The organism is Streptococcus sp. XMC, from assembly GCF_021341835.1.
Taxonomy (GTDB): Bacteria; Bacillota; Bacilli; order Lactobacillales; family Streptococcaceae; genus Streptococcus.
The window spans coordinates 115,343-173,013 of the sequence record NZ_JAJTNQ010000003.1 but is presented as its reverse complement, the minus strand read 5'-3'; the positions used below and the strand labels follow the sequence as shown (position 1 = coordinate 173,013).

At 44.4% G+C, this 57,671-nt stretch carries 56 protein-coding genes and 2 pseudogenes (2 of these 58 running past the window's edge); 52 read left to right on the top strand and 6 right to left on the bottom strand.

Annotation, left to right across the window (positions count from 1 at the left end; genetic code table 11):
• Together LXO72_RS07350 and tyrS are read right to left on the bottom strand one after the other, a co-directional pair.
• Positions 1-658 carry the 5' portion of a methyltransferase domain-containing protein gene (locus LXO72_RS07350; protein ID WP_233331968.1) on the bottom strand. Its footprint begins 185 nt before the window's first position, so 658 of the gene's 843 nt are visible here — the first part of the coding sequence; it begins with the start codon at positions 656-658; the stop codon falls past the left edge of the window.
• Positions 659-714: 56 nt separating this feature from the next.
• Entirely contained in the window at positions 715-1,971 is a 1,257-nt protein-coding gene (tyrS, locus tag LXO72_RS07345; protein WP_233331967.1) for a tyrosine--tRNA ligase, read from the bottom strand.
• A 199-nt stretch (positions 1,972-2,170) separates the two neighbouring features.
• Here tyrS and pbp1b point away from each other — a divergent pair, with 199 nt between their 5' ends.
• The 24 genes and pseudogenes from pbp1b to LXO72_RS07225 all read left to right on the top strand — a co-directional run bounded on the left by pbp1b (position 2,171) and on the right by LXO72_RS07225 (position 29,177).
• Positions 2,171-4,612, top strand: coding sequence for a penicillin-binding protein PBP1B (gene pbp1b, locus LXO72_RS07340; protein ID WP_223355949.1), 2,442 nt, complete (start codon positions 2,171-2,173; stop codon positions 4,610-4,612).
• A gap of 421 nt (positions 4,613-5,033) precedes the next feature.
• The gene (gene rpoB, locus LXO72_RS07335) at positions 5,034-8,603 is read left to right on the top strand and encodes a DNA-directed RNA polymerase subunit beta (protein ID WP_048717467.1); all 3,570 of its coding nucleotides are present in this window, start codon (positions 5,034-5,036) and stop codon (positions 8,601-8,603) included.
• 150 nt (positions 8,604-8,753) lie between these two features.
• Positions 8,754-12,407 carry a DNA-directed RNA polymerase subunit beta' gene (rpoC, locus tag LXO72_RS07330; protein WP_154859104.1) on the top strand — a complete coding sequence of 1,218 codons (3,654 nt, stop codon included), beginning with the start codon at positions 8,754-8,756 and terminating at the stop codon, positions 12,405-12,407.
• Positions 12,408-12,795: 388 nt separating this feature from the next.
• Positions 12,796-13,949, top strand: a pseudogene (gene wecB / locus LXO72_RS07325) (non-hydrolyzing UDP-N-acetylglucosamine 2-epimerase).
• A 2-nt stretch (positions 13,950-13,951) separates the two neighbouring features.
• Positions 13,952-14,740, top strand: a complete 789-nt coding sequence (locus LXO72_RS07320) for a hypothetical protein (RefSeq protein ID WP_233331966.1) — start codon at positions 13,952-13,954, stop codon at positions 14,738-14,740.
• 9 nt (positions 14,741-14,749) lie between these two features.
• Positions 14,750-14,890, top strand: a complete 141-nt coding sequence (locus LXO72_RS07315) for a hypothetical protein (RefSeq protein WP_233331965.1) — start codon at positions 14,750-14,752, stop codon at positions 14,888-14,890.
• Positions 14,883-16,193, top strand: a complete 1,311-nt coding sequence (locus LXO72_RS07310) for a glycosyltransferase family 2 protein (protein WP_233331964.1) — start codon at positions 14,883-14,885, stop codon at positions 16,191-16,193. Before LXO72_RS07315 ends, LXO72_RS07310 begins: the two co-directional genes overlap by 8 nt.
• Positions 16,194-16,201: 8 nt before the next feature.
• Positions 16,202-17,305 (top strand): annotated as a pseudogene (locus LXO72_RS07305) (glycosyl hydrolase family 8).
• A gap of 532 nt (positions 17,306-17,837) precedes the next feature.
• Positions 17,838-18,215: a DUF1033 family protein gene (locus LXO72_RS07300; RefSeq protein ID WP_006595139.1), complete on the top strand. Its 378-nt coding sequence runs from the start codon at positions 17,838-17,840 to the stop codon at positions 18,213-18,215.
• 105 nt (positions 18,216-18,320) lie between these two features.
• Complete coding sequence (comGA, locus tag LXO72_RS07295) at positions 18,321-19,262, top strand: competence type IV pilus ATPase ComGA (protein WP_233331963.1); 942 nt, start codon at positions 18,321-18,323, stop codon at positions 19,260-19,262.
• Positions 19,204-20,226, top strand: coding sequence for a competence type IV pilus assembly protein ComGB (gene comGB, locus LXO72_RS07290; RefSeq protein ID WP_233331990.1), 1,023 nt, complete (start codon positions 19,204-19,206; stop codon positions 20,224-20,226). Before comGA ends, comGB begins: the two co-directional genes overlap by 59 nt.
• On the top strand, positions 20,223-20,540 hold the full coding sequence (comGC, locus tag LXO72_RS07285) for a competence type IV pilus major pilin ComGC (RefSeq protein WP_023022076.1): 318 nt from the start codon (positions 20,223-20,225) through the stop codon (positions 20,538-20,540). Before comGB ends, comGC begins: the two co-directional genes overlap by 4 nt.
• The gene (gene comGD, locus LXO72_RS07280) at positions 20,509-20,934 is read left to right on the top strand and encodes a competence type IV pilus minor pilin ComGD (RefSeq protein ID WP_042507426.1); all 426 of its coding nucleotides are present in this window, start codon (positions 20,509-20,511) and stop codon (positions 20,932-20,934) included. Before comGC ends, comGD begins: the two co-directional genes overlap by 32 nt.
• On the top strand, positions 20,900-21,193 hold the full coding sequence (comGE, locus tag LXO72_RS07275; protein WP_006595134.1) for a competence type IV pilus minor pilin ComGE: 294 nt from the start codon (positions 20,900-20,902) through the stop codon (positions 21,191-21,193). The genes comGD and comGE overlap by 35 nt, the downstream gene beginning before the upstream one ends.
• Positions 21,177-21,629, top strand: coding sequence for a competence type IV pilus minor pilin ComGF (comGF, locus tag LXO72_RS07270; RefSeq protein ID WP_048717662.1), 453 nt, complete (start codon positions 21,177-21,179; stop codon positions 21,627-21,629). Before comGE ends, comGF begins: the two co-directional genes overlap by 17 nt.
• Positions 21,595-22,041, top strand: coding sequence for a competence type IV pilus minor pilin ComGG (comGG, locus tag LXO72_RS07265; protein WP_233331962.1), 447 nt, complete (start codon positions 21,595-21,597; stop codon positions 22,039-22,041). The genes comGF and comGG overlap by 35 nt, the downstream gene beginning before the upstream one ends.
• Before the next feature lie 31 nt (positions 22,042-22,072).
• Positions 22,073-23,026 (top strand): class I SAM-dependent methyltransferase, encoded by a 954-nt coding sequence (locus LXO72_RS07260; RefSeq protein WP_233331961.1) that lies wholly within the window; start codon positions 22,073-22,075, stop codon positions 23,024-23,026.
• A 48-nt stretch (positions 23,027-23,074) separates the two neighbouring features.
• Positions 23,075-24,271 (top strand): acetate kinase, encoded by a 1,197-nt coding sequence (locus LXO72_RS07255; protein ID WP_233331960.1) that lies wholly within the window; start codon positions 23,075-23,077, stop codon positions 24,269-24,271.
• 133 nt (positions 24,272-24,404) lie between these two features.
• Positions 24,405-25,091, top strand: coding sequence for a CPBP family intramembrane glutamic endopeptidase (locus tag LXO72_RS07250; RefSeq protein WP_233331959.1), 687 nt, complete (start codon positions 24,405-24,407; stop codon positions 25,089-25,091).
• A 158-nt stretch (positions 25,092-25,249) separates the two neighbouring features.
• Complete coding sequence (gene folP, locus LXO72_RS07245; RefSeq protein WP_233331958.1) at positions 25,250-26,206, top strand: dihydropteroate synthase; 957 nt, start codon at positions 25,250-25,252, stop codon at positions 26,204-26,206.
• 16 nt (positions 26,207-26,222) lie between these two features.
• Positions 26,223-27,527 (top strand): bifunctional folylpolyglutamate synthase/dihydrofolate synthase, encoded by a 1,305-nt coding sequence (locus LXO72_RS07240; RefSeq protein ID WP_233331957.1) that lies wholly within the window; start codon positions 26,223-26,225, stop codon positions 27,525-27,527.
• Position 27,528: 1 nt separating this feature from the next.
• Positions 27,529-28,083 carry a GTP cyclohydrolase I FolE gene (gene folE, locus LXO72_RS07235; protein WP_006595126.1) on the top strand — a complete coding sequence of 185 codons (555 nt, stop codon included), beginning with the start codon at positions 27,529-27,531 and terminating at the stop codon, positions 28,081-28,083.
• A gap of 26 nt (positions 28,084-28,109) precedes the next feature.
• Positions 28,110-28,925 (top strand): 2-amino-4-hydroxy-6-hydroxymethyldihydropteridine diphosphokinase, encoded by an 816-nt coding sequence (folK, locus tag LXO72_RS07230; RefSeq protein ID WP_233331989.1) that lies wholly within the window; start codon positions 28,110-28,112, stop codon positions 28,923-28,925.
• A gap of 96 nt (positions 28,926-29,021) precedes the next feature.
• Complete coding sequence (locus LXO72_RS07225) at positions 29,022-29,177, top strand: hypothetical protein (RefSeq protein WP_233331956.1); 156 nt, start codon at positions 29,022-29,024, stop codon at positions 29,175-29,177.
• Between the two features lie 109 nt (positions 29,178-29,286).
• Here the strand turns inward: LXO72_RS07225 and LXO72_RS07220 are convergent, their stop codons facing one another.
• Both LXO72_RS07220 and pepA read right to left on the bottom strand, forming a co-directional pair.
• A complete protein-coding gene (locus LXO72_RS07220; RefSeq protein ID WP_233331955.1) occupies positions 29,287-30,771 on the bottom strand; it encodes a DUF1846 domain-containing protein in 1,485 nt (494 codons plus the stop codon).
• Between the two features lie 159 nt (positions 30,772-30,930).
• Complete coding sequence (gene pepA, locus LXO72_RS07215) at positions 30,931-31,995, bottom strand: glutamyl aminopeptidase (RefSeq protein ID WP_233331954.1); 1,065 nt, start codon at positions 31,993-31,995, stop codon at positions 30,931-30,933.
• A 146-nt stretch (positions 31,996-32,141) separates the two neighbouring features.
• On the opposite strand from pepA, the gene LXO72_RS07210 reads away from it, so the two are divergent.
• The 23 genes from LXO72_RS07210 to LXO72_RS07100 all read left to right on the top strand — a co-directional run bounded on the left by LXO72_RS07210 (position 32,142) and on the right by LXO72_RS07100 (position 52,764).
• A complete protein-coding gene (locus tag LXO72_RS07210; protein WP_233331953.1) occupies positions 32,142-32,432 on the top strand; it encodes a DUF4651 domain-containing protein in 291 nt (96 codons plus the stop codon).
• The gene (locus LXO72_RS07205; RefSeq protein ID WP_048789487.1) at positions 32,429-32,746 is read left to right on the top strand and encodes a thioredoxin family protein; all 318 of its coding nucleotides are present in this window, start codon (positions 32,429-32,431) and stop codon (positions 32,744-32,746) included. Before LXO72_RS07210 ends, LXO72_RS07205 begins: the two co-directional genes overlap by 4 nt.
• A gap of 14 nt (positions 32,747-32,760) precedes the next feature.
• The gene (gene ytpR, locus LXO72_RS07200) at positions 32,761-33,387 is read left to right on the top strand and encodes a YtpR family tRNA-binding protein (RefSeq protein WP_048717533.1); all 627 of its coding nucleotides are present in this window, start codon (positions 32,761-32,763) and stop codon (positions 33,385-33,387) included.
• A gap of 237 nt (positions 33,388-33,624) precedes the next feature.
• Positions 33,625-34,020, top strand: a complete 396-nt coding sequence (locus LXO72_RS07195) for a single-stranded DNA-binding protein (RefSeq protein ID WP_006595118.1) — start codon at positions 33,625-33,627, stop codon at positions 34,018-34,020.
• A 221-nt stretch (positions 34,021-34,241) separates the two neighbouring features.
• Positions 34,242-35,228: a substrate-binding domain-containing protein gene (locus LXO72_RS07190; RefSeq protein ID WP_233331952.1), complete on the top strand. Its 987-nt coding sequence runs from the start codon at positions 34,242-34,244 to the stop codon at positions 35,226-35,228.
• Positions 35,228-36,547, top strand: coding sequence for a sensor histidine kinase (locus tag LXO72_RS07185; RefSeq protein ID WP_233331951.1), 1,320 nt, complete (start codon positions 35,228-35,230; stop codon positions 36,545-36,547). The genes LXO72_RS07190 and LXO72_RS07185 overlap by 1 nt, the downstream gene beginning before the upstream one ends.
• Positions 36,544-37,230 (top strand): response regulator transcription factor, encoded by a 687-nt coding sequence (locus LXO72_RS07180; RefSeq protein ID WP_233331950.1) that lies wholly within the window; start codon positions 36,544-36,546, stop codon positions 37,228-37,230. The genes LXO72_RS07185 and LXO72_RS07180 overlap by 4 nt, the downstream gene beginning before the upstream one ends.
• The gene (locus LXO72_RS07175) at positions 37,227-38,534 is read left to right on the top strand and encodes an ABC transporter substrate-binding protein (RefSeq protein WP_233331949.1); all 1,308 of its coding nucleotides are present in this window, start codon (positions 37,227-37,229) and stop codon (positions 38,532-38,534) included. The genes LXO72_RS07180 and LXO72_RS07175 overlap by 4 nt, the downstream gene beginning before the upstream one ends.
• 134 nt (positions 38,535-38,668) lie before the next feature.
• A complete protein-coding gene (locus tag LXO72_RS07170; RefSeq protein ID WP_233331948.1) occupies positions 38,669-39,109 on the top strand; it encodes a PTS sugar transporter subunit IIA in 441 nt (146 codons plus the stop codon).
• A gap of 17 nt (positions 39,110-39,126) precedes the next feature.
• On the top strand, positions 39,127-39,621 hold the full coding sequence (locus LXO72_RS07165) for a PTS system mannose/fructose/N-acetylgalactosamine-transporter subunit IIB (RefSeq protein ID WP_006595112.1): 495 nt from the start codon (positions 39,127-39,129) through the stop codon (positions 39,619-39,621).
• A 62-nt stretch (positions 39,622-39,683) separates the two neighbouring features.
• On the top strand, positions 39,684-40,526 hold the full coding sequence (locus LXO72_RS07160; RefSeq protein ID WP_233331947.1) for a PTS mannose/fructose/sorbose/N-acetylgalactosamine transporter subunit IIC: 843 nt from the start codon (positions 39,684-39,686) through the stop codon (positions 40,524-40,526).
• On the top strand, positions 40,510-41,364 hold the full coding sequence (locus tag LXO72_RS07155) for a PTS system mannose/fructose/sorbose family transporter subunit IID (protein WP_042361448.1): 855 nt from the start codon (positions 40,510-40,512) through the stop codon (positions 41,362-41,364). The genes LXO72_RS07160 and LXO72_RS07155 overlap by 17 nt, the downstream gene beginning before the upstream one ends.
• Before the next feature lie 102 nt (positions 41,365-41,466).
• On the top strand, positions 41,467-41,760 hold the full coding sequence (locus tag LXO72_RS07150; RefSeq protein ID WP_048789493.1) for a hypothetical protein: 294 nt from the start codon (positions 41,467-41,469) through the stop codon (positions 41,758-41,760).
• Between the two features lie 127 nt (positions 41,761-41,887).
• The gene (groES, locus tag LXO72_RS07145) at positions 41,888-42,172 is read left to right on the top strand and encodes a co-chaperone GroES (RefSeq protein ID WP_048789494.1); all 285 of its coding nucleotides are present in this window, start codon (positions 41,888-41,890) and stop codon (positions 42,170-42,172) included.
• Positions 42,173-42,195: 23 nt separating this feature from the next.
• Positions 42,196-43,818: a chaperonin GroEL gene (gene groL / locus LXO72_RS07140; protein ID WP_120701336.1), complete on the top strand. Its 1,623-nt coding sequence runs from the start codon at positions 42,196-42,198 to the stop codon at positions 43,816-43,818.
• Between the two features lie 704 nt (positions 43,819-44,522).
• Positions 44,523-45,131, top strand: a complete 609-nt coding sequence (locus tag LXO72_RS07135) for a hypothetical protein (protein ID WP_233331946.1) — start codon at positions 44,523-44,525, stop codon at positions 45,129-45,131.
• Between the two features lie 43 nt (positions 45,132-45,174).
• The gene (locus LXO72_RS07130; protein WP_233331945.1) at positions 45,175-45,783 is read left to right on the top strand and encodes a hypothetical protein; all 609 of its coding nucleotides are present in this window, start codon (positions 45,175-45,177) and stop codon (positions 45,781-45,783) included.
• A 43-nt stretch (positions 45,784-45,826) separates the two neighbouring features.
• Positions 45,827-46,435, top strand: a complete 609-nt coding sequence (locus tag LXO72_RS07125; RefSeq protein ID WP_233331944.1) for a hypothetical protein — start codon at positions 45,827-45,829, stop codon at positions 46,433-46,435.
• A 983-nt stretch (positions 46,436-47,418) separates the two neighbouring features.
• Positions 47,419-48,681 (top strand): ABC transporter permease, encoded by a 1,263-nt coding sequence (locus LXO72_RS07120; protein WP_233331943.1) that lies wholly within the window; start codon positions 47,419-47,421, stop codon positions 48,679-48,681.
• Between the two features lie 15 nt (positions 48,682-48,696).
• The gene (locus tag LXO72_RS07115) at positions 48,697-49,329 is read left to right on the top strand and encodes an ABC transporter ATP-binding protein (RefSeq protein ID WP_009731296.1); all 633 of its coding nucleotides are present in this window, start codon (positions 48,697-48,699) and stop codon (positions 49,327-49,329) included.
• Between the two features lie 12 nt (positions 49,330-49,341).
• Complete coding sequence (locus LXO72_RS07110) at positions 49,342-50,718, top strand: ABC transporter permease (protein WP_233331942.1); 1,377 nt, start codon at positions 49,342-49,344, stop codon at positions 50,716-50,718.
• Positions 50,719-50,788: 70 nt separating this feature from the next.
• Positions 50,789-51,442: a response regulator transcription factor gene (locus LXO72_RS07105; protein ID WP_233331941.1), complete on the top strand. Its 654-nt coding sequence runs from the start codon at positions 50,789-50,791 to the stop codon at positions 51,440-51,442.
• Positions 51,439-52,764 carry a sensor histidine kinase gene (locus LXO72_RS07100; protein WP_233331940.1) on the top strand — a complete coding sequence of 442 codons (1,326 nt, stop codon included), beginning with the start codon at positions 51,439-51,441 and terminating at the stop codon, positions 52,762-52,764. The genes LXO72_RS07105 and LXO72_RS07100 overlap by 4 nt, the downstream gene beginning before the upstream one ends.
• Positions 52,765-52,809: 45 nt before the next feature.
• Here the strand turns inward: LXO72_RS07100 and LXO72_RS07095 are convergent, their stop codons facing one another.
• Together LXO72_RS07095 and LXO72_RS07090 are read right to left on the bottom strand one after the other, a co-directional pair.
• On the bottom strand, positions 52,810-53,499 hold the full coding sequence (locus LXO72_RS07095) for an ABC transporter ATP-binding protein (RefSeq protein ID WP_233331939.1): 690 nt from the start codon (positions 53,497-53,499) through the stop codon (positions 52,810-52,812).
• A 1-nt stretch (position 53,500) separates the two neighbouring features.
• The gene (locus LXO72_RS07090) at positions 53,501-54,604 is read right to left on the bottom strand and encodes an ABC transporter permease (protein WP_233331938.1); all 1,104 of its coding nucleotides are present in this window, start codon (positions 54,602-54,604) and stop codon (positions 53,501-53,503) included.
• A gap of 246 nt (positions 54,605-54,850) precedes the next feature.
• Between LXO72_RS07090 and LXO72_RS07085 the strand changes: the two genes are divergently transcribed.
• From LXO72_RS07085 to LXO72_RS07065, 5 genes are all read left to right on the top strand, one after another.
• Positions 54,851-55,147, top strand: a complete 297-nt coding sequence (locus LXO72_RS07085; protein ID WP_154859036.1) for a WXG100 family type VII secretion target — start codon at positions 54,851-54,853, stop codon at positions 55,145-55,147.
• Positions 55,148-55,226: 79 nt separating this feature from the next.
• Entirely contained in the window at positions 55,227-55,643 is a 417-nt protein-coding gene (locus tag LXO72_RS07080; RefSeq protein WP_233331937.1) for a DUF5082 domain-containing protein, read from the top strand.
• Between the two features lie 17 nt (positions 55,644-55,660).
• A complete protein-coding gene (locus tag LXO72_RS07075; RefSeq protein ID WP_233331936.1) occupies positions 55,661-55,924 on the top strand; it encodes a hypothetical protein in 264 nt (87 codons plus the stop codon).
• Positions 55,925-55,951: 27 nt separating this feature from the next.
• Complete coding sequence (locus LXO72_RS07070; RefSeq protein WP_233331935.1) at positions 55,952-56,611, top strand: DUF4176 domain-containing protein; 660 nt, start codon at positions 55,952-55,954, stop codon at positions 56,609-56,611.
• On the top strand, positions 56,608-57,671 hold the 5' portion of the coding sequence (locus LXO72_RS07065) for a T7SS effector LXG polymorphic toxin (RefSeq protein WP_233331934.1). It continues 400 nt past the right edge of the window; only the first 1,064 of its 1,464 coding nucleotides appear in the window; it begins with the start codon at positions 56,608-56,610; its stop codon lies beyond the right edge, outside the window. Before LXO72_RS07070 ends, LXO72_RS07065 begins: the two co-directional genes overlap by 4 nt.

Genomic DNA, 57,671 nt, shown 5'->3' with positions numbered 1-57,671 from the left:
AGAAATGTTGAATAATCTGCTCATTGGAATAATCGGCCTGATCCAGGTGCTCCTTCACCTTCTGACGGATCTCTTGCAGATGGGCGGCAGTTGGGATGACCTTGATAAGGCGACCGTCTGGTGCCAGGACCCGTTTAAACTCTTGATAATTTGCTGGCGAAAAGATATCTAGGAGAAGGTTCATGCTCTGGTCTAAAAGAGGGAGACGGGCTAGATCTCCGACAAACCACTTGACCTTCCATTCCTGGTCGCTTTTGGCAGCCAGTTGGATTGATTCCTTAGATAAATCAAAGGCGTAAAAGGAATGGTCTGGATAGCGCTCTTGTAAGCTACGAGAATAGTAACCTTCCCCGCAACCAATATCTAGAATGTTGGCTGGATGGTCCAGTGGAGACAAACATTTTGACAGGCTAGTGAGGATGTGGTCGTAGAGACCGTTCTCTAGGACGAGTTGCCGGTTTTGAAAATTTTCCTTATCATAGTCCTTAGAAGCCTTCACTTGTAGGGCTAAGTTCACATAGCCAAACTTAGCCAAGTCAAAGGAGTGGCGGTTGGTACAGACCAAGCTTTGTTGGATCAGGTCGAGGGCTTCTTGACAGATGGGACAGGCAAAAGCTGTTGCAGTCTGAAATCGTTGTAATTTTGGTTTGATCGTCATGATACATCTAGTGTACCAAAAAACCTCTGAAAGTTATAGCTTCAGAGGTCTTCTTTTTAATAAGTCAAAACAAAGTATTTTTTCTTACCGCGACGGATAACGGTCAATTCATTCTCTAATTTATCGCTATCGCCCAAGACATAGTCAAGGTCTTGGATGCGGTCGCCGTTGACGTAGATAGCCCCATTTTGAACATCTTCACGAGCTTGGCGTTTGGAATTCACCACGCCAGAAGATACGAGCAATTCTACGATGTTGTGGTTTTCGTCAGCTTGTACTTGGTAGTTTGGCACACCACGAAGTCCTTGTTTGAGTTCTTTGACAGAAAGGTTTTTGATGTTTCCTGCAAAGAGTTGCTCCGTGATGTTGAGGGCTTCTTTGTAAGCTTCTTCACCGTGGACAAGGGTAACCACTTCACGCGCCAAGACTTTTTGAGCCAAGCGTTCGTGTGGCGCAGCTTCAAACTGTTTGCGGATCTCTTCAATCTCATCAAGAGACAAGAAGGTAAAGATTTTCAAGAAGCGAACAGCGTCAGCGTCCATGACATTCATCCAGAATTGGTACATTTCGTATGGAGAAGTCTTTTCAGGGTTGAGCCAAACCGCATTCCCTTCAGATTTACCAAATTTCTTACCAGTCGCATCTGTAATGAGGGGAACAGTGATGACGTGACCGGTCTTATCCGCCTTCCGACGAAGCAACTCTGTACCAGCTGTCATATTTCCCCACTGGTCAGAACCACCGATTTGCAAAGTGACATTGTGTTCTTGGTTCAGAACAAAGAAGTCATAGCCTTGCATGATTTGGTAGGCAAATTCAGTGTAAGAAATCCCTGTTTCAATCCGCTTTTTCACAGATTCCTTGCTCATCATGTAGTTGACAGTAAAGTATTTTCCGATGTCGCGAAGGAAGTCAATGAAGCTGATGCTGCCAAACCAGTCGTAGTTATTGACCATGACAGCCTTATTTTCCCCATTTTCAAAATCTAAGAAACGAGACAATTGCCCTTGGATAGAAGTGACCCAACCGTCTACAGTCTCCTTAGTTTGTAAACTGCGCTCGGCATCTTTGAAAGAAGGGTCTCCAATGAGTCCGGTCGCACCACCGACAAGCGCATAAGGTTTGTGGCCTGCCAATTGTAAGCGACGACTGGTCAAGATTGCAACAAGGTGCCCAAGGTGCAAACTATCAGCAGTTGGATCGTAGCCAGTATAATACGATACTTGTCCTTCTTCTAGGGCTTTACGCAAAGCATCTTCGTCAGTCGTTTGGAAAATCAAACCACGTTCTTTTAGCTCATCAAAAATGTGCATCGTTCTCTCCTTTTCTAAGCTACTGGCCGGATCGATGAAAACAGCCCAGTATCTGTATGGTTTCTCTCTATTTTACCATAATGACTTGAAATAGCAATGAATGGACGAAAAAAATCCAATCGGAAGCAGTGTTCGCAACTTTAGGAATTGAAAAGAAAGAGGTCCATTTGGTATAATAGGAAGGACAAGGAGAAATAGAGTGAGTCAAATGAGAGAATTTTTTACAAAGTGCGGGAAGAAAATAAAAGACTTCTTTGCCAAGATGACTGTTGAAGTCGATGAGAAAGAAGACAAGGAGGGCTGGTCACTAGGAGATTTCGTGGCAACGATTCTCCGGACCATGAAACTCCTTTGGGATGTGCTATTGGTGTTTGCTTTAGGTGGTCTCTTGTTTGGTGCAGGGATTGCGATTGGTTATGCAGCCAGCCTCTTTAATGAGACAGAGACACCGGATCCGACCCAATTGGTTCAACAAGTGCGAAATATTTCGAGTGTTTCAAAGATTTCCTACTCAGATGGAAGCATCATTTCTGATATTGACAGTGACTTGATTCGGATTCCTGTCCAAAAGGATGCGATTTCGGACAATGTCAAAAAGGCTGTTATTGCAACTGAGGACGAAAATTTTAATAGCCATAACGGGGTTGTTCCGAAAGCGGTAATCCGGGCTACCTTGGGTTCAGTTGCTGGAGTAGGGTCCTCTAGTGGTGGTTCGACTCTGACCCAACAGTTGATCAAACAACAAGTTGTGGGAGATGCACCGACCTTCTCACGGAAGGCCGCTGAGATTATCGATGCCCTTGCTCTGGAACGGGTAATGGATAAGGACGAAATTTTAACGACCTACCTCAATGTCTCTCCATTTGGTCGAAACAACCGGGGACAAAATATCGCAGGAGTGGAAGCTGCAGCTCAAGGGATTTTTGGTGTTTCTGCCAAAGACTTGACTGTTCCACAGGCAGCCTTCATTGCTGGTTTGCCACAGAGTCCAATTGTCTACTCACCTTACGCTTCTGATGGCAGCCTCAAGACCCCAGAAAATCAAGCTTTAGGCTTGGATCGTGCCAAGGATGTCTTGTACAACATGTATCGGACAGGGGCTATCAGCAAGGAAGAGTACGACCAGTATAGTCAATATGATTTGAGCAAGGATTTCCTTCCGTCAAATGGCATCGAGAAGACGCCGCACGACTACTTGTATTTCCAAGCCGTTAGTGAAGCGGAAGATGCCATGTATGAGTATCTAATCAAGAGAGACAACGTCTCTAGCCAAGACCTAAAAAACAATTCGACTGTTAAATCTTATCAAGAGTTGGCGAAGAAGGAATTGAGAGAGGGTGGCTATACGGTCCAGACCACTATCAACAAAGCTATCTACAATGCCATGCAAGAAGCAGTTGCCAATTATGGCGGTATCTTGGACGATGGGACGGGTACGGTAGAAGTCGGGAATGTCCTCATGGACAACCGAACAGGAGCGATTCTTGGCTTTGTTGGGGGACGGAATTTTGACGGGAATCAGAATAACCACGCTTTTGATACAGAGCGTTCTCCAGGATCTACCATTAAACCCTTGCTGGCTTATGGAATTGCCATTGACCAAGGCTTGATGGGAAGCAATAGTATCGTTTCCAATTACCCAACTAACTTTTCTAGTGGAGAGCCAATTATGCACGTGGATAACCGAGGAACTGGTATGATGGACCTCCGAGAGGCCCTCAATACCTCATGGAATATCCCGGCTTATTGGACCTATCGTACTCTCCGTGAAAAGGGTGTCGATGTCCCTGGCTATATGGAAAAAATGGGCTATGATATCGCTGAGTACGGCATTGAAAGTTTGCCAATGGGAGGCGGGATCGAAGTAAGCGTCGCCCAACATACAAACGGTTATCAAACCATTGCCAATAATGGGAATTACCAAAAACGCTACATGATTGAAAAAATCATGGATCAAAACGGAAAAGTTGTCTACCAGCACGAAAGCAAACCAACTCGAGTCTATTCAGCAGCAACTGCGACTATCATGCAGGACCTGTTAAGAGGTGTCATTAGCTCTGGTGCGACAACGACCTTCAAGAGCCGAATCAGTCAGGTCAACCCAACCCTTGCTAATGCCGATTGGATCGGGAAAACCGGAACTACCAATGAGAATGGAGATATGTGGCTCATGCTGTCTACTCCAAATCTCACCTTAGGTGGCTGGATTGGACACGATAACAATGCTTCTATGGCTCCGTTGACAGGTTACAACAACAACGCAAGTTACATGGCCTATTTAGCCAATGCTATCTATCAAGCAGATCCAAATGCTTGGGGCGTTCAAGATCGCTTCACCCTAGATAGCAGTGTCATTTCATCGACTGTTCTCAAATCGACAGGACAACGACCTGGTCGTGTCAATGTCAATGGTCGTGATATCGACGTGTCGGGTGCGACGGTTACCAGCTATTGGGCTAAAAATGGTGCTCCACAAACGACCTACCGCTTTGCGATTGGTGGATCAGACAGTGATTATGCTAGCGCTTGGGCTGGAATCTTAGGTGGTTCAGCTAATCCTTCCAATGGAAATCGCAATACCAACCGAACAAACAATTCGAGCACGCCAAGTAGTTCATCATCGAGTGGACAAAACCGGTAAAAATTATCAGGGACAATACCATAAAATCGTTTTCATGTCTAGAGAAAAACTTGTGTTTTTTGTGAAAATACGATATAATAAGGACAAGTAATTTGTCGTGCGCTTTATTTGAAATATTGTCCAAATAGAAGCTTACAGCAGTTAAATCAAACTTTATAAAAGTCGATTTAGCTGCTCTTTTTGTGCCTATTTTTAGAAAAAACCGAGTTTGTCACACAAACTTAATCTTTCTAAAAATTCCAAAAAGGATGAATGATACGGAGGAGTTTTCTTCTCACGTGATGTAGATCACACCCCCTTCATAACGTCGTTTCGATTGGATCAGAACTATTCTGATGTGGTCAGAAGCGATCTAGAAACCGGATCTTCAGAGAGGGGCTTCCCCTAGCTGGTATCCTAGTATAGAAAAGGAGTTAAAACTTTGGCAGGACATGACGTTCAATACGGGAAACATCGGACCCGTCGTAGTTTTTCAAGAATCAAAGAAGTTCTTGATTTACCAAATTTGATTGAAATCCAAACGGATTCATTTAAAGATTTTCTGGATCATGGTTTGAAAGAAGTTTTCGAAGATGTATTGCCAATTTCGAACTTCACAGACACAATGGAGTTGGAATTCGTCGGCTATGAAATCAGAGAACCAAAGTATACCTTGGAAGAAGCACGTATCCATGATGCGAGCTATTCTGCCCCAATCTTTGTAACCTTCCGCTTGGTCAACAAGGAAACAGGCGAAATCAAAACTCAAGAAGTCTTCTTTGGTGATTTCCCAATCATGACCGAGATGGGAACCTTTATCATCAATGGTGGAGAGCGGATCATCGTATCTCAGCTCGTACGTTCACCAGGTGTCTACTTCAATGATAAGGTGGACAAGAACGGTAAGGTTGGCTATGGATCAACGGTTATTCCGAACCGTGGAGCTTGGCTAGAGCTTGAAACAGACTCAAAAGATATTGCTTATACTCGTATCGACCGTACGCGTAAGATTCCATTTACGACATTGGTTCGTGCCCTTGGTTTCTCTGGGGATGACGAGATTTTTGATATCTTTGGGGATAGCGAATTGGTTCGCAACACTGTTGAAAAAGATATCCACAAAAACCCAATGGATTCTCGTACAGATGAAGCCCTCAAAGAAATTTATGAGCGTCTTCGTCCAGGTGAGCCAAAAACAGCGGAAAGCTCACGTAGCTTGTTGGTAGCCCGTTTCTTTGATCCACGTCGTTATGACTTGGCCCCAGTTGGTCGCTACAAGATCAACAAGAAACTCAATATCAAGAACCGTTTGTTGAACCAAACGATCGCAGAACCATTGGTAGATGCTGAAACAGGAGAAATCCTTGTAGAAGCTGGTACCGTGATGACACGCGATGTCATCGACAGCATCTCAGAACATTTGGACGGTGATTTGAACAAGATTGTCTACACTCCAAATGATTCAGCAGTATTGACAGAACCAGTCGTTCTTCAAAAATTCAAGGTTGTGGCACCAACGGATCCAGACCGCGTTGTTACCATCATCGGCAATGCGAATCCAGATGATAAGGTTCGTACCATCACCCCAGCCGATATCCTTGCTGAAATGAGCTACTTCCTTAACTTGGCTGAAGGTCTTGGCCGAGTGGATGATATCGACCACCTTGGAAACCGTCGTATCCGTGCCGTTGGTGAATTGCTTGCCAACCAAGTGCGTCTTGGACTTTCACGGATGGAACGTAACGTTCGTGAACGCATGTCTGTTCAAGATAACGAAGTATTAACACCTCAACAAATCATTAACATCCGTCCAGTAACTGCAGCAATCAAAGAATTCTTTGGATCTTCTCAATTGTCCCAGTTCATGGACCAACACAACCCACTTTCTGAGTTGTCCCACAAACGTCGTTTGTCTGCCTTAGGGCCTGGTGGTTTGACACGTGACCGCGCTGGATATGAAGTCCGTGACGTGCACTACACTCACTATGGTCGTATGTGTCCGATCGAAACACCTGAAGGACCAAACATCGGTTTGATCAACAACTTGTCATCCTATGGACACTTGAACAAGTATGGTTTCATCCAAACGCCATACCGTAAAGTAGACCGTGAAAAAGGTGTGGTCACCAACGAAATCGTTTGGTTGACAGCTGATGAAGAAGATGAGTACATCGTAGCCCAGTCCAACTCTAAGTTGAACGAAAAAGGTGGTTTTGCTGAGCCAATCGTTATGGGACGTCACCGTGGTAACAACCAAGAGTTCCCATCTGATCAAGTCGACTACATGGACGTATCTCCAAAACAGGTAGTTGCCGTTGCGACAGCATGTATTCCTTTCTTGGAAAACGATGACTCCAACCGTGCCCTCATGGGTGCCAACATGCAACGTCAGGCTGTGCCATTGATCGATCCAAAAGCGCCTTACGTGGGTACTGGTATGGAATACCAAGCAGCCCATGACTCAGGAGCTGCAGTCATTGCGCAACATGATGGGAAGGTTACTTATGCCGATGCTGACAAGGTAGAAGTTCGTCGGGAAGATGGATCTCTTGATGTTTACCATATCCAAAAATTCCGTCGTTCAAACTCAGGTACGGCTTACAACCAACGTACCCTTGTAAAAGTTGGCGATGTCGTTGAAAAAGGCGACTTTATCGCAGACGGTCCATCGATGGAAAAAGGGGAAATGGCCCTTGGTCAAAACCCAATCGTTGCCTACATGACATGGGAAGGTTACAACTTCGAGGATGCCGTTATCATGAGCGAACGCTTGGTGAAAGAAGATGTCTACACATCTGTTCACTTGGAAGAATTCGAATCAGAAACGCGCGACACTAAGTTAGGCCCTGAAGAAATCACTCGTGAAATTCCAAACGTTGGGGAAGATGCTCTCAGAAACCTTGACGAAATGGGTATTATCCGTATCGGTGCGGAAGTAAAAGAAGGCGATATCTTAGTTGGGAAGGTGACACCGAAGGGTGAAAAAGATCTTTCTGCTGAAGAACGTCTCCTCCACGCGATTTTTGGAGATAAATCTCGTGAAGTGCGTGATACTTCTCTTCGTGTACCTCACGGTGGAGATGGTGTCGTTCGTGATGTCAAGATCTTTACGCGTGCAAACGGAGATGAATTGCAATCTGGTGTCAACATGTTGGTTCGTGTTTACATCGCACAAAAACGCAAGATCCGCGTCGGAGATAAGATGGCCGGTCGTCACGGAAACAAAGGGGTTGTATCCCGTATTGTTCCTGTTGAAGACATGCCTTACCTTCCAGATGGTACACCAGTTGATATCATGTTGAACCCACTTGGGGTGCCATCACGTATGAATATCGGTCAGGTTATGGAACTTCACCTTGGTATGGCGGCTCGTAACTTGGGTATCCACATCGCAACACCAGTCTTTGACGGAGCAAGCTCAGAAGACCTCTGGGATACCGTTCGTGAAGCTGGTATGGATAGCGATGCCAAGACCATTCTTTACGATGGTCGTACAGGTGAGCCATTTGACAACCGTGTTTCTGTCGGTGTCATGTACATGATCAAGCTTCACCACATGGTTGATGATAAACTCCACGCTCGTTCTGTCGGACCATACTCAATGGTTACCCAACAACCACTCGGAGGTAAAGCTCAGTTTGGTGGACAACGTTTCGGGGAAATGGAAGTTTGGGCCCTTGAGGCTTATGGTGCGTCTAATGTCCTTCAAGAAATCTTGACCTACAAGTCAGACGATGTCAACGGACGTTTGAAAGCTTATGAAGCGATTACCAAAGGAAAACCAATTCCAAAACCAGGTGTACCAGAGTCCTTCCGAGTACTCGTGAAAGAATTGCAATCACTTGGATTGGATATGCGTGTCCTAGATGAAGATGACAAAGAAGTTGAACTTCGCGATCTTGATGAAGGGGAAGACGACGATGTCATCCACGTAGATGATCTAGAAAAAGCACGTGAAAAAGCAGCCAAGGAAGCTCGCGCGGCTTTTGAAGCTGAAGGGAAAGAAGAATAATTTAACATGTAGTTCAAGAGGATGGAAAACCTGAGAAGGTTCTCTATCCCAAGCTTTCGGCTTGAAGGTGTGAAGGAAGTTCCTTCTCTCCTTCGCCAAAAAGCAGAAGAACATACAATCGATAATGAACATAAAGAAAGGTAAGAAATAGTGGTTGATGTAAATCGTTTTAAAAGTATGCAAATCACCCTAGCTTCTCCAAGCAAGGTCCGTTCATGGTCTTATGGAGAGGTCAAGAAACCTGAAACAATCAACTACCGTACATTGAAACCAGAACGTGAAGGTCTCTTTGATGAAGTCATCTTTGGACCGACAAAAGATTGGGAATGTGCGTGTGGAAAATACAAACGGATCCGTTACAAAGGGATCGTTTGTGACCGCTGTGGTGTGGAAGTAACACGTGCCAAGGTTCGTCGTGAACGCATGGGACACATTGAATTGAAAGCACCTGTGTCACACATCTGGTACTTTAAAGGCATCCCTTCTCGTATGGGGTTGACCTTGGACATGAGTCCTCGTGCCCTTGAAGAAGTCATCTACTTCGCAGCTTATGTGGTGATCGATCCAAAAGATACACCGCTTGAGCACAAGTCTATCATGACAGAACGTGAATACCGTGAACGCTTGCGTGAATACGGACCAGGTTCCTTTGTCGCTAAGATGGGGGCAGAAGCGATCCAAGACCTCTTGAAACAAGTGGATTTGGAAGCTGAAATTGCTGTCTTGAAAGAAGAATTGAAGACTGCAACTGGTCAAAAACGTGTGAAGGCTGTTCGCCGTTTGGATGTCTTGGATGCCTTCTACAAATCTGGCAACAAGCCAGAATGGATGGTTCTCAACATCCTTCCCGTGATTCCACCAGATCTTCGTCCGATGGTCCAATTGGATGGTGGCCGTTTTGCTGCCTCTGACTTGAATGACCTTTACCGTCGTGTGATCAACCGGAACAACCGTTTGGCACGTTTGCTTGAGTTGAATGCCCCTGGTATCATCGTGCAAAACGAAAAACGGATGCTCCAAGAAGCCGTTGATGCTTTGATCGACAACGGTCGTCGTGGTCGTCCGATCACAGGACCAGGTAGCCGTCCGCTTAAATCATTGAGCCACATGCTTAAAGGGAAACAAGGACGCTTCCGTCAAAACTTGCTCGGTAAACGTGTTGACTTCTCAGGACGTTCCGTTATCGCCGTTGGTCCGACTCTTAAGATGTACCAATGTGGTGTGCCACGTGAAATGGCCATCGAGCTCTTTAAACCATTCGTGATGCGTGAAATCGTAGCGCGTGATATCGTGCAAAACGTGAAAGCCGCTAAACGCTTGGTGGAACGTGGAGATGAACGTATCTGGGATATCCTCGAAGAAGTTATCAAAGAACACCCAGTACTTTTGAACCGCGCACCTACCCTTCACCGTTTGGGTATCCAAGCCTTTGAACCTGTCTTGATTGACGGGAAAGCCCTTCGCTTGCACCCACTTGTCTGTGAAGCCTACAATGCCGACTTTGACGGTGACCAAATGGCCATTCACGTACCGCTTTCAGAAGAAGCCCAAGCAGAAGCTCGTATCTTGATGCTGGCTGCTGAGCATATCTTGAACCCTAAAGATGGTAAACCGGTTGTTACTCCATCACAGGATATGGTTTTGGGGAACTACTACCTCACTATGGAAGAAGCTGGTCGTGAAGGTGAAGGCATGGTCTTCAAAGACCGTGATGAAGCGGTTATGGCCCTTCGCAATGGCTATGTTCACTTGCATACTCGCGTCGGAATTGCGACCGATAGCTTGAACAAGCCATGGACAGAAGCGCAACAACACAAGATTCTCTTGACAACTGTTGGTAAGATCCTCTTTAACGATATCATGCCTGCAGAACTTCCATATCTCCAAGAGCCAAATAATGCCAACTTGACAGAAGGCGTTCCAGCTAAGTACTTCTTGGAACCTGGTCAAGATGTCAAAGCAGCGATTGAGAAATTGGAATTAAACGTTCCATTCAAGAAGAAAAACCTTGGAAATATCATCGCGGAAATCTTCAAGCGCTTCCGTACAACAGAAACATCTGCTTTCTTGGACCGTTTGAAAGACTTAGGTTACCACCACTCAACCCTTGCTGGTTTGACAGTGGGGATTGCCGATATTCCAGTTGTTGAAGACAAGGCTGAAATCATTGAAGAATCTCACAAACGTGTAGAACAAATCACCAAACAGTTCCGTAAAGGGATGATTACAGATGATGAGCGCTACAATGCGGTTACAGCTGAATGGCGTGCAGCCCGTGAGAAATTGGAAAAACGTCTGATTGATAACCAAGATCCGAAGAACCCAATCGTTATGATGATGGACTCTGGAGCCCGTGGTAACATCTCAAACTTCTCACAGCTTGCCGGTATGCGTGGTTTGATGGCCGCTCCAAACGGACGGATCATGGAATTGCCGATCCTTTCAAACTTCCGTGAAGGTTTGAGCGTTTTGGAAATGTTCTTCTCTACTCACGGTGCGCGTAAAGGGATGACCGATACGGCCCTTAAGACAGCCGACTCAGGTTACTTGACTCGTCGTTTGGTTGACGTTGCCCAAGACGTGATCATTCGTGAAGATGACTGTGGAACTGACCGTGGACTTCTGATTACCTCTATTACAGATGGTAAAGAAATGATTGAACCATTGGAAGAACGTTTGACAGGTCGTTATACCAAGAAAACTGTTAAACATCCTGAAACAGGAGAAGTCATCGTTGGTCCAGATACCTTGATTACAGAAGATATCGCTCGCGACATCGTCAATGCAGGTGTTGAAGCAGTGACCATCCGTTCTGTCTTCACATGTAACACTCGTCATGGTGTCTGCCGTCACTGTTATGGTATCAACTTGGCGACTGGTGATGCGGTTGAAGTTGGTGAAGCAGTCGGAACCATCGCTGCCCAATCTATCGGGGAACCTGGTACACAGTTGACCATGCGTACCTTCCACACGGGTGGGGTTGCCTCAAATACCGATATCACGCAAGGTCTTCCTCGTGTCCAAGAAATCTTTGAAGCTCGCAATCCGAAAGGGGAAGCGGTCATCACTGAAGTCAAGGGGGAAGTCACAGCCATTGAAGAAGATGCTTCGACACGGACCAAGAAAGTCTTTGTACGTGGTGCGACTGGAGAGGGAGAATACGTTGTCCCTTACACAGCCCGCATGAAAGTCGAAGTGGGAGATCAAGTCTCTCGTGGTGCGGCTCTTACAGAAGGGTCTATCCAACCAAAACGTCTCCTTGCTGTTCGTGATGTCTTGTCTGTTGAAACTTACCTCCTTGCGGAAGTACAAAAAGTATACCGTAGCCAAGGGGTAGAAATCGGCGACAAACACATCGAGGTAATGGTGCGTCAAATGATCCGTAAGGTTCGTGTTATGGATCCGGGAGATACAGACCTTCTCATGGGTACTCTTATGGATATCACAGACTTTACAGATGCCAACCGTGATGTGGTTATTTCTGGTGGGGTTCCTGCGACGGCTCGTCCTGTCCTTATGGGAATCACCAAAGCCTCTCTTGAAACCAATAGTTTCTTGTCAGCGGCTTCCTTCCAGGAAACAACTCGTGTCCTCACTGACGCAGCGATTCGTGGTAAGAAAGACCATCTCCTTGGACTTAAGGAAAATGTTATCATTGGTAAGATTATTCCTGCTGGTACAGGTATGGCTCGTTACCGTAACTTGGAACCACAAGCAGTCAATGAAGTCGAAATTATCGAAGAAGTTCCTGTTACAGAAGAAGCAACTGAAATGGTTGAAGCAACTGTAGTGGAAGAAAATTAATCCTAAAAGAAGCTTTACTGATCTTCAGTAAGGCTTCTTTTTATGCCTAAAAATGAATAGAAAGACACTGTTTTCTCCTATAATATCAGATTAAAAATATGCATAAAGATAAATATATATTTGATAAGATGCATATTATACGATTTTAAAACAAGCTTTAGAAACATTTGGATGTTAAAATAAATATGGTATAAAAACCAGTCATTTCAAGGGTTTTAAGGATGTAAGATACACAAATATTACACATAAATTACAGATTATTAAAATTCCATTAAATGTATTACGAAAGTATTGAGATAGTTTGACTTTTGAAGCTATTGGCGGTAGAATGGATGGGAAATATGTTGTTGATTTTGTTAATAAAATCACAAGGTAAAAAGGTGAGATGATGAAAAAGATTAAAGTGATGGTTGTTTTTGGAACGCGCCCAGAAGCTATTAAAATGGCTCCCCTGGTTTTAGAGCTCCAAGAGCAAAGTGAGACCATTGAAACGATCACAGTGGTAACTGCACAGCATCGTCAAATGCTGGATCAAGTGCTAGAAACCTTCCGTATTCAACCGGATTACGATCTAGACATCATGGGGAAAAACCAATCTCTTTTAGATATCACGGCTAGAATCCTTGAAAAATTTGATCCAGTCGTGAAAGAAGTGCAACCGGATATGATTTTGGTCCATGGGGACACAACGACGACTTTTGCGGCTAGTCTCTTGTTGCCTTCTATAACCAAGTCCGTATCGGTCACGTAGAGGCGGGTCTCAGAACCTTCGATAAGTATTCGCCTTTCCCTGAGGAAATGAACCGTCAAATGACAGATAACTTGGCGGATCTCTATTTTGCCCCAACCAGTGAAAGCAAGGCCAATCTTGTCATGGAACATCATCCGGAGTCGTCCATTTTCATTACTGGGAATACGGCGATTGATGCCCTGCGATTAACGGTACAAGAGGATTATCACCACCAGGTCCTTGATCAGCTGGATCCGCAGAAGAAGCTGGTCTTAGTGACCATGCACCGTCGGGAAAACCAAGGCCAGCCGATGCGAGCTGTGTTTGGTGCCTTGAGAGAAATGGTGGATGCCCATCCGGAATTGGAAGTTGTGTATCCAGTCCACCTCAGTCCAGCTGTTCAAGAGGCGGCTAAAGACATTTTAGGAGAGCACAACCGCATTCATTTGATTGCGCCTTTGGACGTCTTTGACTTTCATAACCTCGCTTCGAGAAGTTACTTTATTATGTCTGATTCGGGAGGAGTTCAGGAGGAGGCCCCTTCTTTAGGCAAGCCTGTCTTAGTCCTTCGGGATACGACCGAACGTCCAGAAGGTGTCAAAGCTGGAACCTTAAAATTGGTCGGAACCGATCCTGAGCGGGTCAAGGAAGAAATGACGGCTCTGTTGACGGACCCAGATCTGTATCAAAAGATGGCTTCGGCCCGAAATCCATATGGAGATGGGAAAGCATCTGAGCGGATTGTTCAAGCCATTCAGCACTATTATGGCCTCGTTGACTCGGTATCTGAATTTATGGAGGGAGAGATTTAGGAATGAAAAGAAGGAATCATTTAGGGGACTGGATGCTTATTTTGGTCGGCTTTGAATTGGCTGTCCTGTTATACTGTCTATTCTTTGTACGCGAGATTATTATAGAGGAAGTTCTTTTTCTCGTGTTAGCCTTGTTTGCCTCTCTTGTCTTATCCAATTTGCTTCTGACTTGGACGATTTTAATTTCAGTCGGTTTAGGAATTGTCTTTCTGGTGGCAGGAGTTGTGTATATCCCTGCAAACCAAGCACTGTTATTGCTTTTCTCTTTCCCTATTCTGATTGGAATACTATCAAAAATTCGCTACTATTTATTTAAAGAAGTTGCCAAGGTTCAAAACCAAGAAGAGGACGCTGAAGTTGCCTACCGTGGTTTGCTGGAACACTCAGGTATTCAAAAGGAACAGAAATTACAAGCTCTCTTGATTCATTGGTCTCATGAGGAACTTTTCTATCAAATTCATCCTCGTGAGTACAATCGGACGCTGAACCAAATTCATTATCTGATTGGCCACCATTTGATACAAGATGAGAGACTTTATTATGTTTCAGACGGCAATTTCCTAGTACTTACGAATAGTCAGCAACGAAATTTGCAAGAATATTATCAGTTGTATTTAAAAAATCAATTAGAATCTCTGGTCTTTAAGGGAGAAGACGGTAATCAAGCTATTCAATTCCAAAAAGGATACTTGGTGGTGGATTCGACCAATCGGACGAAATTCCATAGCTACCAGGAAGCTATTAGTAACTTGAAACGTCAACTTGAAACGGATATTATTGTGGAATATTAGGAGGAACCGATGACTCTTACAAACCTATTTTTTGGGCTAGCCTTAGGGATTAGTCTATTCTTTGCGGTGTGCTTCGGTGCATTATTCATTGCCTACTTGGTCATCTACCATCGGGTAAACAAAAACTTTAAGGCGGTGGACCATGATTAGTCAAATTTTAATGATTTTCACCTTGATTTCTATCTGGTTGTCTCTAGCCTGGGGCTTGGTGATCTTGATTTCAGCGGTTCAATTCTGGTTGAAACACAGTGATTTCCGTGTGGATACAAGCCCGCTTCTCTATTATCCTAAAGTAACTATCGTGGTACCTGCCTACAATGAAGATGTGGTGATTGCTCAAACTGCTAAGGCGATTTTGGATATGAATTACCCTCATGATCGTGTGGAGTTGCTTCTATTTGCAGATAACTGCTCGGATCGTACCTATGAGGAGTGTTTGGCCGTCAAAGCCCTTCCGGAATACGCTGGCCGAGACGTAACCATTATTGATCGTACTGGTACAGGTGGGAAAGCTGGAGTCTTGAACGATGCCTTGAAGATGGCGACAGGGGATTATATCTGTGTCTATGATGCGGATGCCATGCCTGAGAAAAATGCTCTTTATTTCTTGGTCAAGGAAGTTCTTAAAGATCCAGAACGCCATGTGGCTTCATTTGGACGCAACAAGACGAGAAATGCCAACCAGAACTTCTTGACGCGTTGTATCAACCAAGAAATCGTCGTGACCCAACGGGTTCATCACGTCGGGATGTGGAATCTCTTCAAAATCGGACGGATTCCAGGGACCAACTTTATTATCCAAACAGAATTTGTCAAAAGTATCGGTGGTTGGAAGAATGGTGCCTTGACGGAAGATACGGATATTTCCTTCAAGATTATGCAAAGCGGAAAACTGATCGCCTTGGCCTACAACTCGGAAGCCTTCCAACAAGAGCCAGAGACCCTAAAAACCTACTACATGCAACGGAAACGTTGGGCAAAAGGGAACTACGAGGTTGTACTTTCCAACTTTAAACACTTATTCGGGAAAGGGAACTGGCGTGTTAAGTTAGAAGTCTTTAACTATTCTTGTATCTTCTTTTGGTTTAACTTTGCCATTGTTCTTTCTGATTTGATTTTCTTTGCCAACGTCCTTGCCATGTTTATCCATCTCTTCGCCCCAGGCGTACAGATTCCCTTTGCTTTTGACTCGGAAAATATCTACATTGCCCAATTGATGCTCTTTAACTGGGTGCTAATGATTGGTTTGTATTTGTTGCAAATCAACATTGCCATGGCTTCTCAGTTTGGTCAGGCGACGGTGAAACAGATTTGGTTGGCCCTAGCAGCCTACTTTAGCTATTCCCAACTCTTTATCATTGTTTCGATCGATTCCATTTCATCCATCATCATGGATAAATTGCTTCACCGTGAAGGAACCAAGTGGGTGAAAACGAAACGGTTTGCTGGTTAGGAGGACTTATGAGATCAAAAAAAATGAAATATTTATGGTTTGTGGTCATCCTGGCAGTCTTTTGTTTGACCCTCTTCTTAGCTCGGACAAGAAGTAAGGTAGAGATGCGGAACCGCCTCTATCGTCAATGGACGGAACACTACCTCGTGACGGATGGGAAGCAATCCTATGTTCGTACGACCAATAGCGACCAAGAAACGGTTGTCTTGTCAGAAGCGCAAGGTTATGGCATGCTGATCACAGTAGAGGCGGCTAAGAAAGACCTTGCCGACCAAAAGGATTTTGACCGTCTGTATCGTTATTATCAAAACAATCGCTTAGATGATACCCAATTGATGGCTTGGAAACAAACCATCAAAAAAGGGGAGCTTTCATCTGAGCATCAAAATGCGACGGATGGTGATCTATATATAGCCTAGGCCTTGATGGAGGCCGCAAAACAGTGGCCTGAAAAAGGTGAAGGCTATCAACAGCAAGCCAAGGCTATCTTGGACGACATTCTCAAGTACAACTACAATGAGACAACGGGTGTCTTGACCGTTGGGAATTGGGCCAATCAAGATTCCGAATTCTATCACTTGATGAGAACCTCTGATACCCTTCCATCCTTTTTCCAATCCTTCTATGAGTTGACTGGAAATGAACAATGGTTAAGTATTAAAGAGAAGATGTTGGCCCAGCTTGATGCCATCAGTTCGCAAACTAAGACAGGCCTTCTGCCAGACTTTATGTGGGTAGATGAACAAGGGGCGCGTGTAGCGGATCCAGATACTATCGAATCCAAGTATGATGGTGCTTATTCTTACAACGCTTGTCGCCTGCCATACAACTTGGCTCAAAGCCAGGACAAGACCAGTCAAAAATTGGGCAAGAAGATGCTGGACTTCTTTATGAAGCAACGAAATATCTATGCAGGCTATGATCTGAAAGGAAATGCCCTTCATCAGTACCAAGCAGCTAGCTTCATTGCTCCTGTATCTTATGCGGCTGAAAATGGAGATGGCTATCTCAAGTTGGTGCAGCAGAACAAGTTTATCTTTATGCAAGATCTATCAACAGAAAATTATTACGATGCAACCATGACAACTATGATTGCCCTTCAATTGTTCTAATGGATCATCATTTGAAAAACTGAGAACTTTAGGTTCTCAGTTTTGAATGTAGACAAACTATTGTTTTTCATAAAACGGCTAGTTGATTTTCAAAAAAGTGACTTTTATTTTTTAGCCGTTTAAAAAGATTAAAAACTTTCCACAGTGAGAAAAGTGCTAGAAACACTGGTGTTTCTAGCACTCGGGAGTTTTGAGAGTAAAACAGTTTGGGAAACTGTTTTAGCCTGAGCCTAAAAATTGAAAAGCGAAGAGGCTCAAAACTAAGTCATGGAACTTCGTAGAAGGTCGCTGACGTCCGTACTCACCTAAGGGAAGTTTTTCAGAAGATTTTATATTCAATCTGAACTGAGAACTTAGGCTTCTCAGTTTTTTCTTGTCAAAAAATAGCCTGTCTCTCCTCCATAAGGGGAGATTTTGAAAGAAAACATTGGAAATGTTCGGAAAATTTACTGTATTTTTCTTTCATAAGCAGAATTCTTTTATTATCAAAGGATTTTATATATAATATTGGATACAAAGGACGGAGAGAAATATGTATCAAGTAATTGAAATGTATGGGGATTATGAACCCTGGTGGTTTTTAGAAGATTGGGAGAAGGACATTGTCACTAGTCAGAGTTTTGATGACTATTATGAAGCCCTAAAATACTACAAACGCCAATGGTTACTTTTAAGAGAGCAATCTCCATTATTTAAAAGTAGAAGTGATTTAATGACGATTTTTTGGGATCCTGAGGATCAGCGCTGGTGTGAAGAGTGTGCGGAATACGTGCAACAATATCATTCAGTTGCTTTATTAGAAAACGATCAGAAGATTCCGAGAAGCAAGCGTCGTCCAGGTTACGAAAAAGAGAATGCCCACACGGCTCATCGCTCTTGTAAGCTAGACTACGAGAGCAATAATCTATAGGAAGAGAAATTCAATATGCAGTTGAGTTTCTTTTTTTTGCTCTTTTTTCTAAATCCAGCGCTAGTTGGCCAATTAATTGCGAATTATATAGTGAAAGGAGGAAATATGGTTCAAGAAATTGCACAATCCATAATTCGAATGGCATCGAATGCCGAAGCTCAGGATATTTATTTTGTTCCTCGAGCGTCAGATTATCAGCTCTTTCTAAGGGTTGGGGATGAGCGACGCTTTGTCGAGACCTATTCGCAAGAACAAATGGTAGCGGTCATCAGCCATTTTAAGTTTATGGCAGGGATGAATGTGGGGGAAAGGCGCCGGAGTCAATTGGGATCCTGTGACTATTCTCTAGGGGATAAGGTCTTGTCCTTACGCTTGTCTACTGTGGGAGACTATAGGGGATATGAGAGTTTGGTTATTCGCCTGCTCCATAATGAGGACCGAGAGCTCCGTTTCTGGTTTGACCAACTTCAAAAGCTAGAAGAGAAGGTGAGTAAGCGGGGGCTCTACTTATTTGCGGGTCCAGTCGGATCGGGGAAGACGACACTGATGCATGCCCTGGCCAAGAAGAAATTTTCGGGGCAACAAGTCATGTCGATTGAAGATCCGGTAGAAATTAAGCAAGAAGAGATGCTGCAACTACAACTCAATGAAGCGATTGGCATGACCTATGATAGCTTGATTAAACTGTCTCTGCGTCATCGCCCGGATCTCCTCCTCATCGGAGAAATCCGTGACACGGAGACAGCTCGCGCGGTTATTCGGGCTAGTCTGACAGGTGTGACGGTCTTTTCCACCATCCATGCCAAGAGCATTCCTGGGGTCTACGAACGCCTATTGGAGTTGGGGGTGAGTGAGGAGGAGTTACGGATTGTCCTTCAAGGGATCTGTTACCAGCGTTTGATAAAGGGAGGAGGTGTCACTGATTTTGTCATCCAAGATTACCAAAACCACTCCAGTCAAAAGTGGAACCAGCAAATGGATGCGCTTTATGAAGCGGGACATATTGAGCTGGATCAGGCGCAAGCCGAAAAAATTATCGATTGCTAAGCAAGAACATGTCATTGAGCTCTTTCACAATCTCTACAGCAGTGGCTTTCATTTATCTGAGGTCATCGACTTTCTTCGGCGCAGTCAATTGGTAGAAGCCAATTTTGTTGAAAGAATGCAAGTTGGACTAGCCAACGGAAAGCCCCTGTCAGCCATTCTCTCTGATCTAGGTTTCTCCGATCAGGTAACGACTCAATTAGCACTAGCGGAGCAGCATGGAAATGTCACCTTAAGTTTGGAAAAAATCCGTAGCTACCTGGAAAATTTGGCCCAGGTTCGAAAGAAACTAGTTGAGGTGGCGACCTATCCCGTACTCTTGCTGGGATTTTTGATCTTGATTATGCTAGGGCTGAAAAATTATCTCTTGCCTCAGTTGGAGAGTCAAAATGGAGCGACACGACTGATCAGTGTCTTTCCCCAGTATGTTTTGTTAGGGAGTGTGGTGCTGACGATTGGAGTTTTGATGCTCCTTTTCCTAGGCCGTCGTGCCAAGCGACTGGCCCTGGTTTCATATTTGGCTAGACTTCCTTTTCTTCGCCCCTTCCTACAGGATTATCTGACAGCTTTTTATGCTCGAGAATGGGGAAGTATGATTGCCCAAGGGTTGGAGCTGAATCAAATTTTTCCTGTGATGCAGGGGCAACGTTCCCGTCTCTTTCGAGAGATTGGACAGGATTTAGAACGGGCATTGGCTCGTGGCAGGTCTTTTTCTGACCATATTCAGACCTATCCTTTCTTTAAACGAGAGCTGGCCCTCATGATTGAATATGGGGAGGCTAAGTCCAAGCTCGGTAGTGAGCTGGAGATCTATGCAGACAAGACTTGGGCAGGCTTTTTCCATCGTTTGAACAAGGCCATGAATGTCGTCCAACCACTGGTCTTTGTCTTTGTTGCTCTTATGATTGTTTTGCTCTATGCAGCCATGTTGCTGCCGATTTATGAAAATTTGGAGGTTCCTTTATGAAATCATTGCGCACACTCAAGGTAAAAGCTTTTACTCTGATTGAAATGTTAGTTGTTTTGCTCATTATCAGCGTTCTTCTCTTGCTCTTTGTTCCGAACTTGACCAAGCAGAAAGATTCGGTAACAGATACAGGAAATCGAGCAGTCGTTAAAGTCGTGGAGAGCCAGGCTGAGCTCTATGAACTCAATCATCAGAATGAAAAAGCTAGTCTTTCTAAGCTTGTCGCAGAAGGACAAATCACTCAAAAACAAGCAGAAGCCTACCGTGCTCACTATGTGAAGAATGCAGGTGATCACCGTGCGGTTGCAGATTAAGGCTTTCACCCTTCTAGAGAGCTTACTAACTCTAGGTATCGTCAGCCTTCTATGTTGGCTGCTAGCTGGGTCAGTCCATCAAGCCTTTGGGCAGGTGGAAGAAACATTGTTTTTCTCGGAATTCGAACGGGTCTATCAGGAGACGCAAAAGATGAGTATTGCAAAAGAGGAGAGAGCTCTCCTTTCCATCGACCACGGTGGGGTTCATAGTCCCTATCAAGAATTACCGCTTCCAAAAGGGGTGGAAGTGGTCAGAGAGAAGCAACTGACCTTTGATCCAGCAGGAGGCAATTCAAGCCTGACCAAGATTCAATTTCAGACAGAGAAAGAGGTGGTGACCTATCAGTTGGCAATTGGGAATGGAAAAATTAAAAAATCGACGGCTCCCCGCTAGTCTCTTGTTAGAAGGACTGATTGCTCTAGCGATGTTTGGTGTCCTCACGACCCTTGTGCTGGGAGAGCTAGGGGACTCGCGACAGCAGCGCTTAGAAGAGTTGAGACAAGGAGAAGTCTTGCGAGTCGCAAAAATGGCGATCCAGACCAGGCAGGATCAATTGAGCATCAATCAGGTCAGTGTCCAGGTGGAGAGGTCTGCCAAGTCCTTAAAGGTCTATCATGAAGGAAAGGTTGTGATTGCTGTTGAAAAGAACTAAACTGCCAGCCTTTACTTTACTGGAGGCCTTGGTTGCCCTGCTCGTCATTAGCGGTGGTTTATTGGTGTTTCAAGGATTGACAAGCCTCTTGCGTCAAGAACTCCAGTACCAAAGTCACATCAAGCAAGAGGAATGGTTACTCTTTCAGGATCAGCTGGACATTGAATTGTCTCGTAGTCAATTTGAAGAGGTCAGAGACAACAAACTCTACCTTGTTCAGGATCAAAAACCCATAGCCATTGGACTGGCTAAGGGGGGAGATATCCGAAAGACAGATGCGACTGGCCGCGGCTATCAACCGATGATAGATGGAGTTGAATCCGCCTGGATTGAAAAAAGAGGGGATCTGGTGTCTATTCAACTGCGCTTTGAAGAAGGGTTAGAAAGGGAGGTGGTCTACCGTGTGGTGGAAAAGGATAAAAAAGAAGCAGATTGAGGCCGGGATCCTTCTTTATGCCCTTTTTATGTCGGCGGTTTTTAGTCTCTTGCTTCAGTTTTACCTGAACAGACAAGTGGCAGAGAGACGGATCCTCCTTGCTAGTCAGCACCGGATCCAGGCTTATGCGCAAGCTCAATTGGCGATTGATACTTGGGATCGGGAAGAAAAAAACATGACCTTCTCAACTGGCCGAGTCGATTTGGAAGAAAAATTGGGCTTTGCCAACGTAACGAGTCACTTACAAGATGGGGGAAGCTACCATTTCACCTTTGCTCTACCTCCTCGGGAAAAGAAAAAAACCGACAAGAAGGAGAAGGAGAAGCAGACTCCAGATTCGGCTACAGATCACTCGACCACAACAGAGAAAGAGAAGCCTCAGACCTTCGAAAAGCATAGCGAAAACTCTTAAAATTTGATATGATTAAGAGATGGAGGAAAGCATGAATTTCGAAAAAATTGAGAAAGCCTACGGCTACCTATTAGAGAATACCCAAACTATCCAAAATGATTTGCAGACCAACTTTTATGATGCTCTAGTGGAGCAGAATGCTATCTATCTGGATGGGCAAACAGAGTTGACTCTAGTGAAGGAAAACAACCAGCACCTGAAGGACTTGAACTTGAGCAAGGAAGAGTGGCGTCGTTCCTTCCAGTATCTTTTGATGAAGGCTGCCCAAACAGAGCCTCTACAGGCCAATCACCAATTTACGCCAGATGGGATTGGATTTCTTCTGGTCTTTCTAGTGGATCAGTTGGCTAGTTCCGATCAAGTAGATGTGCTAGAAATTGGGAGTGGAACAGGGAACTTAGCCCAAACCTTGATGAACAACTGTCAGCGTTCCTTAGATTATTTGGGCTTGGAAATTGATGATCTCTTGATTGACCTTGCGGCTAGTATGGCAGAAGTGATGAAGGCGGATGTGAATTTTGCCCAAGGTGATGCCGTTCGTCCACAAGTTTTGAAAGAGAGCGATGTGATTATCAGCGATTTACCTGTCGGTTATTATCCAGATGATGCCATTGCGAGTCGTTACCAGGTCGCTTCCCCTCAGGGGCACACCTACGCCCATCATTTATTGATCGAACAATCGCTAAAATACTTAAAACCAGGTGGCGTCGCTATTTTTCTAGCTCCGAATGATCTTTTGACAAGCGAGCAGAGTCCTCTGTTGAAAAAATGGATGCAGGATCATGCTCAGGTCTTGGCCATGGTGACCTTGCCAGAGAACCTCTTTCGATCAGCCAATCTAGCAAAAACCATCTTTGTTTTCCGCAAGCAAGAAGAAGCGGTGGTCCAACCATTTGTTTATCCCTTGACCGATTTGCAAGATCAGGAAGACCTCATGAAATTCCGTGAAAGTTTTCAAAACTGGAATAAAGAAAGTGAAATTTAAACAAAATTTTGCTATAATAGGAGTGAAAACGCTTAAAGAGGTAAAAAAATGACGAAAACAATTGCAATTAATGCAGGTAGTTCAAGTTTGAAATGGCAATTATACCAAATGCCAGAAGAAACAGTTTTGGCAAAAGGGCTCATTGAGAGAATTGGACTTAAAGATTCCATTTCGACAGTAAAATTCGATGGTCGAGCAGAAAAACAGGTTTTAGATATTGAGAACCACACACAAGCGGTTAAAATCCTTCTCGATGATTTGATTCGTTTTAATATTATTGCTTCCTACGATGAAATCACTGGAGTAGGGCACCGTGTCGTTGCAGGTGGTGAGTACTTCAAAGAGTCTGCTCTTGTAGATGAAGAAGTCATTCAAAAGGTTGAGGAACTTTCTTTGTTGGCTCCATTGCACAACCCTGCCAATGCTGCTGGGATCCGTGCCTTTAAAGAATTGTTACCAGATATTACCAGTGTTGTTGTATTTGATACCTCTTTCCATACAACAATGCCTGAAAAAGCTTATCGTTACCCTCTTCCAACTAAGTACTATACAGAAAACAAGGTACGTAAGTATGGAGCTCACGGGACCAGCCATGAGTATGTAGCCCACGAAGCAGCAAAGCTTCTTGGAAAACCAATCGAAGAGTTGAAATTAATCACCTGTCACATTGGGAATGGGGCTTCTATCACAGCGGTAGACAAAGGGATTTCTGTCGATACGTCTATGGGCTTCACACCACTTGGTGGCATCATGATGGGAACACGTACAGGGGATATTGACCCTGCCATTATTCCTTACTTGATGGAGCACACAGAAGATTTCAATAATCCAGAAGATATCAGTCGTATTTTGAACCGTGAATCTGGTCTTCTAGGGGTGTCTGAACTTTCTAGCGATATGCGTGATATCCACGAAGCCATGCGCAATGGGAATGACAAGGCACTTTTGGCCAACGACATTTTTGTTGACCGTATTAAGAAATACATCGGTCAATACTTTGCTGTCTTGAATGGAGCAGACGCTATCATCTTCACAGCTGGTATCGGGGAAAATTCTAAAACAATCCGTGAACAAGTCATTAACGGGATGACTTGGTTTGGTTGTGAGCTTGATCCAGAAAAGAATGTCTTTGGTGCAGAAGGAGATATTTCAACAGCGGATGCTAAAGTGAGAGTCTTGGTCATCCCTACGGACGAAGAATTAGTCATTGCCCGTGATGTTGAACGCTTTAAAAACAAGGGATAAGACTTTTATTCTAAAGAGAGAAGAGGCTGATTTGAAGCGCCTCTTTTTTCTATTGTATGACTCCTACTTGGGCTTGCTCCAGTAGCTCATCTATGCTATACTAGAAAAATAGTTTGATAATCGAGGTAAAATAATGAAAAATTGGATGGAGAAAAAATGGGTTTCAAATGGTCTGTGGTTACTAATTGGATTACCGTTATTTATAGCGACTCAACTACCCATGATCGCTTTGATCTTGGGGATTAAAAATGCTTGGTCAAATTGGACGATCAATAGTCTAGTCCTTGGGGTTACCATGCTCCTCGTCTATTTGCTTTGGTGGTTTATGAAATGGAGTCCACTTGATTCACTAGATTTTTCACGAATCAAAGGCAGAGATATTGGGCGAAATTTCCTTTATTTTCTCCTGTTGCTGGCCAATAATGCTCTTGGGGTTAACCTTCTTCGGCAGTTGGGAGAGGCGACGACAGCTAACCAAGAGACCATCCAAGGGGTGGCTTCCTTGGCCCCTCAGCTGGCAATGGGTTTGCTCATTGTCGTAGTGGCGCCTTTAGGAGAAGAAATTATTTGTCGAGCTGTGATTCCCCGCTTGATCTTTAAGGGGCACGAAAAAATTGGTTATTTGGTTGGGGCTCTTGTATTTGCCTATTTACACACACCAAGTAATCTTGGCTCCTGGGTCATCTATGGAGGTATGTCTCTCATCTTGACTTGGGTTGCCTACCGCTACAAACGAGTAGAATATTCGATTTTATTGCACTTTACCATGAATGCTTTTGCCTTTCTGATAACTATTCTGGTTTCTTTTCTTCCCGCTTAAAATATGGTAGAATGATAGGACCAATGGGTTTTATTCAGAAGCTTTGGTAAGCTACCAAAGAAGCATCTAGGCGCAGATAGAGACAAACTCGGAGGTTGGAAAGATTCTAACCTCTTTTCTATGCTTGGTTGGCTTTTCTTAGAAAGATGAAGGAAGATATGTCAAAGAGTGAATGGAGACAACTAGGCAAGGATCGGACTCTTCTATGTGGTATCCTCAATGTCACCCCCGACTCCTTTTCAGATGGGGGGCGCTACCAAACGGTAGAAGGAGCTCTCGAGCAAGCTCGAAAGTTAATAGCAGAAGGAGCAAGCATACTGGATATTGGTGGGGAGTCCACACGTCCAGGGAGCCATTTTGTGGAAATTCAGGAAGAAATTCAGCGAGTCGTGCCCGTCATTGAAGCAATTCGAGCAGAGAGTGATATCTTGATTTCGGTTGATACTTGGAAGTCAGAGGTCGCTCGTGCAGCCCTAGCAGCTGGTGCAGACTTGGTCAATGATATCACAGGCTTGCTAGGAGATCCGCAAATGGCGAGGGTGATTGCAGAAGATCAGGCTGGAGCCATTCTTATGTTTAATCCAGTCATGGCTCGTCCTCATCATCCAAGTTCCGTCATTTTTCCGACCTTTGGTTTTGAGCCGGTCTTTTCATCAGAGGAGTTGGCGCAGTTTGAAAGCATTTCTATCCAAGACAGCATGTGGACCTTCTTTGCTAAGAGCATTGAGCGGGCAGAGGAAGCAGGATTGAGTCCGGATCAACTCTTCTTAGATCCTGGTATTGGTTTTGGCTTGACCAAACGGGAAAACCTCCAACTCTTGCAGGACTTAAAAAGCATTCATGCTAAGGGGTATCCAATCTTTTTAGGAGTCTCTCGGAAGCGCTTTGTGGTCAATATTCTGGAGGAAGAGGGATTTGAGACTGACCCTGAAACGAAAGAAGGATTCTATAATCGGGATTTGGCCTCTAGTCATTTGACGAGTGTAGCTGCCAGCCAAGGGGTAGAAATTGTGCGTGTGCATGATATCCCTCTTCATAAGATGGCGGTAGCTATCGGTAGTGCGGTCTACCAAGCCGATCAAGCGCAGGACCTTCATTTGAAACAATATCGCTAAAGAAAAGAGAAGAGATATGACAGTAGATCTCAGTTGGTTAGCCACTTATCGTTCTTCCGAGCCCCATTTTGGCTTGGAGCGAATGGAAGCCCTGCTGGCCTTGAGGGGAAACCCACACTTAGCCTGTCCTGTAATCCATCTAGCTGGGACTAATGGAAAAGGATCGACCCTAGCCCATTTACGGTCTTTACTAGAGGCAAAAGGGTTGCGGGTTGGTGTTTTCTCATCCCCCTATCTAGTTTCCTTTCATGAGCAAATCAGTATCAATGGTCTTCCTATCTCAGATCAGGATTTAGAGACTTATCTGTCCCTCTATCAGGACTTGCTTGCAAAAAACAGTTCTGATCAGACCTTGCTGGGCTTAACCGAGTTCGAGTTGATGACCGTTCTGGCTTTTGATTATTTTGCAGCAGAAAAGCCAGATGTGGTCATTCTGGAAGTGGGCATGGGTGGTCGTCTCGATAGTACCAATGTTTGTCAGCCTATCTTGACAGCCATCACGACGATTGGCCTGGACCATGTGGCTCTCTTAGGTCCGGATTTGGCCTCCATTGCTCGAGAGAAGGCGGGAATCATCAAGGAAAAGATTCCGGTCTTGCTAGGTCGGATGGAACTGGAAGCCCAAGAAGTCATTGTGCAGCGAGCGAACTGCTTATCGGCACCAGTAGAGCTGTTAGGCCAGGACTTTATAGTTAGCTACCAAGCGTCTTTGGTTGATGGGGAAGTTTTTGGCTATCGGAGCCAGTATCGGGAAGAACTGCAACTAAAGACAGGGCTCTTGGGACTTCATCAAGTTGACAATGCTGGGCTGGCCCTGGCTCTCTGCGATATCTTCTGTCAAGAAAAGGGGCTCTCTTTCTTAAGTCGAGAAGAAATCCTCCAAGCTTGGGAAGGGGTCCAGTGGCCGGGACGCCTAGAGGTTATTTCGACCCAGCCCCTCATCATTCTAGATGGCGCCCATAATCCGCATGCAGTGGCCCCTCTTGTAGCCACCATGAAAGAACGGTATGGACAGTTGGACAAACAAGTCTTGTTTACCTGTATCCAGACCAAGGCGATTGAGGAGATGCTGGAACTGTGGAGCGGATTGGAAAAGAGTCAATTAACCTTGACGACCTTTGAGGATTCACGCGCCTATTCCGTGAGAGACATGCAGGAAATAGCCCATCAAAAAGGCCTGCCTTATCAAGAATGGAAGTTGTTTTTAACCCAATATCTAGAAAGAAAATCGCAACAATCTGATCTCCTCTTAGTGACGGGATCCTTGTACTTTTTGGCTCAGGTGAGAGCCTTTCTAATCGAAGAAATCAGTAGGAGATGACATGGATACAAAGAAAATTCAAGAAGCCGTGAAGATGATTATCGACGCAGTCGGTGAAGACGGAAGCCGTGAGGGATTGCAAGAAACACCAGAACGCATTGCCAAGATGTACCAAGAGATTTTTGCAGGTCTCAACCAAACTGCGGAAGTCCACCTATCAAAATCTTTTGAGATTGTGGACAACAATATGGTGGTGGAAAAGGATATCTTCTTCCACTCGATGTGTGAACACCATTTCTTGCCCTTCTATGGCAAGGTTCACATTGCCTATATCCCAAATGGACGCGTAGCAGGACTCTCTAAGTTAGCTCGGACGGTGGAAGTGTACGCCAAAAAGCCTCAAATCCAGGAGCGCTTGACGGTGGAAATCGCGGATGCCTTGATGGAGTATCTGGGGGCGCAGGGAGCCCTTGTCTGGGTGGAAGCAGAGCACATGTGTATGAACATGCGTGGGGTGCGCAAACCAGGGACAGCTACTGTGACGACAGCAGCGCGTGGCTTGTTAGAGACAGATAAAGACTTGAAAAACGAAGCCTATAAACTAATGGGACACTAATCCCTAGATAAACTGAGGTGACGATGGTGGATCAATTACGGATCAAAGATTTGGAAATTTATGCTTATCATGGTGTGTTTTCCGCTGAAAAGGAATTGGGACAGCGCTTTGTCTTGGATGTCTGTGTCGATTATGAGATGACCCGGGCTGCTCGGACGGGCGATTTGACGGCTTCGATCCATTATGGAATCTTAGCAGAGCAACTGACAGACTGGGTTCAAGCTGAGAAAATTGATTTGATTGAGACAGTAGCTTTTCAGCTTGTGGAGAAGATTTTTGCGACCTATGACTTTGTCAAAAAGGTTCGACTTGAGCTGAAAAAACCTTGGGCGCCAGTTCCTCTACCTTTGGATACTTGTTCGGTCACGATTGAACGAGAAAAAAGACGAGCCTTTATTGGTCTGGGAACCAATATGGGCGATAAGGGACAACAGTTGGCGACGGCTGTATCTAGACTAGAAGAAAAGGGGATCACGATTCTCCAAACCTCTTCTCAGATTGAGACAGCACCTTGGGGAGGGGTCGAGCAGGATAGCTTCCTCAACCAAGTCGTAGAGGTCGAAACTTGGTTTACGCCCCAAGACTTGATTGAGACCTTGCTAGGAATCGAACTAGAAATGGGCCGGGTCCGTGAGATCAAATGGGGACCACGGGTCATCGATTTGGATCTTCTTTATATGGAGGATTTGATCCTCTATAGTCCAGATTTGATTCTCCCTCATCCGTATGTGGCAGAACGGGCATTTGTCCTAGAATCCTTAAATGAAATTGCTCCTTACTTTGTGGATCCTGTCCAAAGAAAACAGATCCGACAACTGTGGGAGGCTGTGAAAGAAACATAGGGTAGTTGATCCAATGGTCAACTACTTTTTTTACCTTGACAGGTTAATTGAGCAGGAGTATACTATGCATAAATAGATTAGGAGTAGGAGGGTGTCATGAAATCTTATCTTGTAAAATGGTTGATCGCGATTGTCTTGGCTGTTCTTTTCCTTTGGTTGAGTTTGGAAACGAACTTACTGCCAAAAGAAGTGTATCCCATTCTCCTTGTCCCGATACTGATTGTGGGTCTCTATCTTTTTAAGGAGAGGTAACTCTCCATCCAATTAGACTATGAAAAATCCCCTGGGTGCCAACTGGTTCAAGCACTCAGGGGATTTTTTCTATATGGAGCTAGGACCAATGATCTAGCCTTGCTTTTCATTATTTGCGGTACAAGCGATCGTATTGGTAAACTGGATCCATGGTCACATGTATGCCCAGTTTGCGAAGAACGTTCTTATCTTCGTCGGTCAACATGACTGTTGAATGGGCTTCGCTCCCTTTCAATCGACCCAATTCTTGCATGGCAAGATTGGCCTCTGGATGGTTCATGGCGGTAATGGCGAGGGCGATGAGGATTTCATTTGAGTGGAGGCGAGGGTTGCGACTGCCCAAGTGGTTGATCTTCAATCCTTGGATTGGTTTGACATACTCTGGCTCAATCAAATTGGTTTCTTTATCAATATGGGCTAATTTCTTGATAGCATTGATGAGAACAGCTGCCGTTGGACCAAACAAGTCAGAAGTCTTACCTGTCACAGTTTCTCCGTTCGGCAATTCTAGTGCCAAGGCAGGTTCACCGGTTTCTTCCTCTTTTTGACGGGCAAGGATGGTGACTTGGCGGTCTTTTGGTGAAATGCCTAAGTCATTCATCAAGAGTTCAATTTTCTTAATAGCTCCGTTTCCGACACGCTCTGCTTTCACATCTAGAATGGTTTGGTAGTAACGGCGGATAATTTCTTGCTTAGAGGCTTCAATCGCTGCGTCATTGTCCACGATGGCAAAGCCGACCATGTTCACACCCATATCTGTTGGGGAAGCGTAAGGAGATTCTCCGAGGATGCGTTCCAACATCCGTTTCAAGACAGGGAAGATTTCGATATCCCGGTTGTAGTTGACCGTTGTTTCGCCATAGGTTTGGAGGTGGAAGGGGTCAATCATATTGACGTCGTCAAGGTCTGCAGTAGCAGCTTCATAGGCCAAATTCACTGGGTGATGCAAAGGCAGGTTCCAAACTGGGAAGGTTTCAAACTTAGCATAACCGGATTTGATGCCATTCAGTTGGTCATGGTACATATTGGACATACAAGTAGCCAATTTACCAGAACCAGGACCAGGAGCTGTCACGACAACGAGATTGCGGCTAGTCTGAATATAGTCGTTTTTCCCCATTCCCTCAGGAGAAATGATGTGATCCATATCCGTTGGGTAGCCCTTGATTGGGTAGTGGAGGTAAGAGGCGATGCCATTCTTTTCCAACTGTTTACGAAAAACATCTGCGGCTGGTTGACCAGCATACTGAGTGATGACGACAGAACCAACATAGATGCCCAATTCGTTGAATTTATCGATCAAGCGAAAGACCTCTTGGTCATAAGAGATTCCTAGGTCACCACGCGCCTTTGAATGCTCAATGTTATTGGCATTAATAGCGATAACAATCTCCACTTGGTCACGAAGTTCTTGGAGAAGCTTAATTTTGTTATCTGGTTCATAACCAGGAAGGACACGTGCAGCGTGGAAATCTTCCAACATTTTTCCCCCAAACTCTAGGTAGAGCTTGCCATCAAATTGGTTGATGCGCTCGAGGATGTGATCGCGTTGCAAATTCAAATACTTTTCGGAACTAAAAGCTTGTTTCTTCATTTAAACCTCCAATAAAGAAGCGAGGGTGATCTTTAGCGGTACTCCGCCTTTCATATAAGGAAAGGGGAGTACAAAAGAACACCCGTTGCAATATTCATTCAGTATTATATCAAAAAAACCCCCAGATGGGGGTTTAAAACAATTATTTTGAGAAAAATATTAATAATTCTTAATTAAATCAACCGTTGAACGATCCAATTTTTGAACCAAGGCTTGAAGGAAGGCTTGGGCTTGAAGGAAGTCATCCATAGCGTAGAGGGTTTGGTGAGAGTGGATGTAGCGCGCGCAGACTCCGATGGTTGTAGATGGCACTCCACCACTTCGTAAGTGGGCCACTCCAGCATCCGTTCCGCCTTTTCCACAGTAGTATTGGTACTTGATACCCGCTTCTTCAGCAGTGGTTAGGAGAAAGTCCTTCATATTTGGCAACATGAGGTGACCTGGGTCAAAGAAACGAAGGAGGGTACCCTCGCCGATAGCTCCTTGCCCTCCGTAGACATCTGCAGCTGGAGAACAGTCAACAGCCAGGAAGATTTCTGGATCAAACTTGGTCACAGAAGTCCCTGCACCACGCAGTCCGACTTCTTCTTGGACAGTCGCTCCGACATATAGTTCGTTTGCTAGGGCTTGTCCAGAGAGGGCTTGTGCCAATTCGCTGACCATCAAGACCCCATAACGGTTGTCCCAAGCTTTGGAAATGATGTTTTTTTGATTGGCTGTTAAGATTGCAGTGCTTTCAGGGACCAAGGTGTCGCCTGGACGGATCCCAAAGCTCTCAGCTTCTTCTTTGTTGGCAAAGCCACCATCAAAGACAATATCCCCGATTGCTGGAAGGGCAGGACCGTTTGCGCCCCGTGTCAAATGCGGAGGAACAGATCCAGAAATGACAGGGTAGGAATGGCCATCGCGGGTCAAAAGGGTGAAACGTTGGCTGCTGACCACCATAGGGTTCCAACCACCGATTTCCACCACGCGGAAGGTGCCGTCTGCCTTGATCTCACTGATCATAAAGCCAACTTCATCCATATGGCCTGCGACCATGATGCGAGGAGCATCAGCCACTTCTGAGTGGCGTACCCCAAAAATACTTCCCAAGCCGTCTGTGACCACTTCATCCACATGTGGAGTGATCTGTTTGCGTAGATAATCGCGAACAGGCGCTTCGTGGCCAGAGATGGCAGGAAGTTCTGTTACTTCTTTGATTTTAGAAAATAAATCAGTCATAAGTTACCTTCTTTCTGATTGTTATTTTATCACTTTTTTAGTCGAGATGGTAGTGGCAGTTGACGGGAATGAAAGCAGATCGTCATGATGGGGAGAACTATTCTCCTTCGTTGTCCCAGCTTGTATTTTGTGTTACAATATGAGGTATGAAAGCTAAAAAAATCATTTTATCCAGCCTTGCAGCAGCTAGTGCAAGTGCTCTTGCCCTTGGGGCCTATAAAATTGTCAAAGATCAAAAACGTCTGCGGACGCAAGAAGAGTTAGTCGCAGAAGTCCGTGAGCAAATGGAGAATATGGGGAAGATTGCGACCCTTTATGTGGAGCTCTATGAATCAAGCGAAGAGCGTCTGGTAGGAGGGCTCATTTTTGAAGATGAGCGCCACTATCGCTTTGTCTATGAAGAGGGCCTCCTTCACTATGAAGAGGAAAAACTATGATTATTCCACAGTCTTTAGAGGAGTTAGCTAGCTACGTCGAGCAAGAAGGAAAGAAGGTTTTCTTCTTTTCAGCGGATTGGTGTGGTGATTGTCGGTATATCCAGCCCTTTTTGCCAGAGATTGAAGCAGAAAACCCTGAATTTACCTTCATTTTGGTCGACCGAGACCAGTATCTAGATCTGGCTAAGCTTTGGGATATTTATGGTATTCCAAGTTTGGTGGTCCTAGACAAGGATCGGGAACTGGGGCGTTTCGTCAATCGTGATCGCAAAACCAAGGCTCAGATTTCAGAATTTTTAGCAGGATTGAAGTAGGAGAAAGAGAAAGAATGATTGTAACCTATAATAAAGAACAAGTCGGAGATGTCTTGATGCTTACCTTGAAAAACAGTGGGGATGCCAAGTTAGCAGTAGAGCGCAAAGGCAAAGTAGCCCGTGTCTACCGTGAAGACAAGCAAGAAACCGTAGCCTGGAATATTTTTGAGGCTTCTACTTTCTTTGCCCTTGAAGGCAAGGGGCAAATTTTCTTGAGTGATGAGCAGGTTGCACGCCTCAATCAAGAATTACAAGCTGAAGGATTTGCAGAGGTCTTGGTCAATGACAAGGAGCCTAAGTTTGTCGTGGGGCAAATCGTAGAAATGGTGGCTCATCCAGATAGTGACCACCTCAACATTTGCCAAGTGGCTGTCGGACCAGACAAGACAGTTCAAATCGTAGCAGGTGCGCCAAATGCCCGTGAAGGTCTCAAGACGATCGTAGCTCTTCCAGGTGCTATGATGCCAGATGGCAGCTTGATTTTCCCAGGAGCCCTTCGTGGAGAAAAGAGCTTCGGTATGATGTGTAGTCCACGCGAATTGCACTTGCCAAATGCTCCACAAAAACGTGGTATTATTGAATTGCAAGATACAGAAGAGGTGGGAACTCCGTTTGACCCTGCCCGTCACTGGCAAGGATAAGAGAGTAGGACAGAAATCGGTAATTCGTTAGAATTCGATTTCGTTATCCCACCTCCGCACAGTTGAGTAGGGCTGTAAAAACTGATGAAATCAGCGTAGTAGAGCCCATTCACCACTGTGCCTTGCTCGATAATCCAAAGACAATTGAGAGGCTAGGACTTTTGTCCCAGCTTCTTTTTTATTTTCTTTCTCCAAATGGCTAAAAAACTACGAATTATATAAGTAGGAGGAAGAAATATGTACAATAAAGTAATTTTAATCGGTCGCCTAGTGGCTGACCCGGAGCTTCATAAGACCAGTACGGACAAGTCCGTTGCGCGTGCGACCCTGGCTGTCAATCGTCGTTACAAGGATCAAAATGGCGAGCGGGAGGCGGACTTTATCACTCTCGTGGTCTGGGGGAAATTAGCAGAGACCCTTGTCTCCTATGCCAATAAAGGGAGCTTGCTCTCTGTGGATGGTGAGCTTCGAACCAGACGCTATGAGAAGAATGGGACAACCCAATATGTGACAGAGGTACTCTGTCAAGGCTTCCAGCTCTTAGAAAGTCGTGCTCAACGAGCGATGCGGGCTAATGGAGCAGGAGGAGATTTAGCGGATCTCATCCTGGAAGAGGAAGAACTTCCATTTTAACAGAAGAGAACGGTGCAGCTGGTCAGCTGTGTCGTTTTTTCTTTTTCGAAACTTCTCACGGAAGTTGCAGGGAGAAATCATCCTATAGATTTATGAGTAAAACGCATTCATTTCCGAAAGACCTTCAAGCTCTTGGTAAAAAATGCTATAATACAAGGTATTAAATACGAACAAAAAATCTTTATATAGTAAAATAGTTCGTTCTTTTAAGAGGAGAAGAGATGGGGTTAGAAGAGGAAACTGTTCAAAAGAAACACAATCGAGCGATAATCTATACGATATTTTGGAGCCTAGTTTTTGTGGTAGTGGTCATCTATTTGAATGCCAGTCAACTAAAACCGGTAAAAGGGCAGATGCGGATTGGCGTGACTTACATGACCATGAACAATGAATTCTATCAAACACTGAATGCAGAGATTGAACGAGTGGCTGACGAAAAAGGGGATTTGCTTCTAGTTCGTAATCCAGAACTAGACGAGGGAAAACAAAGCCAACAAATTGATTATTTTCGTCAACAAAAGGTCAATGTGATTGTCATTAACCCCGTCAAAGGAGATAGCCCTAAAATCATTGCTTCCCTGAAGCGAGCTCGAGAGGCAGGGATTAAAATCATTGCAGTGGATAGTCAGCTCAGCCATTTCACGGTGGATGCTAGTGTAGTGTCGGATAATTACCAAGCCGGGGTCTTGGTCGCCCAGCGCCTGATGAAGCAGAAAAATGAGGCGAAGATCCTACTCTTAGAGCATAAGGGGACGGTATCGGCAGAGCAACGGATCCAAGGGTTCTTAGACACCATTCAGTCGGAGCCTGCCTATCAGGTTGTTGGGAGAGAAGAGACCCGTGGTCAAACGGAATTGGCCTTACCAGCTGTTTCCCAGGTCATTCAGGATGGTCTGGTATTTGATACGGTCGTGGCCTTAAATGATCGGGCAGCTATCGGATCCCTAGCGGCCATCAAGGAAAACCAATTAGCTCAGCCGATTTCTATCTATGGAATCGATGGCTCTCCGGATATGAAAGTTTTGCTCTCGACGACGGATGATATCGAAGGGACGGTTGCCCAATCTCCTCTTAAAATGGGGAGACAGGTGATGCAAGTGATTGAGTGCATGAGGACAGGAAAAACCTACAAGGAACAATATAAGATTCCAGTAGAGATGATTGATAAGGATAATGTTGACCGATACGATGTCAACGGGTGGCAGTAATGACCAAACTTCGTGGCATTCGTTATAGTTTGATTTTATTAAAAATCATTAATTTTATCGCCATCTTGTTTAGCAGTTCCCTCTACTTGCATGCGACCAATTACATCATTGCCAAGGGGCAGGGCTATCAATTGTTGGAGCAATTGAGAGAAATACCAAGTTCCCCAGCTCAGAACTTTTGGATCTCCATCCTCCTCTTTGGAGGGATTCTTCTCATTACCTTTTATCGGATGCGCCCAGGGACACAGGAGTGGTCGGTTTTTGACAAGTGGAATATCCTAGAAATACTGCTGATGTTAGGCGTCATGATGTCCCTCAGCTTCTCCTACAATGGGATCATCCTTTTGGTATTTGCTGATATCTTTTACGGTTCTAAGGAGTTTAGTAGTTCCAAGGACAGACGCTACTGGTTTGCCTTTATCCTTCTGAGTTTCATTGTCCTCCTTGTGACCAACTATGACATCCTCTCTCTCGTCGTGCAGTTGCCGTCGCTAGATACCTATATCTCCTTCTATCCTTCATCGATTAGGATTCTCATCCTATTCGCTAAAAATGCGCTAGCTTCCTTAAATATGGTTGTCTTTATTATTTCTCTTCTCTTTTACATTTTATCGGTAGTAGCAGAGCACCATCGAATCGAAAAAGAGTTAGAAATGGTATCGCAGGTCAATACGGAATTAAATAGCTACATGGCCCTTTCGGAAAAGATTGCGGAGGACCGGGAGCGCAAGCGGATCGCACGAGAGATTCACGATACTCTGGGCCATGCCTTGACGGGCATTTCTGCAGGGATTGATGCGGTTGGGGTTCTGATTGATATTGATCCTGGTCGCGCCAAGACCCAGCTGCAATCGGTCTCTACGGTGGTACGAGATGGAATCAAGGACGTCCGGGGGTCTTTGAACAAGCTGCGACCAGGTGCCCTGGAGGATCATACCTTGAGGGATGCAGTTTTGAAATTGGTTCACGAATACCAAGCCATTTCCCACCTACAAGTCGATCTGACCTATGACTGGGATGAGGTGGATCTAGATGTCATGGTGGAGGATACTGTCTTTCGAGTGATTCAGGAGTCCATGACCAATTCTGTCCGCCACGGTCATGCCAGCCACATGCAGATTTCCTTTTTGGTGGAAGATGCCTATGTCATGATTCTCCAAGATAATGGGGTCGGCTTTGACCAACTGCAGGTCGGCTACGGCTTGAAGCAAATGCGAGAGCGGGTCTCTATCTTGGGAGGAAGGATCGAATTTGCCAATCGAAATGGCTTTTATACACGAATTGAATTGCCAAAAGAAAAAGGAGGAAAGGTCTTATGATTAAAGTAATGATTGCGGATGACCAAGCGCTGATTCGCGAGTCGCTCCAAATTATTTTGTCTGCTCATCAAGATATTCAGGTAACTTCGGCGGTAGCAGACGGCCACGAGGTGCTAGAGCGAATCCCCCAAGATCGACCAGATGTCGTACTGATGGATATTCGTATGCCCAAGATGGATGGCGTGATGTCGACAAAAGAAGTCAAGGAACGCTTCCCTGAGGTGAAAATCATCATTCTAACTACATTTGACGATGATGATTTCATCTTTCGGGCCCTGAAATATGGAGCCTCAGGGTATTTGCTTAAAGGCGCTTCCACAGAGGAGCTCTACCAAGCCATCCAAATTGTCTACCATGGGGGAGCCATGATTAACCCCAATATTGCCAGCAAGGTTTTTCAGATTTTTTCTCAGATGGCTCAGAGCAATTACACAATCTCCGTCTCTGAAGAATATGTGAGCGACTTATCCCTGACTGAATGGCGCATCATCCAGCAGATAGGTTTCGGAGAGTCTAATAAGGAAATTGCAGCCAAATTGTTCTTATCTGAGGGAACCATTCGGAATTACCTGTCCACCATTTTGTCTAAGTTGAACCTGCGGGATCGGACCCAGTTAGCTATTTGGGCTGTTCAAAAAGGGGTGACCACTAAGGATTTTGGAACAGAAAGTGATAGCCGATGAAGAAAAAACGTAAGATGCGAGGCGCCAGATTGTTTCTTGGGATCTTCTTGCTTCTTCTGCTTGCTGGAGGGATTTGGTGGCAGCAACAGCCTAGGATTGTCCGTTTGGGGGTCTACGCAGGCTCTAGTTGGGATGTGCCCACCCAAACAGAAGAAAAAGTCTTGGACCAAGCGATTGCTCGTTTCGAAAAAACGCATCCAGGGGTAAAGATTGTCTACGAAAGCGGAATTCCGAAGAATCGATATGCGAGCTGGTTAGCCAATCAGATCCTCCATGGGCAGGAGCCAGATCTCTATATGGTATCCAGTACAGAGCTCCCAGTGTTAGCAGCGCGTGGGGCGGTGGAAGATTTGACCCCCTTGATGGGCAAACAGGTCGATCCTTCTCATTTTTATCCCGTTGCCCTAGAAGCAGGCAAGTACAAGAATCGTCAATATGCTCTTCCTTTCGAGAGCAATCCTGTTTTGATGTGTGTCAATAAGGATTTATTGGAAAAGGAAGGGATTGCTATTCCAAAAGAGGGGTGGACCTTGGAGGAATTTTATACGATTTGTCAAAAAGTGACGCGGGATACGGATGGAGATGGCGAGCTGGATCAGTTTGGAAGTACGGATTATACCTGGCGGGAGGCCTTGGCAGCCTACGGTGGTCAGCTCTTCCGTCAGGACAGCATTAATCTGACGAGTAAGGAGATGAAGCGCTCGCTCTATTTTGTAGAAAAACTCGAAGCCCTTCATGGCAACTTCAATGTCACTTCTAAGGATTTTGATGAAGGCAAGGTCGCTTTCTATCCGATGACCTTGGCCCAGTACCGAACTTATAAACCTTATCCCTATCATGTGGCCAAGTATTCAAATTTCACTTGGACCTGTATCCCTATGCCAGGGGCTTCTGGCTCGACTCCGTCAACCTTAGTGGATACATCCCTGTTTGCTCTGTCTTCTCGGGCCAGTGCGAGTAAGGAGGCCAAGGAATTCATGGAATTTTTGACCCAGGACCAGCAGGTCCAGCAGGAACTCTTTCGGCAGTCGCAGGGGACCTCTGTCCTCCCTTCTGTCGTTAATAGTTCGGAGAGCCGGGACCTTCTTAAAGCGGATGATTTCGGGGTTGATTCTCTGACGAATCAGACCTTGGACCAGATTATGAAAAAAGCTGTCCTAAGCACTCCTGGCAACCTGCCAACTGATATCTGGGATCGGTTGGATTATTTAATCCATAATGCTCTAAAAGCAAAGGAGATTGATAATCAATTACCTCAAATTCAGAAGATTATTGAGGAAATGCTTCGAGAGAAATTTCGTTAAGAGCAACTAGGCATCTGTCAAGTGACAGATGTCATTTTTTTATTGACAGATGTCAACTTTTCTTTGTGACAAATGACAATAGTAAAACGCTTTCAAAAGCAATACAATAAGGTCATCATAAAGGAGGCGAAAGGATGAAGTATCTGGTATTGGTCAGTCACGGTGGACTGGCAGAAGGTCTGAAAAGTTCACTGGCTATGTTTGCTGGGGATAAGATCGATCAGGTGATTGCGGTCGGATTGAAAGAAGGCAAATCGGTAGATGATTTTGCGCATGATTTTCGTCAGGCGCTTTCCCCTTTGACAGATGAGGACTCTGTCTTAGTTCTAGCAGACATTGTAGGTGGCAGTCCTTTGACAACGGCGGCAACGGTGCTAGAGGAACAAGGGAAGCTGAGTACAGCCTTGATCTTAGGTGGAATGAACTTGACCATGGCGCTGACAGCAGTTGTGATGAAGGATATGATGGAGGGGGCTGATCTGGCCCAGGTGATTTTATCCGAAGCTTCCACTGCCTTGCAAGAATTTGCCCTTGCCCCGGTAGAGGGTAACGATGAAGAAGATGATGATATTTAACTGAGGGAGGTTAGAAAATGGTAGTATCATTTGTTCGGATTGACGACCGTATGATCCACGGTCAAACAGTAACTCGATGGGCTAAAGAAAAGCCTTGTGATGGCTTGATCGCTGTCAACGACGCAGCAGCTTCCAATAAGGTCTTGATCCAAGCCTATAAAGGGGCTTCAGATAAAAAAACCTTTGTTTGGACCAAGGAAGCTTTCAAAGAAAAATCTGCAAAAGTAACGGAATCAGAAACTCGCTATTTCTTGATTACTAAGAACCCTATCGATATGAAAGAAATTTTGGTCGACCAAGGGTTTGTACCAGGGGATGTCAAAGAAATCATTGTCGGTCCTGCAAATGACCGTCCGGGTGCTGTGAAATTGGGAAATAACCAATCCATCACCCAGGAGGAAGCAGAAGCCATTGAAGCCATTCAGGCTGCAGGCTACAAGGTGAAATTCCAGTTGCTTCCAGATGTATCCATCGGTTACTGGGATGATTTCAAATCAAAATTCGGATTCTAGAGAGGGGAGAATCCTAGCTCTTCGTCACTAAACTATACTTACAAACAAAAGGAGCGTTTGTTATGACAATTTCATGGATTCAAGCAATCTTGCTTGGTATTTTCGCCAGCTTGTCTTCAATGCCTGGTATGGGTGGTTCCAGTATTGGGAACTATACACTTGGTCGTCCCCTAGTTGGTGGCTTGATCTCAGGGTTGATCCTTGGAGATGTGACAACCGGTATCATGGTCGGGGTAGCCCTTCAGGTCGTTTATATCGCCTTGGTTACACCTGGTGGAACTGTATCTGCCGATGTACGGGCTATTTCTTATATCGGAATTCCCCTTTCTATCTTATTTGTTCATGCCAACAATATTACTGGTGAGGCAGCAATTGCAGCGGCAGCAGCCCCAATCGGTGCAGCCGTTGGGACTATCGGTACCGTTCTTTTCTACGGTACTGCGACCATGAACTTGCTTTGGCAACATATCGGTTGGAAAGCCGTTGAAGAAGGAAACTTCAAAAAACTCTATGCAGTGGACTGGGTTTATCCATGGATTTCTCACTTCCTCTTCTCCTTCCTTCCAACCATGATTATCACCAAATACGGTGAAAACATGGTGGATTTGATGAAACAATACCTTCCAATGGATGGTTACTGGATGAAAGCCCTCTTTACAGTCGGTGCCCTTCTTCCATGTGTCGGTATTGCCATCCTCTTGAAGCAAATCGTTACAGAAGTGAGAGACTTCATTCCATTCTTTGTTGGATTTACCTTGGCAAAATCTCTTGGCTTGAACTTGGTAGCGAGTGCGGTAGTTTCATTGATCTTTGCAGTGATCTACTATGAACTTGAGGTGATTAAAACAATGAAAGTCATCCCTGCTGGAGCAAATGACTTTGACGATGATGAGGAGGATATCTAAGATGGCTGATAAAAAGAAAATTTCAAAGAAAACGCTAACCAAAGCATTCCATCATTGGTATTATGGTCACTTGACTTGTTTCTCTCAAGAACATATGCAAACCTTTGGGTATTTGACTTCGATGCTTCCAATCGTGGAAGAAATGTATGATTCCAAAGAAGAACAAAAAGAAGCCATGCAAACCTATACAGCCTTCTTCAACACGGAACCCCAACTAGGATCTCTTGTTGTAGGGATCACAGCTGGTTTGGAAGAAGCGCGTGCCAATGGAGAAGCAGTAGATGGCGAAACCATCAACGGGATGCGTGCTGGTTTGATGGGTCCAATCGCTGGGATTGGGGACTCCTTGGTTGTTGGGACTTTAATCCCTGTACTTCTTGGGATTGCCCTTGGTCTTTCTAAAGGCGGAAACATTGCAGGAGCTCTCTTCTATATCGTCGTTTGGAACCTCTTGGTTTACTTAGGCATGCGTTTCGCCTTCTTCAAAGGCTATCACTTAGGGGACAAGGCTGTTGAATTCCTTGTAGGACCAAAAGGACAAGCCCTTCGTAAAGCGATTAGTGTGGTCGGTGGTATGGTCATCGGTGCCGTAGCAGCGACTTGGGTCTCTGTTACAACAGCCCTCGAATTCAAAAATGCTGACGGAGAAGCCTTCCTTAAAATCCAAGAAAAGATTGATGGCGTCTATCCAGGTCTCTTGACTGCTGCCTTTATCACGCTTTGCTGGTGGCTCATGGCGAAGAAGAAAGTCTCACCAAACAAGGTCATGCTTCTCTTAGTCATCATCGCCTTAGCTGGGGTAGCTCTTGGAATCTTTGATCCAGGTCTCAAATACTAAGAGAAAACTGGAAACAGTTTATTGCAACCGGAGCATTGAGAATGAAGTACGTGACCTCCTTTACGAATACTTCATTCTCAATTTTTATTGAAGGAGGCATCTATGCACACCAGACAAGAATTAATAAAAGGGTATGAGACGGAAATTCGCTACCAACGCCATATGTTGGAAAACTTAGGTCGCTGGTTTAGTGTGCTCTTTCTCATGGCCAGTATTGGTGGACTACTGATTTATTTCTTTCACAAGACTTCCCTCCTATTTTTGATCTTAGGTAGCTTGATCGCCCTGATTGGAATAGCAGGGATGTTGCTAGTGGGGTATGGGATGTATCGTGGTCGAGCCAACTTACAAAAAGTCATCCAAGCTTACCAACAAAAACTAAATTTGGTTGGCTAGAATTCGAAAACACTTCGAAGAGATTGAGGTGTTTTTTTCTTGACTATTTTTGACCAAGTGATACAATAGAAACATGAGTTAGCACTCAATGTTGAAGAGTGCTAAAATACAAGAACGGAGGAATGACATGTTAAAACCATTAGGAGACCGCGTGGTCTTGAAAGTAGAAGAAAAAGAACAAACAGTCGGTGGCTTTGTCATCGCAGGAGCAAGTCAAGCTGAAACCAAAACAGCAGAAGTCATCGCTGTAGGTGAGGGAGTTCGGACCCTCAGTGGCGAGTTGGTAGCACCAAGTGTCAAAGTCGGTGATACGGTCTTGGTGGAAAATCATGCAGGCGTTGAAGTGAAAGACGGCGATGAGAAGTACACGATTGTTGGGACTGCAAGTATTCTTGCCATTGTTGAAGCCTAAAGAATCAGAAAGGAGAAAGATGTATGTCAAAAGAAATTAAATTTTCATCAGATGCTCGTGCAGCCATGGTCCGTGGGGTGGATATCCTAGCAGATACCGTTAAGGTGACCTTGGGACCAAAAGGGCGCAATGTGGTGCTTGAAAAATCATTTGGGTCACCATTGATCACCAATGATGGGGTGACCATCGCCAAAGAAATCGAATTGGAAGACCATTTCGAAAATATGGGTGCCAAATTAGTATCAGAAGTTGCTTCGAAGACCAATGATATCGCTGGAGACGGAACAACGACTGCGACTGTCTTGACCCAAGCCATCGTCCGTGAAGGAATCAAGAACGTTACAGCGGGTGCGAATCCAATCGGTATCCGTCGTGGGATTGAAGCAGCGGTTGCGACTGCTGTTGAAGCCTTGAAAAACAATGCCATTCCAGTTGCCAATAAAGAAGCCATCGCCCAGGTTGCAGCAGTTTCTTCTCGCTCTGAAAAAGTCGGTGAATACATCTCAGAAGCCATGGAAAAAGTGGGCAACGATGGGGTGATCACGATTGAAGAATCTCGTGGAATGGAAACCGAGTTGGAAGTCGTTGAAGGAATGCAGTTTGACCGTGGTTACCTCTCTCAATACATGGTCACTGATAATGAAAAAATGGTGGCAGACCTTGAAAATCCTTATATCCTGATCACCGACAAGAAGGTGTCAAATATCCAGGAAATCTTGCCATTGCTTGAAAGTATCCTTCAAAGCAACCGTCCACTCTTGATCATTGCGGATGATGTGGATGGAGAAGCCCTCCCAACGCTTGTCTTGAACAAGATTCGTGGAACCTTCAACGTGGTTGCTGTTAAGGCACCAGGATTTGGGGACCGTCGCAAAGCTATGCTAGAAGACATCGCGATCTTGACAGGTGGTACTGTTATCACAGAAGATCTCGGTCTTGAGTTGAAAGATGCGACCATCGAGGCGCTCGGTCAAGCAAGTAAAGTGACAGTGGACAAAGATAGCACAGTCATTGTAGAAGGTGCAGGAAATCCTGAAGCTATCGCTAACCGTGTGGCTGTGATCAAATCACAAATCGAAACCACAACGTCAGAATTCGACCGTGAAAAACTCCAAGAACGCTTGGCAAAATTGTCTGGTGGCGTTGCAGTTATCAAGGTCGGAGCTGCAACCGAAACAGAGTTGAAAGAAATGAAACTTCGTATCGAGGACGCCCTCAATGCGACACGCGCAGCGGTTGAAGAAGGAATTGTTGCCGGTGGTGGTACGGCCCTTGCCAATGTTATTTCTGCAGTTGAAACCCTTGAATTGGAAGGGGATGAAGCGACAGGACGCAACATCGTGCTTCGCGCCTTGGAAGAACCTGTACGCCAAATCGCCCACAATGCAGGCTATGAAGGATCAATCGTTATCGATCGCTTGAAACATGCAGAAGTCGGAACAGGCTTCAATGCTGCAACAGGTGAATGGGTCAACATGATTGAAGCAGGAATTATCGACCCAGTGAAGGTGAGCCGTTCAGCCCTTCAAAATGCGGCTTCCGTAGCAAGTCTTATCCTGACGACCGAAGCAGTGGTAGCCAACAAACCAGAACCAGCTCCAGCAGCACCGGCTATGGATCCAAGCATGATGGGTGGGATGATGTAATCTGATACCAATGATTGGTGCTAAAGCACCGAATCATTGGACGGTAGCCGCTTTGTTGCGGCCTACCTAATCATCTTACTAAGAAAACAAAGAAGGCATTATCGGCCTTCTTTGTTTTCTGTCGTAACCTGTTTGTTTGATTGAGGCTATGCTTCTAATCATTTGACGCCAACCGCTATCAGGCGGCTTGGCTAAACGTCTTACTAGCTCAAAGGGAGGAAAGTATCGTTCCTCCCTTTTTCGCGTCGTAACCCCGTGTCAATTTATTAGGTGGATTTGTAGTTTACGGCAAGCACTATGGTGTCTTGCCGAAGTGTCTTACTAAGAAAACAAAGAAGGCATTATCGGCCTTCTTTATTTTCTGTCGTAACCTGTGTGTTTGATTGAAGCTATGCTTCTAATCATTTGACGCCAACCGCTATCAGGCGGTTTGGCTAAACGTCTTACTAGCTCAAAAGGAGGAAAGTATCGTTCCTCCCTTTTCACGTCGTAACCCCGTGTCAATTTATTAGGTGGATTTGTAGTTTATGGCAAGCACTATGGTGTCTTGCCGAAGTATCTTATTAAGGCAATAGTGAAAGCGTAATTGAATGGCATCTCAAAAGTGAGATAGAGAAAATCTGACTTTTGGGGTGTTTTTTTAATGGTTAGGAATTCCACCCCATCTTTATGGTAAAATAAAGATAAAAAGATGAGGAATGGCAATGTCAAAACGAACAAAAAAAGTTTTTCTATCCTTGCTTTGTTTTTTTCTACTCCTCCTTGGATGCAAGTTTTATATGGATCGAATGAAAGTAGACAACCTCTATCGTCACGGTTTTCAACTTTATGAAGAACAAATCGCTACTTATCTAAAGGAACATTACAGTGGTATCAGTAAAATCGAGTTTTCCCCTATTTTCAAAAGCGGGGGCGGAGGAGAAGGTTTTGTCAATGCTCGTATAGTTCCAGTTGTTTACGATACTGATGGAAATAAAGTCTATCTACGAAATGACGGAGCACTAGATATGGCAGTTAGAGATTATGGCACTCTTGCTGGTCTTGACTTAAGCTTTAATGTCAATGATGGTTCTGAGATTATATATTTATATAATACAAAAAAGGAGTATATTTCTGTAGAAAACCACCAACACCTTCCGGATAGCTTGAAATTTCAAAAAGAGGAATTTACGGATGAGGCGATGGAAGCTTTTTCTCGTGAGGGACATCTAAAAGGTGTAGAAAAGAATGACCAAGGTAGTCCCCAAGCTGAGATTGTCTATAATTTGGAAATTAGACGAGTCCAGGGGAGAGAGGCTTTCGAATGGAAGTAAGCAATCAATTTGCTAAGTTAAGATAGAATGAGGAGAGTTTTAAATGTTTAAAAGAATAAAATCTATTCTTCTTTATCTTATAGTCTTTCTTGTTCTTGTGGTAGGTGGCGAGTTTTATATGGATAGATTGAAAATAGACAATCTCTATCGTCATGGTTTTCAACTTCATGAGGAACAAATCGCGACCTATCTAAAGGAACATTACAGCGGCATCAGCAAAATCGAGTTTTCCCCGATTTTTATTACAGGAGGAAATGGGGAAAGTTTTTTACAAGGCCGTGTAGTTCCAGTGGTTTATGATACTGATGGAAATAAAGTCTATCTCAGAAATGATGGTCTTGTTAAGAAGGTTCTTGTCGATTATAGTATGGTATTTGGGACTGATTTGGCTTTTAATTATTATGAAGGCTCGGAAATTATTAATCTAAGGGATGATAAAAGAAGACGCAATAGTGTTATTTGGGGGCAACCGCTACCTGAAAATTTGAAATGGGTAAACCACGAGACAACAGATGAATCGATGGAAGCTTTTTCTCATGAGGGATATCTTAAAGGTGTAGAAAAGAATGACCAAGGTAGTCCCCAAGTTGAGATTAGTTATAATTTAGAGATTCAACGAATTGATGAAAGAGACTTGGATAAATGGCAATGACACATCAATTTAGTAATTTGAGATAGAATGAGGAGAGTTTTAAATGTCTAAACGAACGAAAAAAGTTTTTCTATCCTTGCTTTGTTTTATTCTACTCGTCCTTGGAGGTAAGTTTTATATGGACAGAATGAAAGTGGACAATCTTTATCGGCATGGTTTTCAACTTTATGAAGAACAAATCGCAACCTACCTAAAAGAGCATTACAGCGGTATCAGTAAGATTGAATTTTCTCCGATTTTTAAAAGTGGAGGAAGCGGGGAAGGTTTTGTCTATGCTCGTATAGTCCCAGTTGTTTATGATACATATGGTAATAAAGTATATTTGCGTAATGATGGCGTTTTAAAGATGGGTGTGGCAGATTATGAAATGGCAGCTGGAATTGATTTAGATTTTAATGTCAATGACGATTCGGAAATAATATATTTGCGTAATGATCAGAAAGAGTCTATTGGTGTAGAAAGTTACCAGAATCTACCAGATGAGTTAAAATTGAATAAGGATGAAATTACGGATGAGGTGATGGAAGCTTTTTCTCGTGAGGGACATCTAAAAGGTGTAGAAAAGAATGACCAAGGTAGTCCACGAACTGAGATTGTTTATAATTTGGAAATTAGACGAGTCCAGGGAAGAGAGTTCTATGAATGGAAGTAACCTGATACCAATGATTGGTACTAAAGTACCTAATCATTGGACGGTAGCCGCTATGTTGCGGTCTACCTAATCATCTTACTAGCTCAAAGGGAGGAAAGTAACGTTCCTCCCTTTTCACGTCGTAACCCCGTGGTCAATTTATTAGGTGGATTTGTAGTTTACGGCAAGCACCATGGTGCCTTGCCTAAGCATCTTACTAAGAAAACAAAGAAGGCATTATCGGCCTTCTTTGTTTTCTGTCGTAACCTGTGTAAAAGATTGGTACTAAAGTACCTCATCATTGGAAGGTAGTTGCTATGTTGCGGCCTACCCAATCATTTTACTTGCTCAATGAGGTTAGCAGGTCTCCAATCCTCAATCAATCATTGGATGAACGGATTATTCTAATCTTTTCTTTGTGGCAGAAGGGTGCATATTTATATATATTACAAAAGTTTGTGAAATAAATTTGGCTGAAGCCTGTTTTTCTACAGTTTGGCTTCCTTTATTGAAGAAACTAAGATCAATCCGATGGGGATCAGATTAGTTATTTGAGGTGCGGATTTTTGTTTACATATAGTGAAATAACGGGGAAGATACCCTTTGAAGCGGGTAGTTAGATAGTTGGTATTTTGAAGTAACCTGCCTGTTCGATTTTTGGAACAAAAATGCAATACAAATTCCTTTATTTTGTAACAAAGATGCGTTAAAATATAGGAAGTAGATAAATGTTCTACACTAGAGCAAGGGGGGAATACTTCCCACATACATGTCTAAAGACAAAAACTTGATCGAATAAATTAAAACTTTTTGATTCTTAATTTTTATCGACCTTTTTCATATTAAACTTTTTCATCCACCCCTTGCTAAGGCTCTTCCAGATTTTCTGGGGGAGTTTTTTTCTATTTCATAAACATTTCACATTTCTTTTCTATAATAACTATAACAAATGATGAAAGCGCCCATATTGTATTACTGTGGGCTTTGAAATGGAGGGTGAGTTCATGCTCTTACAACAGGCAATCGCCTATATTTCTCGAAAAAGAACGAGGAATCTGGTTCTCTTTCTGATTCTCCTCTTGATCCTCTCTTGCTTGTATTTCTGTTTTTCACTGATGCAAGTAGGAGGAAGGCTGGAGGACCATATCAAACAGTCGGCTGGGACCAGTTTTGCCTTGACCAGTAAGCAGGGGGATAGGCCCTTTGCTTTGAAGGAGGCTGAAAAGGTGCAACGACTGGCTGGGGTGGGAGCCATGGTTCCTCAATATGAAAGTCCCGTTCGCATTCTTGGTAAAGAAGCGGTGACAGGGCAGCAGTCGGTCGAACGAGACGATTTGGGTCAGGAAGCCAAGCAAGCGCTAGGCGCTGTCTTTACCCAGAAGACAGACCAGCACCTGGATTTCCGCAGTGGTAGTTTCCAACTGGTGCAAGGCAAGCACTTATCCGACAAGGCTCGCGGGCAGATCTTGATCCACGAAGAGTTGGCTAAGAAGAATAAGCTAAAGGTCGGAGATTCCTTGACCTTATCCAGCTTTCAGATGGGAGAGACTCCTACCAAAGAGCAAACATTTGAAATCATTGGGATCTTTTCAGGTAAGAAACAGGAAAAATTCACAGGAATGACCTCTGATCTGAGTGAGAATCAAGTCTACCTCCCTTATGAGGATGCGACCAAGCTCCTTGGTCTCAGTCAGCAAGAAGTGACCCAGGCCACCTTTGGCGTCAAAGATCCTGAGAAAATCGATGCCCTCTTGAAGCAAGTCAAAAGCTTGGATCTGGATTGGCAATCGCTACGCGTGGTCGAAGATCGCAAGGCCTTTGACCAGATGAAGGAATCCTCTCAGACCTTAGAAGGCCTGGTACGGATCATGATGATCGTCCTCCTAGTGACTGGAGCCGGTGCCCTATCGCTCTTACTCAGTCTCTGGACACGGGAGCGGATCCATGAAATCGGGGTGCTCTTATCCATTGGGAAGAGCAAGGGCCGGATCTTTAGACAGTTCCTTTTGGAAGTGGTGCTGGTATCCTTACTAGCAGTGATCCCAGCCTTTCTCATCGGGCGGATGGTCAGCCATCGTTTCTTAGAGCAGTTTGTCGGACAGACGGGTCAACAGCAGACCCTAGACTTGCTCAACCAAGTCCCTCAAGGCCTTTCCTTAGGAATCGCCTATGCTAGCCTCTTGTGCTTGATCCTTCTATCGCTCGGTGTAACGACCAGCATGATCTGGCGCAAGACCCCAAAAGAAATATTAACAAAAATGAGTTAAGGAGAAATGACACATATGTTAGAACTCAAGAATGTAGCCTATAGTTACCAAAGCTATAGTGAAGATATCCTCTCAAATGTGAACTATCAGTTCGAAAATGGGACATTTTACAGTATTATTGGTCAGTCAGGAACTGGGAAATCAACCCTCCTCTCCCTCTTGGCTGGTCTGGACAATCCCAAGAAGGGGCAGGTTCTCTTTGATGGGGAGGACATCCAGACCAAAGGGTCTAGCTACCACCGCAAGCACCATGTCTCCCTGGTCTTCCAGAATTACAATCTAATCGATTATTTGACGCCACTGGAAAATGTCCGTCTGGTTAACAAACAGGCTGGGAAAGAGATTCTCTTGGAATTGGGATTGGACGAAACGCAAATCAAACGCAATGTCCTGCAATTATCTGGAGGTCAACAACAGCGGGTGGCCATTGCGCGTGCGCTCGTTTCAGAAGCACCTGTCATCTTGGCAGATGAGCCGACAGGAAACTTAGATGAACAGACAGCCGGTGACATTATTGCCATTTTGAAGAAGTTGGCCAAGGAACGCCAAAAATGTGTCATTGTCGTCACCCACAGTAAGGAAGTGGCAGAGGCCTCCGATGTGGTCTTGGAATTGAGTCGCCGTAGCCTCGTTGAGAAGAGCAAGTAAGGAGGGAATGCTATGTTGCGAAATGCTTTTGCTTATATCACACGTAAATGGCCCAAGTCTCTCTTGCTCTTTGCCATCATTCTCCTCATGGGGACCTTGAGCTTGATTGGACTCTCCATGAAGGGAGCGACCCAACAAGCTTCATCGGAAAGCCTGGGATCCATCACCAATAGCTTCTCCATGCAGATCAACCGCAGGACCAATCCAGGAACCCCTCGGGGAGCTGGGAATCTCAGAGGAGAAGATATCGAAAAAATCAGCCAGGTAGAGGGGATCACCTCCTCCATCAAGCGGATCAATGCCATCGCAGATATCCTGGACCACGAGATTATTGAGACTGAAGAAACCCTGCAAAACCAATCTCCAGAGCGGGCCAAGCACTTTAAGAATACCTTGATGGTGACAGGGGTCAATGACTCTTCTAAAGAAGATAAGTTTGTCTCTGGAGCCTACAAGCTGGTCCAAGGAGAGCACCTGACAGACAAGGACAAAAACCAAATCCTCATGCACGAAGATTTGGCGAAAAAGAATGGTCTCAAGGTGGGCGATAAGGTGCGTCTCAAGTCCAATCTCTACGACGCTGACAATGAAAAAGGGGCCAATGAAACTGTCGAAGTAACCATTAAAGGTCTGTTCTCAGGGAAGAACCAAGCTCCTCTAACTTACGCCCAAGAATTGTATGAAGATACCCTCATTTCTGACCTAGATACAGCTGCCAAGCTCTATGGCAATACTGTTCAAACAGCTACCTATGAGGATGCGACCTTCTTTGCCAAGGGGGATCAGGACCTCGATAAATTGATCGAAAAAATCAAAGCCTTGGATATCCCATGGAATTACTATGACCTAGTCAAGAGCTCTTCCAACTACCCAGCCTTGCAAAAATCGATCAGCAGCATGTTCCAAGTGGCGGACTACTTGTTTATCGGTAGCCTCATCTTTGCTAGCTTGCTTCTCACCCTTCTCCTCGTCTTGTGGCTCAATGCCCGTCGTAGAGAAGTGGGTATCTTGCTGGCTCTTGGACTTTCTAAGGTACAGATTGCGGGACAATTCGTGGCAGAATTGGTCATGATTTCCATTCCAGCCTTCCTCCTCTCCTATGGAGTCGCAGGTCTTCTTGCCAAAGCAGTAGGAGATACGGTGCTCAAAAACGTAACCAGTGGCATTGCCAAACAAATGGCTCAAGAATCCTCTGCTGCCAATCTTGGTGGAGGAGCTGAGGCAGAAAGCTTCAGTAAGACCTTGACAGATATCCATATGGACATCCAACCGAGCCAATTGCTGGTGATTGTTTTGGTAGGTGGACTTCTCTTGATTCTGGTATCCATCCTTTCTTCTCAATGGCTCTTGCATAAGAAACCAAAGGAACTCTTGGTGGATGTCGAATAAGAGATTGTTTCCTAAAATAGAAATAGGGTATAATAGGAGGTAGAAGTTTCTTAGATAAAAAGGAAAGTGTATGAAGATACTAATCGTAGAAGATGAAGTCCTGATTCGAGAAGGGATGAGCGACTATCTCATGGAATGTGGCTATGAGGTCTTTGAAGCAGGCGATGGGCAGGAGGCCCTGGACCTCTTTCACAGAGAGGCGCCAGATCTGGTCTTGCTGGATATCCAGCTCCCTATCCTCAATGGCTTGGAAGTCCTAAAGACCATTCGCAAGACCAGCTCAGTACCTGTCCTCATGCTAACGGCCTTCCATGACGAGGACTATAAGTTGACAGCCTTTGGAGAGTTGGCAGATGGCTATCTGGAAAAACCCTTCTCCTTGTCCCTCTTGAAGGTCCGTATCGAAGCTATTTTTAAAAAGCTCCAGCCTTCACGGGTCTTCACCTATGGAGAGGCACGGGTGGATTTTGAGAGCTACACAGCCAGCCTAGCAGGCCAAGCCATTTCCATGAATGCCAAGGAGTTGGAAATCTTGGAATACTTGCTCCAGCATGAGGGCAAGGCCCGGACCCGCTCTCAGATCCTCGATGCTGTCTGGAAGGAGACGGAGGAGATTCCTTTTGACAGGGTGATCGATGTCTATATCAAGGAACTACGAAAAAAACTGGAGCTGGACTGTATCGTAACGGTACGCAATGTCGGCTATAAATTGGAGAGACAATGACCAAACGGAGTATCTTTGCAAAAATCTTTCTGATCACCTTTGCCCTTTTTAGTAGCTTAGTCATCCTTCTACATGCTTCGGTTTACTTTATTTTTCCATCGACCTATATCGAGTCCCAGCGCCAGACGATTTTGAAGAAATCGCAAGCTCTGGCTAAGAGTTTACAGGGCCAGGAAGAAGGGACCATTGAGTCGGTCATCGACCTTTATTCCAAGACCAATGATATCAAGGTGTCTATCAAAGGAAAGCAAAAACAAAATGCCCTAGAGGTCAAGGATGACCTGCTCGTGAACCCTGATAGCCAGAACAATTCCCTGGTCATTGAAGAGCGAAAGATTCAGACCAAGGAAGGGAAAGACTTAACCTTGCAATTCTTCGCGACCGTCGATTCGCAAAAGGAAGCGCGGGACATCAGTCTGGGCTTTCTTCCCTATAGTCTCCTTGCTTCCTTTGTTCTGTCACTAATTGCCTCCTATCTCTATGCCCGCCTGATTTCTGCTCCGATCCTGGAGATCAAGCAGATGACCAAGCGAATGAAACGGCTGGATCGGACAGCTAGTCTTCCCATTCATTCGCAGGATGAGATTGGCGTTCTCAAGCAACAGATCAACGACCTCTATCACCATCTTTTAGAGGTGATCGACAATCTAGAGCAGCAGAAACAGGAAAATCTGAAGTTGGAGCAGATGAAGGTCGAATTTCTAAGAGGGGCCTCGCATGAGCTCAAGACTCCTCTGGCTAGCTTGAAGATTATCCTCGAAAATATGCGGGATAAGATCGGCCGCTACAAGGACCGGGACCGTTACCTATCAGTCTCCCTCGATATCGTCGATGAGATGAACCAGATCGTCCTAGAAATCCTGTCCCTGTCCTCTGTCCAAGAATTGGCTGGTGACAAGGAGTGGATCCAGCTGGATCAGGTCTTAGAGCAGATCCTCGACCAGTACAAGGTCTTGGCTCAATCCCGCTCGCTCACGATTGACAATCAAATCCCTGACAAAGCAGTTTATATGGACCCAGCCATTCTGAAATTGGTTCTCTCAAATGTCATCAGTAATGCTGTTAAGCATTCGGATGCCGGTGGAGAGATCCAGCTCCGTCTCGAAGAAGAAGGGCCCCACTTGGCTGTTGAAAATACCAGCCAGAAAATGGTAGAGTTCACTGAGATGCCAATGTCTGCTAGCCGCCAGAAGAAGGAAGGTGGCTTGGGACTCTTCGTGGTTCAACACTTGCTGGACCATGAAGAATTGGCCTACCAATTCGATAAAACGGCTATGGGCTTACGCTTCCGCATGGAACTTTCTAAAGATCCGCAAGAATAATAAAAAACTAGCGAACAAGCATTTCTCTTGTTCGCTAGTTTTAATTTAATCAAGCTTTTCTACCTTTAGTAATTGGCCGTGTTTTAATTCATAAATGGTATCTACATAGGTCAGGATGGAGCGGTCATGAGTCACCATGATGGCGCTCTTGTTTTTGGATTTAACTTCTTTCCGGATCAACTGGGCGATTTCTTGCCCCCGATCAGGGTCAAGGCTAGCGGTTGGTTCATCGGCTAAGATGACCTGCGGATTTCCGATGAAGGCGCGAGCGATGGCTGCCCGTTGTTTTTGTCCACCAGACATCTGATTAGGGTATTGGTGGTAACAAGTTTCGATTCCCAGATCTGCCAACAAAGCTTTGACTTCCTCTTGGCGTTTTTTCTTGTCCTTTTCTCCCTTCAATTTGGCTACCAGTTCTAACTGGTCACCGATTTTCATATAGGAGAGGAGCTGGTGATCTTGAAAGATGAAGCCGAGCAATTCCAGCCGTTTTTGTGTCCACTGGCCTTGGTTGAGGCCGGTCAAGTCTTGGCCAGCGATAGAAATCCGCCCCTCGTCTGCTGACAAGAGTAAGCCAGCGATGGCTAAGAGAGTGGATTTACCAGATCCTGAAGGGCCCAAGATCGCGACAAATTCGTTGGGTTCGACGCTTAAATTCAGTTGGTTGAGGACATGGTGCATCTGGCTGCCATCGGCGTAGGATTTTCTGATATTCTCTAATGCAATAATGGCCATCTTATTCTCCATTTCCACCAATGACTTCGATTGGATCTACTTTTTTGATTTTGACAAGGGACAAGGCACCACACAAGATAGAGGTCAGGATAAAGCTAACCGAGATGGTGAGGTTGTCTTTCGGGGTCATAAAGGAAGGGACACTATTCGGTAAAAATGGCGCCATCATAGTTGCCAAGCCAAGCCCCAGCAGTACTCCGATGAGGGAGATGATGGTGAGCTGGGATAGTTGAACATAGGTGATCTGGCTCATGGACATGCCAATGGCTTTCAAGACGCCGAACTGTTTCAACTTTTGCAAGGTCAGGATATAGAAGAAGACCCCAAGGATAGCAGAAGAAGCGAGTAGTAGCACCCACGTGATCATCCGTAGCGTCAGGTTTTGAGCCTTGTAGCCAGGGATTTTATCGATCACTTGCTTCTTATCCGCCACCATTAAGTTACTGGATAGATCGTTAGAAGTGATGCTCTTCTTGGTTACAAGGGTTTGGGCTTGCCATTGATAGCTTGGATCTGTTTTTTGCCGCATGCCTGTGTAGGTATCCGAGCTGATAAAACCAATTTCACTATAGCCGTATTTGGCATTTTTTGCAAAGGCCACGACCTTGAGTTTTTGCTTAGAAGTTTTGTCGATCACTTGATCACCGACTTGGATTCCCTCATCCTCTTTGAAAGAATGGTCCAGAATGACCTCGTTTTTCTTTAAGTCGGAGATCTTGAGGTCTGTATCCTCCATGATTGGATTGAGGATCTCTTCTTCATTGTGGTCGGTCGCGAAGTAGGTGATATCCAGAGTGTTGGAATCCTCTGATTTTGAGACGGTTGCCCGCTGGATGGACAAACCCGAATAGCCCATTCCCTCTATCTTTTGGACCTCATCTACATCTTTCGCTGTAATAGTTGAAAAGGGGATAATCCCTTCTGAATCCGTCGAAAGGATGTAGTGCAGGGCCCCATAGTTATCGATTTGGGCCGATACCGACCGCCCCAGTCCATTTGTCAGACCGGACAAGAACACCACCATAAACATGAGAATAGTAATGAGGAGTTCAATCAGGATAAACTTCTTGGGTTGGTATTTAATTTCATTCCATGCGATTTTCATATTCGTTCTCCTTTTAGCACGGAGGTGCTCAAGTAGCTTGGCACCTAAACATACTCTACCATCATACCACAAGTGGGGGGAGAATATGGGGATGGTGTTTGGGGAAGGGGAGAGTGATGAAGAAAAGTTTGAAGCCCAAATCATAAAATAATATGGATGCTCTTGACAATTCCTATTAAAAGCGTTAGAATTCTACTATAAGTTGTTCACTTTTGAACAAATAAATTATAAACAAGGAGTCCAATTATGGCAGAAATTTCACTATCCCCAGAAGAACTCACCTCGCAAGCCGCTGTTTATTCAAACGCTCGCGATCAAATTGAAGCTGCTATCCAAGCAGTAAACAGTGCCAATGGAGAAATGCAAGCACACTGGCAAGGTAGTGCCTTTAATTCTTACCTTGAGCAATATCAACAATTACACGGTGATGTTGTTAAATTCCAAGAGTTGTTGACTTCTATTAATCAACAATTGGTTAGCTATGCTAATACTGTTGCTGAGCGTGACAACGCAGACGCATCTGGATTTGGTTTTAAAGGATAAGAAGACTCTGGAATGGAGGGATGGGATTACTTCCTATCCCTCTTTAATTTAGTTGAAATTTCGATAGAGGAGAGTAAAAATGTCAGATGCGTCCTACTACCAAGGTCTAGCGAATCAAGAATCGCAAAATTATGACCAAGCTATCGCTCAAAAAGGAGTGGTCGACGAAAAAATTAAACGCCTAGAGACTGCAAAGACAAATCTATCCACTCAAATAGATAATTTTCAAACAGGCATTATAGAGGCCTTAGAGAAGATAAAAGGAGAAGATGAATCTCAGTTCAAAGGCGATCGTAAGGCTAAATATACCGAGAAGTATGAAGCAGCTAACACTGCTGCTACGACTAATAAAACAAGCCATGATACAAATTTAACCAGTATAGCCAATAAAATTGAGGAGCTCCAAACGGAGTCTGCGAATTTACAGGCTGCAGCCGATACAGCCTACAATAATATGTTGAATTATCAAGCGGCGGCAAATAACGCAAGTTCGTGATAAAGGATGGAGGATAAATGGGAACAAAAGGAACGGATTATGGAGTTTGGACAGGCCTGACTTCTACTGTCAATACAAATGTCTCTGGGATTTCAGATGTTGCAGAGTTGAGTTTTGCAACTACTACAATGACACCTTTCACATCTTTTAATGATGATATTAAGTCTTTTAATGAAGTAATTGATGCTCTTAAAACCTTTACTGCTGATGATATCACACATATGAATCAAGTTGCTGAAAACAAAGTGACAGATGACCAAAATCAGGCAAATGCTAAATAAGAAAGTTACCGGAAAGGAACTAGATAAATGAATGAGATGAGTGATTTATACAAAACGGCCTTGCTTCAATTAGAAATTAGTGAAACTGAGCAGGCTGTTCTAGAACAAGTTGGTTATTCCTTAGTCGGTCAGGCGGATGCTTTTCGTAAGCTTCAACTGGTAATTTTTAAGAAAGAGTCTCTGTATAGTTACAGTAGTTTGCTTGGGACATCCGTTGTGATGGAGTTTGACTGGGAAAGCGACAAAGCAAGCATGACGTATTTGGAGTCGGAAGTCAAACTATCAATGAAAGATTTTATGCTTTGGTTATCCTATACGGACTTGCTTCTGGCCCCAGTTCTTCCTTTAGGAAGTTTGGTAGAGTTAGATCGCGACTTACTTCCTGACGGGTTAGTATCTGCCATGGAGGATGCAAAAGTTCCCTTTATGGCAACTATCATGGGGCGTAGGATTATTCCTGAGGCAGATGATAAGGAATATATAGATTATATGGTGAGTATTTATCCCTATGGTATGAGATTAGATGTGGAACCATTGTTTATTCCAAGTTATTTAATTTCTCAGGTTATTCATGAAGGGTACAGCGATACGTTTGATCAAGACTATGTTGATCAGCAATTTCGAAAGGATTATTTCCACCATAATATTCTTTCCCTGACACATAGTACTGAAGGAGAAAATCGATGAAAATTGATATGACAGAGGTTCAGAACCAAAAGAAGGCCTTGTCTACCTCACAAACATCACTCTCAAATCAAATCGAGACAGCCAAGTCCTCATTTGTGAATCTGGTCAATTCCGAAAGTCTTAAAGGAGATGTCAAATCAGCAATTAATGCTAAGATTAGCAATCATCAAATTCCGTTGATGACGAATTTCTCCAATGCTATGTCTGTACTCTCTGCTCAATATGACAAAACGATTGAACAGTTTCAGACGACAGTATCAGAGACTGCAGCAGATGCAATTATTGATACAGAATACTTGCAGGGAATTTTGGGTAGCTTCGCAGGACTCGAGACTAATATCGCATCTGTGGATAGAGAAACAGCTAGTATTTATGACTCAATCTCTGACATTATTAGTCTGACTAACCCAGATGCTAGTACTATTACAACCCCTTTATCAGAAGGTAAAACCATTCTAACGGATACCAAAACAAATATGGAAAGTTTCAATGGTTGGAAGCGTGGTGATGATTTTAGTAAATTATTACTGACTCAGGAGACTACCTTGGGAGGTTTGGCTGCTGCAGGCAAATCTTCTTTCACATCAAAAGAAGCTAAGGCATTTTACTACAAAGATGACTTTTTAAATGCTGTCAATCAAATTCAAGATTCTGTAAGTAATTCAACTCCAGTAAAAATGTTGAATTTAGTTTCAAAAACTGTAGATGGCTTATTTTTTGTGAAAAAAACAGCAGGGGAAATATCAGAGAATGAAAACTACAATCGCTTGTCCAATGGTATGGATTTGTTAGAAGGCTACTATGATTTGTTTGTAAAAGGAGCGAGAGATCATAGTTCTCATCAAAGCATGGAGAGGTCAGGATTTGATGCTCTAAACAAATTATGGCAAAAATATAGTAAGGATGGTCGATCACTTTGGGATGTACTCTACCATTCAAAATTAGGAAATAAATTTAGATCAGTAATGACTTCGATTACTGAGTCCAAGGCGTGGAAGTATGTGAGTAAGGTCAAAGATACAGTTGATATGATTGATGGTCCCCTCAAAAATGGTATTAA

Excerpts from the sequence above, each read along its gene's own strand:
- groL (WP_120701336.1), top strand. The coding sequence starts at position 42,196 with ATGTCAAAAGAAATTAAATTTTCATCAGATGCTCGTGCAGCCATGGTC.
- tyrS (WP_233331967.1), bottom strand. The coding sequence starts at position 1,971 with ATGCACATTTTTGATGAGCTAAAAGAACGTGGTTTGATTTTCCAAACG.
- comGB (WP_233331990.1), top strand. The coding sequence starts at position 19,204 with ATGAAGCGGGACATATTGAGCTGGATCAGGCGCAAGCCGAAAAAATTA.
- comGA (WP_233331963.1), top strand. The coding sequence starts at position 18,321 with ATGGTTCAAGAAATTGCACAATCCATAATTCGAATGGCATCGAATGCC.
- LXO72_RS07125 (WP_233331944.1), top strand. The coding sequence starts at position 45,827 with ATGTCTAAACGAACGAAAAAAGTTTTTCTATCCTTGCTTTGTTTTATT.
- LXO72_RS07320 (WP_233331966.1), top strand. The coding sequence starts at position 13,952 with ATGAAAAGAAGGAATCATTTAGGGGACTGGATGCTTATTTTGGTCGGC.
- comGC (WP_023022076.1), top strand. The coding sequence starts at position 20,223 with ATGAAATCATTGCGCACACTCAAGGTAAAAGCTTTTACTCTGATTGAA.
- LXO72_RS07130 (WP_233331945.1), top strand. The coding sequence starts at position 45,175 with ATGTTTAAAAGAATAAAATCTATTCTTCTTTATCTTATAGTCTTTCTT.
- LXO72_RS07185 (WP_233331951.1), top strand. The coding sequence starts at position 35,228 with ATGACCAAACTTCGTGGCATTCGTTATAGTTTGATTTTATTAAAAATC.
- LXO72_RS07115 (WP_009731296.1), top strand. The coding sequence starts at position 48,697 with ATGTTAGAACTCAAGAATGTAGCCTATAGTTACCAAAGCTATAGTGAA.
- comGD (WP_042507426.1), top strand. The coding sequence starts at position 20,509 with ATGCAGGTGATCACCGTGCGGTTGCAGATTAAGGCTTTCACCCTTCTA.
- LXO72_RS07180 (WP_233331950.1), top strand. The coding sequence starts at position 36,544 with ATGATTAAAGTAATGATTGCGGATGACCAAGCGCTGATTCGCGAGTCG.
- LXO72_RS07255 (WP_233331960.1), top strand. The coding sequence starts at position 23,075 with ATGACGAAAACAATTGCAATTAATGCAGGTAGTTCAAGTTTGAAATGG.
- LXO72_RS07250 (WP_233331959.1), top strand. The coding sequence starts at position 24,405 with ATGAAAAATTGGATGGAGAAAAAATGGGTTTCAAATGGTCTGTGGTTA.
- LXO72_RS07220 (WP_233331955.1), bottom strand. The coding sequence starts at position 30,771 with ATGAAGAAACAAGCTTTTAGTTCCGAAAAGTATTTGAATTTGCAACGC.
- LXO72_RS07310 (WP_233331964.1), top strand. The coding sequence starts at position 14,883 with ATGATTAGTCAAATTTTAATGATTTTCACCTTGATTTCTATCTGGTTG.
- LXO72_RS07150 (WP_048789493.1), top strand. The coding sequence starts at position 41,467 with ATGCACACCAGACAAGAATTAATAAAAGGGTATGAGACGGAAATTCGC.
- LXO72_RS07260 (WP_233331961.1), top strand. The coding sequence starts at position 22,073 with ATGAATTTCGAAAAAATTGAGAAAGCCTACGGCTACCTATTAGAGAAT.
- LXO72_RS07155 (WP_042361448.1), top strand. The coding sequence starts at position 40,510 with ATGAGGAGGATATCTAAGATGGCTGATAAAAAGAAAATTTCAAAGAAA.
- LXO72_RS07100 (WP_233331940.1), top strand. The coding sequence starts at position 51,439 with ATGACCAAACGGAGTATCTTTGCAAAAATCTTTCTGATCACCTTTGCC.
- groES (WP_048789494.1), top strand. The coding sequence starts at position 41,888 with ATGTTAAAACCATTAGGAGACCGCGTGGTCTTGAAAGTAGAAGAAAAA.
- ytpR (WP_048717533.1), top strand. The coding sequence starts at position 32,761 with ATGATTGTAACCTATAATAAAGAACAAGTCGGAGATGTCTTGATGCTT.
- LXO72_RS07195 (WP_006595118.1), top strand. The coding sequence starts at position 33,625 with ATGTACAATAAAGTAATTTTAATCGGTCGCCTAGTGGCTGACCCGGAG.
- LXO72_RS07120 (WP_233331943.1), top strand. The coding sequence starts at position 47,419 with ATGCTCTTACAACAGGCAATCGCCTATATTTCTCGAAAAAGAACGAGG.
- LXO72_RS07080 (WP_233331937.1), top strand. The coding sequence starts at position 55,227 with ATGTCAGATGCGTCCTACTACCAAGGTCTAGCGAATCAAGAATCGCAA.
- LXO72_RS07240 (WP_233331957.1), top strand. The coding sequence starts at position 26,223 with ATGACAGTAGATCTCAGTTGGTTAGCCACTTATCGTTCTTCCGAGCCC.
- LXO72_RS07165 (WP_006595112.1), top strand. The coding sequence starts at position 39,127 with ATGGTAGTATCATTTGTTCGGATTGACGACCGTATGATCCACGGTCAA.
- LXO72_RS07300 (WP_006595139.1), top strand. The coding sequence starts at position 17,838 with ATGTATCAAGTAATTGAAATGTATGGGGATTATGAACCCTGGTGGTTT.
- LXO72_RS07095 (WP_233331939.1), bottom strand. The coding sequence starts at position 53,499 with ATGGCCATTATTGCATTAGAGAATATCAGAAAATCCTACGCCGATGGC.
- LXO72_RS07315 (WP_233331965.1), top strand. The coding sequence starts at position 14,750 with ATGACTCTTACAAACCTATTTTTTGGGCTAGCCTTAGGGATTAGTCTA.
- LXO72_RS07070 (WP_233331935.1), top strand. The coding sequence starts at position 55,952 with ATGAATGAGATGAGTGATTTATACAAAACGGCCTTGCTTCAATTAGAA.
- LXO72_RS07225 (WP_233331956.1), top strand. The coding sequence starts at position 29,022 with ATGAAATCTTATCTTGTAAAATGGTTGATCGCGATTGTCTTGGCTGTT.
- LXO72_RS07105 (WP_233331941.1), top strand. The coding sequence starts at position 50,789 with ATGAAGATACTAATCGTAGAAGATGAAGTCCTGATTCGAGAAGGGATG.
- pepA (WP_233331954.1), bottom strand. The coding sequence starts at position 31,995 with ATGACTGATTTATTTTCTAAAATCAAAGAAGTAACAGAACTTCCTGCC.
- LXO72_RS07075 (WP_233331936.1), top strand. The coding sequence starts at position 55,661 with ATGGGAACAAAAGGAACGGATTATGGAGTTTGGACAGGCCTGACTTCT.
- comGE (WP_006595134.1), top strand. The coding sequence starts at position 20,900 with ATGGAAAAATTAAAAAATCGACGGCTCCCCGCTAGTCTCTTGTTAGAA.
- LXO72_RS07190 (WP_233331952.1), top strand. The coding sequence starts at position 34,242 with ATGGGGTTAGAAGAGGAAACTGTTCAAAAGAAACACAATCGAGCGATA.
- folE (WP_006595126.1), top strand. The coding sequence starts at position 27,529 with ATGGATACAAAGAAAATTCAAGAAGCCGTGAAGATGATTATCGACGCA.
- folP (WP_233331958.1), top strand. The coding sequence starts at position 25,250 with ATGTCAAAGAGTGAATGGAGACAACTAGGCAAGGATCGGACTCTTCTA.
- LXO72_RS07170 (WP_233331948.1), top strand. The coding sequence starts at position 38,669 with ATGAAGTATCTGGTATTGGTCAGTCACGGTGGACTGGCAGAAGGTCTG.
- LXO72_RS07085 (WP_154859036.1), top strand. The coding sequence starts at position 54,851 with ATGGCAGAAATTTCACTATCCCCAGAAGAACTCACCTCGCAAGCCGCT.
- LXO72_RS07135 (WP_233331946.1), top strand. The coding sequence starts at position 44,523 with ATGTCAAAACGAACAAAAAAAGTTTTTCTATCCTTGCTTTGTTTTTTT.
- LXO72_RS07210 (WP_233331953.1), top strand. The coding sequence starts at position 32,142 with ATGAAAGCTAAAAAAATCATTTTATCCAGCCTTGCAGCAGCTAGTGCA.
- LXO72_RS07110 (WP_233331942.1), top strand. The coding sequence starts at position 49,342 with ATGTTGCGAAATGCTTTTGCTTATATCACACGTAAATGGCCCAAGTCT.
- LXO72_RS07090 (WP_233331938.1), bottom strand. The coding sequence starts at position 54,604 with ATGAAAATCGCATGGAATGAAATTAAATACCAACCCAAGAAGTTTATC.
- LXO72_RS07175 (WP_233331949.1), top strand. The coding sequence starts at position 37,227 with ATGAAGAAAAAACGTAAGATGCGAGGCGCCAGATTGTTTCTTGGGATC.
- LXO72_RS07160 (WP_233331947.1), top strand. The coding sequence starts at position 39,684 with ATGACAATTTCATGGATTCAAGCAATCTTGCTTGGTATTTTCGCCAGC.
- LXO72_RS07205 (WP_048789487.1), top strand. The coding sequence starts at position 32,429 with ATGATTATTCCACAGTCTTTAGAGGAGTTAGCTAGCTACGTCGAGCAA.